Origin of the sequence: Arthrobacter sp. 131MFCol6.1 (genome assembly GCF_000374925.1) — a bacterium.
Taxonomy (GTDB): Bacteria; Actinomycetota; Actinomycetes; order Actinomycetales; family Micrococcaceae; genus Arthrobacter.
On sequence record NZ_KB895544.1, the window covers coordinates 115344 to 173014 of the forward strand.

Annotated in this window: 48 protein-coding genes (2 of these 48 cut by a window edge); 24 read left to right on the top strand and 24 right to left on the bottom strand. The window is 68.8% G+C overall.

The window, feature by feature from the left end:
• The 4 genes from rhaS to C566_RS0110505 all read right to left on the bottom strand — a co-directional run.
• Positions 1–972 carry the 5' portion of a rhamnose ABC transporter substrate-binding protein gene (rhaS, locus tag C566_RS0110490; protein ID WP_018774293.1) on the bottom strand. It extends 96 nt beyond the left edge of the window, so the window shows 972 of its 1068 coding nt (coding positions 1–972); its start codon is at positions 970–972; its stop codon lies off the left edge, out of view.
• Between the two features lie 80 nt (positions 973–1052).
• Entirely contained in the window at positions 1053–2135 is a 1083-nt protein-coding gene (locus C566_RS0110495) for an ABC transporter permease (RefSeq protein WP_018774294.1), read from the bottom strand.
• Positions 2128–3174, bottom strand: coding sequence for an ABC transporter permease (locus C566_RS0110500; protein ID WP_018774295.1), 1047 nt, complete (start codon positions 3172–3174; stop codon positions 2128–2130). Before C566_RS0110500 ends, C566_RS0110495 begins: the two co-directional genes overlap by 8 nt.
• Positions 3171–4715, bottom strand: a complete 1545-nt coding sequence (locus tag C566_RS0110505; RefSeq protein WP_018774296.1) for a sugar ABC transporter ATP-binding protein — start codon at positions 4713–4715, stop codon at positions 3171–3173. Before C566_RS0110505 ends, C566_RS0110500 begins: the two co-directional genes overlap by 4 nt.
• 256 nt (positions 4716–4971) lie before the next feature.
• Here C566_RS0110505 and C566_RS0110510 point away from each other — a divergent pair, with 256 nt between their 5' ends.
• From C566_RS0110510 to C566_RS0110540, 7 genes are all read left to right on the top strand, one after another.
• Complete coding sequence (locus tag C566_RS0110510) at positions 4972–5982, top strand: LacI family DNA-binding transcriptional regulator (protein WP_018774297.1); 1011 nt, start codon at positions 4972–4974, stop codon at positions 5980–5982.
• A gap of 25 nt (positions 5983–6007) precedes the next feature.
• A complete protein-coding gene (locus tag C566_RS0110515; RefSeq protein ID WP_018774298.1) occupies positions 6008–6595 on the top strand; it encodes an SRPBCC family protein in 588 nt (195 codons plus the stop codon).
• A 158-nt stretch (positions 6596–6753) separates the two neighbouring features.
• Positions 6754–6999 (top strand): hypothetical protein, encoded by a 246-nt coding sequence (locus C566_RS0110520; protein ID WP_018774299.1) that lies wholly within the window; start codon positions 6754–6756, stop codon positions 6997–6999.
• Positions 6986–7120: a hypothetical protein gene (locus C566_RS23340; protein WP_018774300.1), complete on the top strand. Its 135-nt coding sequence runs from the start codon at positions 6986–6988 to the stop codon at positions 7118–7120. The genes C566_RS0110520 and C566_RS23340 overlap by 14 nt, the downstream gene beginning before the upstream one ends.
• Positions 7121–7262: 142 nt before the next feature.
• Positions 7263–7895, top strand: coding sequence for a DUF4232 domain-containing protein (locus C566_RS22385; protein WP_026266583.1), 633 nt, complete (start codon positions 7263–7265; stop codon positions 7893–7895).
• Between the two features lie 132 nt (positions 7896–8027).
• Positions 8028–13199, top strand: a complete 5172-nt coding sequence (locus tag C566_RS0110535) for an Lhr family ATP-dependent helicase (RefSeq protein ID WP_018774302.1) — start codon at positions 8028–8030, stop codon at positions 13197–13199.
• Positions 13192–14058: a DNA-formamidopyrimidine glycosylase family protein gene (locus tag C566_RS0110540; protein ID WP_018774303.1), complete on the top strand. Its 867-nt coding sequence runs from the start codon at positions 13192–13194 to the stop codon at positions 14056–14058. The genes C566_RS0110535 and C566_RS0110540 overlap by 8 nt, the downstream gene beginning before the upstream one ends.
• 15 nt (positions 14059–14073) lie before the next feature.
• Here the strand turns inward: C566_RS0110540 and yczE are convergent, their stop codons facing one another.
• Complete coding sequence (gene yczE / locus C566_RS0110545; protein ID WP_043466715.1) at positions 14074–14757, bottom strand: membrane protein YczE; 684 nt, start codon at positions 14755–14757, stop codon at positions 14074–14076.
• Positions 14758–14818: 61 nt separating this feature from the next.
• Here yczE and yczR point away from each other — a divergent pair, with 61 nt between their 5' ends.
• Positions 14819–16384 (top strand): MocR-like transcription factor YczR, encoded by a 1566-nt coding sequence (yczR, locus tag C566_RS0110550; protein ID WP_018774305.1) that lies wholly within the window; start codon positions 14819–14821, stop codon positions 16382–16384.
• Between the two features lie 149 nt (positions 16385–16533).
• Here yczR and C566_RS0110555 read toward each other — a convergent pair whose 3' ends face one another.
• Entirely contained in the window at positions 16534–17226 is a 693-nt protein-coding gene (locus C566_RS0110555; protein WP_018774306.1) for an SRPBCC family protein, read from the bottom strand.
• Complete coding sequence (locus C566_RS0110560; RefSeq protein WP_018774307.1) at positions 17219–17971, bottom strand: winged helix-turn-helix domain-containing protein; 753 nt, start codon at positions 17969–17971, stop codon at positions 17219–17221. Before C566_RS0110560 ends, C566_RS0110555 begins: the two co-directional genes overlap by 8 nt.
• A 424-nt stretch (positions 17972–18395) precedes the next feature.
• Here C566_RS0110560 and C566_RS0110565 point away from each other — a divergent pair, with 424 nt between their 5' ends.
• Positions 18396–19346, top strand: coding sequence for an RluA family pseudouridine synthase (locus C566_RS0110565; RefSeq protein WP_018774308.1), 951 nt, complete (start codon positions 18396–18398; stop codon positions 19344–19346).
• 27 nt (positions 19347–19373) lie between these two features.
• Positions 19374–20009 (top strand): DedA family protein, encoded by a 636-nt coding sequence (locus C566_RS0110570; protein ID WP_018774309.1) that lies wholly within the window; start codon positions 19374–19376, stop codon positions 20007–20009.
• A 12-nt stretch (positions 20010–20021) separates the two neighbouring features.
• Here C566_RS0110570 and C566_RS0110575 read toward each other — a convergent pair whose 3' ends face one another.
• From C566_RS0110575 to C566_RS0110585, 3 genes are all read right to left on the bottom strand, one after another.
• A complete protein-coding gene (locus tag C566_RS0110575; RefSeq protein ID WP_018774310.1) occupies positions 20022–20327 on the bottom strand; it encodes a hypothetical protein in 306 nt (101 codons plus the stop codon).
• Positions 20328–20463: 136 nt separating this feature from the next.
• Complete coding sequence (ppc, locus tag C566_RS0110580) at positions 20464–23277, bottom strand: phosphoenolpyruvate carboxylase (protein WP_018774311.1); 2814 nt, start codon at positions 23275–23277, stop codon at positions 20464–20466.
• A 238-nt stretch (positions 23278–23515) separates the two neighbouring features.
• Positions 23516–24196 (bottom strand): NADPH-dependent F420 reductase, encoded by a 681-nt coding sequence (locus tag C566_RS0110585; RefSeq protein WP_018774312.1) that lies wholly within the window; start codon positions 24194–24196, stop codon positions 23516–23518.
• 164 nt (positions 24197–24360) lie between these two features.
• Here C566_RS0110585 and C566_RS0110590 point away from each other — a divergent pair, with 164 nt between their 5' ends.
• From C566_RS0110590 to C566_RS0110605, 4 genes are all read left to right on the top strand, one after another.
• Positions 24361–25377, top strand: a complete 1017-nt coding sequence (locus C566_RS0110590) for an aldo/keto reductase (RefSeq protein WP_018774313.1) — start codon at positions 24361–24363, stop codon at positions 25375–25377.
• Positions 25374–25967, top strand: coding sequence for a TetR family transcriptional regulator (locus C566_RS0110595; protein ID WP_018774314.1), 594 nt, complete (start codon positions 25374–25376; stop codon positions 25965–25967). The genes C566_RS0110590 and C566_RS0110595 overlap by 4 nt, the downstream gene beginning before the upstream one ends.
• A gap of 100 nt (positions 25968–26067) precedes the next feature.
• Positions 26068–26688: a TetR/AcrR family transcriptional regulator gene (locus tag C566_RS0110600; RefSeq protein WP_018774315.1), complete on the top strand. Its 621-nt coding sequence runs from the start codon at positions 26068–26070 to the stop codon at positions 26686–26688.
• 16 nt (positions 26689–26704) lie between these two features.
• A complete protein-coding gene (locus C566_RS0110605; RefSeq protein WP_018774316.1) occupies positions 26705–27565 on the top strand; it encodes a DUF1684 domain-containing protein in 861 nt (286 codons plus the stop codon).
• A gap of 8 nt (positions 27566–27573) precedes the next feature.
• On the opposite strand, the gene C566_RS0110610 is transcribed toward C566_RS0110605, so the two are convergent.
• Together C566_RS0110610 and C566_RS0110615 are read right to left on the bottom strand one after the other, a co-directional pair.
• A complete protein-coding gene (locus tag C566_RS0110610) occupies positions 27574–28785 on the bottom strand; it encodes an acyl-CoA dehydrogenase family protein (protein WP_026266586.1) in 1212 nt (403 codons plus the stop codon).
• Positions 28786–28856: 71 nt separating this feature from the next.
• The gene (locus C566_RS0110615) at positions 28857–29678 is read right to left on the bottom strand and encodes an SDR family NAD(P)-dependent oxidoreductase (RefSeq protein ID WP_018774318.1); all 822 of its coding nucleotides are present in this window, start codon (positions 29676–29678) and stop codon (positions 28857–28859) included.
• A gap of 194 nt (positions 29679–29872) precedes the next feature.
• On the opposite strand from C566_RS0110615, the gene C566_RS0110620 reads away from it, so the two are divergent.
• The 4 genes from C566_RS0110620 (at position 29873) to C566_RS0110635 (ending at position 35096) form a co-directional block, all read left to right on the top strand.
• On the top strand, positions 29873–31063 hold the full coding sequence (locus tag C566_RS0110620) for a glycoside hydrolase family 76 protein (protein ID WP_018774319.1): 1191 nt from the start codon (positions 29873–29875) through the stop codon (positions 31061–31063).
• Positions 31064–31243: 180 nt separating this feature from the next.
• Positions 31244–32299 carry an iron ABC transporter substrate-binding protein gene (locus C566_RS0110625; protein WP_018774320.1) on the top strand — a complete coding sequence of 352 codons (1056 nt, stop codon included), beginning with the start codon at positions 31244–31246 and terminating at the stop codon, positions 32297–32299.
• 110 nt (positions 32300–32409) lie between these two features.
• A complete protein-coding gene (locus C566_RS0110630) occupies positions 32410–33909 on the top strand; it encodes an ABC transporter permease (protein WP_018774321.1) in 1500 nt (499 codons plus the stop codon).
• Entirely contained in the window at positions 33906–35096 is a 1191-nt protein-coding gene (locus C566_RS0110635) for an ATP-binding cassette domain-containing protein (protein ID WP_018774322.1), read from the top strand. Before C566_RS0110630 ends, C566_RS0110635 begins: the two co-directional genes overlap by 4 nt.
• 391 nt (positions 35097–35487) lie before the next feature.
• Here C566_RS0110635 and C566_RS0110640 read toward each other — a convergent pair whose 3' ends face one another.
• The 5 genes from C566_RS0110640 to C566_RS0110660 form a co-directional block, all read right to left on the bottom strand.
• Entirely contained in the window at positions 35488–35730 is a 243-nt protein-coding gene (locus C566_RS0110640) for a hypothetical protein (protein ID WP_018774323.1), read from the bottom strand.
• Positions 35731–35866: 136 nt separating this feature from the next.
• Complete coding sequence (locus C566_RS0110645) at positions 35867–36898, bottom strand: 2-keto-3-deoxygluconate permease (protein WP_018774324.1); 1032 nt, start codon at positions 36896–36898, stop codon at positions 35867–35869.
• An 80-nt stretch (positions 36899–36978) separates the two neighbouring features.
• Positions 36979–38022 (bottom strand): zinc-dependent alcohol dehydrogenase, encoded by a 1044-nt coding sequence (locus C566_RS0110650; RefSeq protein ID WP_018774325.1) that lies wholly within the window; start codon positions 38020–38022, stop codon positions 36979–36981.
• 52 nt (positions 38023–38074) lie between these two features.
• On the bottom strand, positions 38075–39373 hold the full coding sequence (locus tag C566_RS0110655) for a four-carbon acid sugar kinase family protein (RefSeq protein WP_018774326.1): 1299 nt from the start codon (positions 39371–39373) through the stop codon (positions 38075–38077).
• A 1-nt stretch (position 39374) separates the two neighbouring features.
• Positions 39375–40640 carry a RuBisCO large subunit C-terminal-like domain-containing protein gene (locus C566_RS0110660; RefSeq protein ID WP_018774327.1) on the bottom strand — a complete coding sequence of 422 codons (1266 nt, stop codon included), beginning with the start codon at positions 40638–40640 and terminating at the stop codon, positions 39375–39377.
• Between the two features lie 270 nt (positions 40641–40910).
• Between C566_RS0110660 and C566_RS21340 the strand changes: the two genes are divergently transcribed.
• The 3 genes from C566_RS21340 to C566_RS21345 all read left to right on the top strand — a co-directional run bounded on the left by C566_RS21340 (position 40911) and on the right by C566_RS21345 (position 45647).
• Entirely contained in the window at positions 40911–41777 is an 867-nt protein-coding gene (locus C566_RS21340; protein ID WP_231386320.1) for a GntR family transcriptional regulator, read from the top strand.
• Between the two features lie 137 nt (positions 41778–41914).
• On the top strand, positions 41915–42952 hold the full coding sequence (locus tag C566_RS0110670) for an LLM class flavin-dependent oxidoreductase (protein ID WP_018774330.1): 1038 nt from the start codon (positions 41915–41917) through the stop codon (positions 42950–42952).
• 730 nt (positions 42953–43682) lie between these two features.
• The gene (locus tag C566_RS21345; protein ID WP_018774331.1) at positions 43683–45647 is read left to right on the top strand and encodes a glycogen debranching N-terminal domain-containing protein; all 1965 of its coding nucleotides are present in this window, start codon (positions 43683–43685) and stop codon (positions 45645–45647) included.
• On the opposite strand, the gene C566_RS0110680 is transcribed toward C566_RS21345, so the two are convergent.
• Together C566_RS0110680 and C566_RS0110685 are read right to left on the bottom strand one after the other, a co-directional pair.
• On the bottom strand, positions 45600–46382 hold the full coding sequence (locus tag C566_RS0110680) for a phosphatase PAP2 family protein (RefSeq protein WP_018774332.1): 783 nt from the start codon (positions 46380–46382) through the stop codon (positions 45600–45602). The two genes, C566_RS21345 and C566_RS0110680, sit on opposite strands and share 48 nt — an antisense overlap.
• A gap of 89 nt (positions 46383–46471) precedes the next feature.
• A complete protein-coding gene (locus C566_RS0110685; RefSeq protein ID WP_018774333.1) occupies positions 46472–47071 on the bottom strand; it encodes a YdeI/OmpD-associated family protein in 600 nt (199 codons plus the stop codon).
• Positions 47072–47163: 92 nt separating this feature from the next.
• On the opposite strand from C566_RS0110685, the gene C566_RS0110690 reads away from it, so the two are divergent.
• Positions 47164–47943 (top strand): hypothetical protein, encoded by a 780-nt coding sequence (locus tag C566_RS0110690; RefSeq protein ID WP_018774334.1) that lies wholly within the window; start codon positions 47164–47166, stop codon positions 47941–47943.
• 66 nt (positions 47944–48009) lie between these two features.
• Here C566_RS0110690 and C566_RS0110695 read toward each other — a convergent pair whose 3' ends face one another.
• The 5 genes from C566_RS0110695 to C566_RS0110715 are packed head-to-tail and all read right to left on the bottom strand — an operon-like array spanning position 48010 to position 55507.
• Entirely contained in the window at positions 48010–49293 is a 1284-nt protein-coding gene (locus tag C566_RS0110695; protein ID WP_018774335.1) for a M20 family metallo-hydrolase, read from the bottom strand.
• Between the two features lie 9 nt (positions 49294–49302).
• On the bottom strand, positions 49303–51072 hold the full coding sequence (locus C566_RS0110700) for an amidohydrolase (protein WP_018774336.1): 1770 nt from the start codon (positions 51070–51072) through the stop codon (positions 49303–49305).
• 20 nt (positions 51073–51092) lie between these two features.
• Positions 51093–52520: a gamma-aminobutyraldehyde dehydrogenase gene (locus C566_RS0110705; protein WP_018774337.1), complete on the bottom strand. Its 1428-nt coding sequence runs from the start codon at positions 52518–52520 to the stop codon at positions 51093–51095.
• A gap of 12 nt (positions 52521–52532) precedes the next feature.
• Positions 52533–54173: a thiamine pyrophosphate-dependent enzyme gene (locus tag C566_RS0110710; protein WP_018774338.1), complete on the bottom strand. Its 1641-nt coding sequence runs from the start codon at positions 54171–54173 to the stop codon at positions 52533–52535.
• On the bottom strand, positions 54170–55507 hold the full coding sequence (locus C566_RS0110715) for an MFS transporter (RefSeq protein ID WP_018774339.1): 1338 nt from the start codon (positions 55505–55507) through the stop codon (positions 54170–54172). Before C566_RS0110715 ends, C566_RS0110710 begins: the two co-directional genes overlap by 4 nt.
• Before the next feature lie 223 nt (positions 55508–55730).
• Between C566_RS0110715 and C566_RS0110720 the strand changes: the two genes are divergently transcribed.
• Both C566_RS0110720 and C566_RS0110725 read left to right on the top strand, forming a co-directional pair.
• On the top strand, positions 55731–56924 hold the full coding sequence (locus tag C566_RS0110720) for a PucR family transcriptional regulator (RefSeq protein ID WP_018774340.1): 1194 nt from the start codon (positions 55731–55733) through the stop codon (positions 56922–56924).
• A gap of 133 nt (positions 56925–57057) precedes the next feature.
• Positions 57058–57671: the start of an MFS transporter gene (locus C566_RS0110725; RefSeq protein WP_026266588.1), read on the top strand. Its footprint extends 775 nt past the window's final position; 614 of the gene's 1389 nt are visible here — the first part of the coding sequence; it begins with the start codon at positions 57058–57060; the stop codon falls past the right edge of the window.

Consider the following 57671-nt stretch of genomic DNA (forward strand, 5'->3'; position numbering starts at 1 on the left):
GCCGGCGGTGAAGGTGTCACCTTCGGCGCCGGTGATCTTGCCGTCCGTGAGGGCCTTGCCGGCGAACGCGGCAACGTAGCCAAGCTGTGCCGGGTCCCAGAGGGCGAACTCCTTGACGGTGCCGTCCTTCACGAAGGGCCGCATTTCATTCGGCAGCCCCAGCCCGGTGAGGGCCACCTTGCCCTTGTACGCGGACGTTGAGAGGTACCGGGCGGTGGCGGCGATGCCCACCGTGGTGGGAGAGATGATGCCCTTCAGGTTCGGGTGGGCCTGCATGAGGCCCTGGGCTTCCTGGAAGGACTTGGTGTCGTTGTCATCGCCGTAGACCTTGGCCACGAGCTTGATGTCCTTGTACGCGGGGTTGGAGGCGAGCTCCTCCTCCATGTACTTGATCCATTCGTTCTGGTTGGTGGCGTTGGCGGTGGCGGACAGGATGGCGATCTCGCCGCTGCCGCCGATCTGCTCGGCGATCAGCTTGGTCTGGATCAGGGCAACGTCCTTGGCGACGACCTGGCTGATGAAGACGTCGCGGCAGTCGGGGTTGGTGTCGGAGTCGAACGCGACGATCTTGGCGCCGGCGGAGCGGGCTTCGCCGAGGGCCGTGCAGACGGCGTCGGGGTCATTGGCGGCAATCGCGATCACATTCGTGCCGGCCTGCGTCTCGGCGTTGATGAAGGAAACCTGGCTGGAGGCGGAGGCTTCCAGCGGCCCGACCACCTGGGAGGAGGCGAATCCTGCCTCGGTGGCGCCCTTCTTGCCGCCGCCCAGGACGACGTCCGTGTACGGGTTGTTCAGCTGCTTGGGGATGAAGGTGATCTTTTGGTCCCCGCCGCCTGCCGAGGGGCTGCTGGAATCGGTGGAGGATGCCGAGCCGCTGTTACAGGCTGTCAGCGCCAGTGCGGCCACGGCGGTGATGGCCACCATGCTTCCCAGTCGGCCGGTCAGGCCCTTGTTCTTGCGGTTCAACATCATTGTTCTTCCCTTTTCCTTCGTGCGGTCGGTACAGCCGGTCCCAGGCGGGCGCGGTTTGTGGTGGTGTTGGTGGGCAAATTTCAGGTGGCCTTGCGGGTGAAACTTCGGCGGACGCGACGGGTGTGCCGCCATTGCTTGATGGCGGAGCCGATGCTCGGCGCCACCACGGAGAAAATCAGCAACAGGCCGGTCACCGTGATGAGGACGACGTCGGACACCCGGGCCAGGCGAAGGGCGTAGTTGAGCGTCCCGATCAGCAGGACGCCGGCGATGACGCCGGGGATGGAGCCCTTGCCGCCGAAGATCGACACGCCGCCGAGCAGGACGGCTGCGATGACGGCCAGTTCCAGGCCGGAGGCGTTGTCGCTGCGGGCGCTCGTGTAGCGCAGGGTCCAGTAGATGCCGGCGAGCGCCGAGACGGCGCCGGATCCGACGTAGAGCCAGAACTTGCTGCGGGCCACATTGATCCCGACGAAGCTGGCGGCTTCCTTGCTGTAGCCCATCGCGTAGAGGCCGCGTCCGAACGGCGTGAGGTGCAGCAGCACGCCGAAGAAGACCATCACCACGACGACGCCGATCATCACCGTGGGGATGCCGGTGCCGCCGAGTTTGGAGGTGAAGAACGCGGTCAGCGCCTTCGGGAAGTTGGCCACGGCGTTGTCGCCGATGATGACCAGGGCCAGGCCGCGGAACAGCGCCAGGGTGCCGATGGTCACGGCCAGGGAGGGCAGGCCCAAGACGGCGATCAGGAAGCCGTTGAACATGCCGGCGGCAACTCCTGCCAGCAGGCTGATCGCCAGGACCAGCCAGATGTCCATCCCGCCGGCCCAGAGGACGCCCATCAGGGCGCTGGTCAGGCCGGCGGTGCTGGCCACGGAGAGGTCGATTTCGCCCGTGATGATGATCAGCGTCATCGGCATGGCAATCAGCAGGACAGGGATGACGTCCAGGAGCAGGAAGCCTGTGGTGACCGGCGAGGCGAAGCGCGGGATGGCGATGGCCGCGTAGATCAGGAAGGCAACCAGGGCGTAGATGGTGATCGCGTCCCGGCCGGTCAGGATCCGTGCGGCGCCGGTCCGGCCCTTCGGCTCGCTGGCCAGCGGCTTGGTGCTGTCGGCCACGGGAGCCGGCGCCGTGCTGGTGGTGGACGTGGTTTCAGACATTGCGAGCCTCGCTAATCCGCAGTTTCTTGGCTGTGCGCAGGCTGGCCACGCGGTCGATGATGATGGCGGTGAGGATCAGCACGCCCACGATCGCCTGCTGCCAGAATTTGTCCACCCGCAGGGCGGTCAGGGAGCTGGTGATGGTGGTCAGGAGGACGGCGCCGAGGGCGGCCCCGGTCACCGATCCGCTGCCGCCGAAGATGGCCACGCCACCGACGACGGCGGCCGCCACGACGGTCAGTTCCATGCCGGTGCCGGTGGTGGCGCCGACGGAATTGAAGCGGCTGGCGTAGAGCACGCCCGCCAGGCCTGCGAGCGCGCCGTTGGCCAGGAAGGCCAGGAACACGCGCTTGGAGACCTTGATGCCGAAGGCGGTGGCCGCGTCCGGGTCCGAGCCTATGGCGTACAGGTCACGGCCCGGGCGGGTGCCGGACATGTAGATGGCGACGGCGATCACGACGACGATGGCCAGCAGGGTGATGACGGGGAACCCCAGGAAGGTGTTCACCGAGAGGGCGCCGAACTCCTCCGGGCGGTCGCCGGCGAAGAACTGTTTGCCGCCGGCCCAGGCGTTGTTCAGGCCGCGGTACACGTAGAGCGTTCCGAGGGTGATGACCAGGGCGGGCACTTTGGCCAGGGTGACGAGGGCGCCGTTGATGGCGCCCAGCAGTGCCCCGAAGGCCATGCCGATCGCAAAGACGGCGATGATCGGCACGTCGGGCACGGCCGCGAAGATGGAGCCGGTGCCGAAGGCGACCAGCCCCAGCATGGAGCCGACGGAGAGGTCGATGTTCCTGGTGATGATCAGCAGGGTCTGCCCCACCGCCAGAATCATGATGATGGTGGCGTTGAGCAGCAGGTCCTTCACGCCCTGGGCGGTGAGGAACAGCGGGTTGATCAGGTACGTGACGAGCACCAGAAGCGCCAGTGCGATCAGCACAGGGAGTTCGCGCATCCGCAGAACCGAGGCGACGGCGCTCCGGGCGCCGGCGGCGGGTGCCGGCGCCGGTGCGTTCTTGTGGTCCAGAGCTGAGCTCACAGGGTTCCTCCTGCGGAAGACGTGGCGGCGTGCATGACCGATTCGGGGTTCGCATCGGCGCGGTCGAGTTCGGCGGTGATCCGGCCTTCGCGCATGACCAGGACGCGGTCCGCCATGCCGAGGACCTCGGGCAGTTCGGAGGAGATCATCAGGATCGCGATTCCACGCCCGGCGAGGTCCGAAATGAGCCGGTGGACCTCGCTCTTGGTGCCGACGTCGATGCCGCGGGTGGGCTCGTCGATGATCAGCAGCCGGGGGTCCGTGGCCAGCCATTTCGCGAGCACCACTTTTTGCTGGTTGCCGCCGGAGAGCGTGGAGACGGCGTATTCCTGCGAGCCGGTCTTCACCTGGAGCCGTTTGCTCCACTCTTGGGCGGCGCGCCGCTCGGCCGCCCCGTTGATCAGCCCCGCCGTCGTGTATTTGTTACGCAGCGTGAGCGTGACGTTCCGGGCCACGGACAGGTCCATCACCAGGCCCTGCTTGCGGCGGTCCTCCGGGACGAAGCCCATGCCGGCGGTGATGGCCACCTGGGGATTGCGCGGCTTGAGCGTGCGTCCGTCGAAGGTGATGGCGCCGGCGTCGTAAGGGTCGATTCCAAACACGGCGCGGGCCACCTCGGTGCGGCCGGCGCCGACGAGGCCGGCCAGGGCAACGATTTCCCCGGCGCGGACCTCGAAGCTGATATCGCGGAACACTCCGGCGCGGCTGAGGCCGTCCACTTTCAGGACGACGCCGCCGATCTCGGCCGGGGTCTTGGGGAACAGGGCGCCAATGTCGCGGCCCACCATCTCGCGAACGATCTGGTCGACGGTGACGTCGGCCGTGCGGTGGGTGGAGATGTACCGGCCGTCCCGCATGACGGTGATGCGGTCGCACAGGTCAAAGACCTCGTCGAAACGGTGCGAAATAAAGAGGATGCCGGTCCCGCGGTCCCGGAGGCTCCGGGCCACGGAGAACAGCCGGTCCACCTCGACGCCGCTAAGGGCTGCCGTGGGCTCGTCCATCACCAGGACTTTGGCGTCCAGCGAAATGGCTTTGGCGATTTCAATGATCTGTTGGTCCGCGATGGACAGGCCCTCCGCGATGCGGGTCGGGTCGATCGGAACCCCAAGCCGCTCGAACAGCTTGTGCGCCTCCCTGACCATGGTCGCCTTGCTGATGAGCCCGAAGCGGCCCTTGGGCTGGCGGCCGATGAAAATGTTCTCCGCGACGCTCAGGTCCGGGAAGAGCGTCGGTTCCTGGTAGATGACGGAGATTCCGGCGTCCTTGCTCTCGGCAACGTTGCGGAACTGGACGGTGTGCCCAGCCACCTGGAAGTCGCCGGAATCGGGGTGGTGCAGGCCGGCGAGGATTTTCACGAGCGTGGACTTGCCGGCGCCGTTCTCCCCGACCAGTGCGTGGATCTCGCCCGCCTCGATGTGGATGGTGCCGTCGGCCAAGGCGACCACCGGGCCAAAGGTCTTGGCTGCGTGGGAGAGCGAGAGAACCGGAACCTGCTCCCCCTCGGAGGGGCCGGACCGGGAACTGTGTGTCTGCTGCATAAAATTAACCGCACCTTTGGGGCTTAGTGAACTGTGCCTAGTGAACACGCAATGAATCGTTTCATAACGAGTTGTGATTTGAATCATAGGGTCTTCAAATCAACACGTCAACTGGCGCCAGGCGTTTCCGGCGCTGTTTTTGATTCGTTTCAATGAAAGGGTTCAAAACAGGCCCGGACGGGTATCCTGAGGACAGTAGTTCGCCAACGGGCGCCTGCCCCACAGGCTGCGGCGCCCACTTCAGGAGCACAGGAAAATGGTTTCAGCGAGCGTCAAAGACGTCGCGGCACTGGCCGGCGTCTCGGTGGGAACGGTCTCCAATGTGCTGAACCGGCCACAGAAAGTTTCCGCGGAAGTCACCCTCAGGGTCCAGTCCGCCATCGACAAACTCGGCTTCGTCCGGAACGACGCCGCGCGCCAGTTGCGCGCGGGAATGAGCCACAGCATCGGCCTGGTGGTTCTGGACGCTGCCAACCCCTTCTTCTCGGATCTGGCCAGGGGCGCGGAGGACCGCGCCGCCGCGGAGAACTTCACCGTCCTCGTCGGCAACAGCAACGAGGACGAGGGCCGGGAATCGGCCTATCTGGATCTCTTCGAACAGCAGCGCGTGCGGGGCGTGCTGCTGTCCCCGGTAGGCAATGTGATTCCCCGGCTGGAGCAGCTCCGGCGCCGGGGCATCCCGACGGTGCTCGTAGACCGGCAGACCGAGAACAAGAGCTTCTCCTCCGTGGCCGTGGATGACCTGGCGGGCGGGGAGATGGCTGCGGCCCACCTGTTGTCGCTGGGCCGGCGGCGGATCGCGTTCGTCGGAGGCCCGGCCAGCATCCGGCAGGTCGCGGACCGTTTGGCAGGGGCGCGGAAGGCCATCGACGCCGTTGCGGGTGCAACCCTCGAGGTCATCGCCACCGAATCCCTGACCGTACTTTCGGGCCGGGCGGCCGGCGAGTCCATCCGGTCCCGCCCGGAAGCCGAACGCCCGGATGCGATATTTGCGGCCAACGACCTCCTTGCCGTGGGTGCCCTGCAGGGGCTGATGCTCATGGGCGGCGTCAAAGTACCGCAGGAGATTGCGCTGATCGGCTACGACGACATCGAGTTCGCCGCCGCCGCCGTCGTACCGCTGTCCTCGATCCGGCAGCCCAGCGCCCTCATCGGCTCCACCGCCCTGGAACTGCTGCTCCGGGAAGCGGAGTCCGAGGATGGCTTTGCACCCAGCCAGGTGGTCTTCCCGCCCGAATTGATAGTGAGGGCCTCCACGCAGGGCTAAAAAGCAGGGCTGAAAGGAGGCCCCGATGGGCAGCACAGATTATCAGTTCCGGACCGTCTGGCGGGTCGCGGGTACGCCGGAAGAGGTCGTGGCCGCCCTTGGCGACGCCACCACCCTGCCCCTGTGGTGGCCGTCCGTCTACCTCAGCGCCGAGCCGGTGGCCGGCGTTCCCGAACCCCTGCCCGGCATTCCGCGCCCCACGCGTCTGCACACGAAAGGCTGGCTGCCCTATACGCTCCGCTGGACCCTGACGGTCACGGAGCCAATCACGCCACGCGGCTTCGCCCTCACCGCGGCCGGCGACCTCAACGGCACCGGCCGCTGGAGCTTTGAAGTGGACGGACCGGAAACGGTCATCACCTACGACTGGCACGTCCGTGCCGCGAAGCCCCTGCTGCGGCGGCTGAGCTGGCTGCTGAAGCCGGCCTTCGCCGCTAACCACCGCTGGGCGATGGCCCGCGGCCAGGAGAGCCTCGCCCTGGAGCTGCGCCGGCGCCGCGCGGCAGCGCGGAGCACCGCGGGGAGCACCGCGCCCGGGGCGCCGGCTGTTCCACCGCCGCCGCCGCCCACCTTTGCCTGGCTGAGCCGGCGCGCAGCCCGCACAGATACGTAGCCGGCCGCCTAGCGTCCGGACGCCTGCCCGGGCCCTCCGCCCTTGGACTTGTGCACAACGGGACGGGGGTGACTCATACAATTGACCATTGAGGCCAGAGGGCATTCCACGGTTAGCTAAGTCACATCCTCGTTTCCCGTGACCGTTCAGGACTCCTCATGACCTTGCAGAAAAACCGGCCCTCCGGCAGCGCCACCCACTGGGACGACGTCGAGATCGGCGACGCCGTCCACCTCCACCGGGGCGGACGCCTTGAGCACGCGGGCCTCGTCGATAACCGCACGCCCGACGGCGACGTCGTATGGGTGCTCTCCGACGGCGGGCACCGGCAGCTGTTCCACGTTGCCGACGGCTTCGAACTGAGCGTGGCAGACCCCGAAGGAGCCGGCCATGCTGGCAACTGACCGGCCGACGGCCCTGTCGCGGCAGCCGGAAATCCTGTCCGGCTCCGCGGCCGGGACGGACCCCTGGGCCGCTTCCTGCCCAGACGACTGCCACTACTGCTCGGGACCCGAGACCGACTAAGGAAAGCGGCTCCGGCTCCGGGAAACAGCACGCACCGCAGTTGACCTCGGCCGACGCCCGGGAAATCACAATCCGGACATCAATCGGGCTCCGTCGCGGTGGCATCGTTGACTAAGGCAACGGCGGGCATAATGGTTGAGCCATGAGGTCTCAGCGAATGAAGCACGCACTGGTTGTGACAACGGCTGCCGCGGTGGCCCTCCTTCTCAGCGGTTGCGGGGGCAGCTCGACGCAGGCCCAGTCGGCCACGTCCCCGGCCAGCCCGTCTGCCACCGAAACAAGCCAGCCGCCCGCGACGTCTGACGCCGCGCCGGAATCCCCTGCGGCCGCCGCACCATCCAGCGCCAAGGGCGGCCCCGAGCTGTGCAAGGCCGCCAGCCTGACCGGCACCACCGACGCCACGGGCGGCGGCGCGGCCGGCAGCATTTACATGCAGCTGATCCTGACCAACTCCGGCACCGCACCGTGCCTGCTGAAGGGCTTCGCTGGCGTCTCCCTCACAGCAGGGGCCGACGGTGAGCCGATCGGCGCTGCCGCCACACGCGACGATTCGGGCCCGGTCACCGACGTCACGCTTGCCCCGGGCAAGGCGGGCACTGCCACACTGCGCTACACCCAGGCCGCCAACTACCCGGACTGCACCCAGACGCCGGCGGCAGGATTCCGGGTCTACCCGCCCAACGACACCGCGTCGCTGTTCATCCCGCAGCCACTGGACGCCTGCACCAACACGGAGATCAACCTGCTGACCATCGGTGCCTTCCAGCCCAAGTAACGCCGGTCCCGGCGTCTCTGCTCAAGCGTCTGCGCGCCCGTCCGTCCCGGGACATCTGGCCCCTACGGGACCCGCCGCGGCCGAGGATGGGGCCCGGCTAATAGTGTCGGCGGGGTAGGGCATGATGGAGGAATGAAGGGGCAGGAGCTCGCCGGCGGCACACTCGCGGCCGACGCCATGGACCGGTTCAGCCGGCCGACCCGGGACTGGTTCCTGGGCGCTTTTTCTGCGCCCACCCCGGCCCAGAACGGCGCCTGGAATGCCATCTCCTCCGGGGCGCACGCCCTGGTCGTCGCACCCACCGGCTCCGGCAAGACGCTCGCCGCGTTCCTCTGGGCGCTGGACCGGCTGCTCGTCTCCGCCCCCGCAGAGCCCGAGGCCCTGCCCGGTCTGGACCCGGCGGCCAAGGGCGGGCGCCGGAAAACTGCCCAGGGCAAGGCGCCAAAGCGCAAGACGCGGGTGCTGTACATTTCCCCGCTCAAGGCTCTTGGCGTCGACGTCGAACGGAACCTCCGCGCGCCGCTGATCGGCATCACGCAGACCGCCAAGCGCCTGGATCTGCCGGCCCCGCTCATTACCGTGGGCGTCCGGTCCGGGGACACGACGGCGTCCGACCGCCGCTCGCTGCTCAGCCACCCGCCCGATATCCTCATCACGACCCCGGAATCGCTCTTCCTGATGCTGACGTCCAAGGCCCGCGAGACGCTCAGCGAGGTGGACACGATCATTGTCGACGAGGTCCACGCCGTCGCCGGCACCAAGCGCGGCGCGCATCTGGCGGTGTCGCTGGAACGGCTGGACGCACTGCTGCCCAAGCCCGCCCAGCGGATCGGGCTGTCGGCCACCGTGGAACCCAAGGAGCTGGTGGCGCAGTTCCTCGCCGGTTCGGCGCCGGTGGAAATTGTCGCCCCACCGTCACGGAAGAACTGGGACCTGACCGTCTCCGTCCCGGTGGAGGACATGTCCGATCTCCAGGGTGCCGCCGGGGCCTTCGACTCCGGCCCGGCCTCCGGGCTGCAGCCCCAAGCCTCCATCTGGCCGCATGTGGAGGAAAAGATCGTGGACCTGGTGCTCGCCAACCAGTCCACCATCGTGTTCGCGAACTCCCGCCGCCTCGCCGAACGGCTGACCGCCCGGCTCAACGAGATCTACGCCGAACGCCAGCTCCTGGCGGCCGGCGGCGGCTGGACGGACGTTGGCGCCGGCGCCCCGGACTTCAACGCCGTGCCGCATGCCGTGTCGAGTCCAGTGCCTTCCGGCGTCGGCGTGCCATCCGGCGGTGCTGCCGCGCAGCCCACATCCACCGCCACACCGGCCCACATGATGGCCCAGGCCGGGAGCACCGCCGGCGCCGATCCCGTGCTGGCCCGCGCCCACCACGGCTCCGTGTCCAAGGACCAGCGCGCCCTGATCGAGGATGACCTGAAATCCGGGCGGCTGCGCTGCGTCGTGGCCACGTCCTCACTCGAGCTTGGCATCGACATGGGTGCCGTGGACCTGGTGGTGCAGGTCGAGTCGCCGCCCTCGGTGGCCAGCGGCCTGCAGCGGGTGGGCCGTGCCGGCCACCAGGTCGGCGAAATCTCCCAGGGCGTCCTGTTCCCGAAGCACCGGGCAGACCTCGTCCACACGGCCATCACCGTGGAGCGGATGCTCGCGGGCAAGATCGAGCGGCTCAGCGTGCCGGCCAACCCGCTGGACATCCTGGCCCAGCAGACCGTCGCCGCCACCGCCCTGGGCGCCATCGACGTGGAGGACTGGTTCAGCACGGTCCGGCGGTCGGCGCCGTTCGCCTCGCTCCCCCGCTCCGCGTTCGAGGCCACCCTGGACCTCCTGGCCGGACGGTACCCCTCGGACGAATTCGCCGAACTGCGCCCCCGGGTCATCTGGGACCGGAACGCCGGGACCATCGAGGGCAGGCCCGGCGCGCAGCGGCTCGCCGTCACTTCCGGCGGCACCATCCCGGACCGCGGGCTGTTCGGCGTCTACATCATCGGCACCGAAGTCGAGGGCACCGGCGGTGGCGGCTCTTCCGGCGGTGCAAGTGCGGACGGCAGGGCAGCCAGCCCGGCAGCCGCCGCGGCCAAGGGCGGGCGCCGGGTGGGCGAACTCGACGAGGAAATGGTCTATGAATCCCGGGTTGGCGACGTCTTCGCCCTCGGCGCCACCAGCTGGAAGATCGAGGACATCACGCACGACCGTGTCCTGGTCTCGCCGGCGTTCGGCCAGCCCGGCAAGCTCCCCTTCTGGAAGGGCGACTCCCTGGGCCGGCCGGTGGACCTGGGCCGCGCCCTCGGCGCGTTCATGCGCGAACTGGCGGCGTCCGACGTCGGGCCGGCAACCGAGCGGTGCAAGGCCAGCGGACTGGACGACTACGCCGCGAACAACCTGATCCAGTACCTCGCCGAACAACGGCTCGCCACCGAGGTGGTCCCCAGCGACACCACCCTCGTGGTGGAGCGCTTCCACGACGAGCTCGGCGACTGGCGCGTGGTGCTGCACAGCCCCTTCGGCATGCCCGTGCACGCACCGTGGGCCCTGGCCGTGGGCCAGCGCCTGCAGCAGCGCTACGGGATGGACGGCTCGGCCATGGCCGCCGACGACGGCATCGTGCTGCGCGTGCCCATGATGGAGGATGAGCCGCCGGGCGCCGAGCTGTTCCTGTTTGACCCGGAGGAAATCGAGCAGATCGTGACGGCGGAGGTCGGCGGCAGCGCCTTGTTCGCCTCCCGGTTCCGCGAGTGCGCAGCCCGCGCGTTGCTGCTGCCCCGGCAGAATCCCGGCAAGCGGCAGCCCTTGTGGCAGCAGCGGCAGCGCTCGGCGCAGCTGCTGGATGTTGCCCGGAAGTACCCGACGTTCCCGATTGTCCTCGAGACGGTCCGCGAGTGCCTGCAGGATGTCTACGACCTGCCGGCGCTGAAGGACATCGCCGCGTCGGTGGAGCGCCGCGAGCTCAGGATCGTCCAGACCACCACCCAGCAGCCCTCCCCGTTCGCGAAGTCCCTGCTCTTCGGCTACGTGGCCCAGTTCCTCTACGAAGGCGACTCCCCGCTGGCGGAGCGCCGGGCCGCCGCCCTGGCCCTCGATTCCACCCTGCTCAATGAGCTCATGGGCCGCGTGGAGCTGCGCGAACTGCTGGACGTGAAGGTCATCGAGGCCACCGAGCGCGAACTGCAGCGGCTGGCCCGCGACCGCCAGGTGCGCGGGCTGGAAGGCGTCGCGGACCTCCTGCGCCTTCTGGGTCCGCTCGCGCCGGACGAGGTCGCCGCCCGCCTGGAGCCGGTGGCGGGCCCGGCCCAGGCAAGCGAAACCGCCGGGACCGCCGAGACCGCTGAGACCGACCAAGGGAGCCTGCCCGTCGAAACCCCGGCGACGGAGGCCGACGCCGCCGCCCACCTCACTGCGTTGCAGCGGGCCAACCGGGCGATCAAGGTCAACATCGGCGGCATCGAACGGTTCGCGGCCGTCGAGGATGCCGCCCGGCTCCGGGATGCCCTCGGCGTACCGTTGCCCATGGGTGTGCCGCTGGCCTTCATCGAACCGGTCGCGGACCCCCTCGGCGACCTCGTCTCGCGCTACGCACGCACGCACGGGCCCTTCACCGCCGCCGAGGCCGCGGCGCGGCTGGGACTCGGCGTCGCCGTCGTCGGCACGGCACTGAAGCGGCTGGCCGCGGACGGCCGCGTGGTGGAAGGAGAGTTCCGCCCGCACGCTGCGCCACCGGCAGCCACGGCGGGCAGCCCGGCAGCCGGCGTTGAAGGACCCGGCGTTGAAGGATCCGGGGTTGAAGGACCCGGTCTTGAAGGACCCGGCGAGGAGGCGTTCCAGCCCGCTGTTTTGCCTGTCGTCCTGCCTGCGGCGGGCGTGAGCGAATGGTGCGACGCCGAGGTCCTCCGCAAGCTGCGCCGCCGCTCGCTCGCCGCGCTCCGCGCCGAAGTCGAGCCGGTGGACGCCGCCGCGTACGGCCGGTTCCTACCCGCCTGGCAGAACGTGCGGACCCCGGGCGGCCGCGGGCAGTCCGCGCTCCGCGGCCTGGACGGCATCATCACGGCCATCGACCAGCTCTCCGGCGTGCCCATTCCGGCCTCGGCATGGGAGCCGCTTGTCCTGGCCAGCCGCGTCTCCAATTACCAGCCGGCCATGCTGGACGAGCTCATGGCCGCCGGCGAGGTCCTCTGGTCCGGTGCCGGCTCGCTGCCCGGCAACGACGGCTGGGTGAGCCTGCACCTCGCCGATTCGGCCGAACTGACGCTGAACCCGTCCATCGACTCCGAACCCGGCGACGCGCAGCGACGGCTCCTCGAGCACCTGCAGAACAACGGCGGCGGCTACTTCTTCCGGCAGCTGACCGAGGTTGCCGGTGGCATGGATTCGGTGCTGAGCGACCAGGATGTGGTGGCCGCGCTCTGGGATCTCGCCTGGGCGGGCCGGATTACCGGCGACACGTTTGCCCCCGTCAGGGCCCTGATCGCCGGCGGCCACACCGCGCACCGGCAGGTGGGGCGCGCCCCGCGGGCCCGCGCGCCGCGGCTCAGCCGGCTCGGACGGGCGCACGGCACCGGCCTGCTCGGATCACCGGGACTCACCGGCGGCCGGTATGGATCCGTGACCGGCACCGCGCCCGCTCCCCCGCTCGCCGCGGGGCGCTGGTCCGCGCTGCCGGCCCCGGAGCTCGATCCCACCATCCATGCCCGGGCCACCGCGGAGCTGCTCCTGGACCGCTACGGCGTAGTCACCCGCGGCTCGGTCATGGCAGAAAACATCCTCGGCGGCTTCGGCCTCATGTACAAGGTCCTGGCCCGGCTCGAGGAAGCCGGACGCTGCCGCCGCGGCTACTTCATCGAACACCTCGGCGCGGCGCAGTTCGCCGTCCCGGCCACGGTGGACCGGCTGCGGTCCTACGTCGAGGACGCCGAGCTGCACAAGGCCGAGCCGGTGGCCCTGGCCCTCGCCGCCACCGACCCTGCCAACCCGTACGGCGCCGCGCTGCCGTGGCCTGCGCTCAACGTCGACGCCGGCACCGGCCACCGCCCGGGCCGGAAGGCCGGGGCCCTCGTGGTCCTGGTCGACGGCGCCCTGGCGCTGTACGTCGAGCGCGGCGGCAAGACCCTGCTCGCTTTCAGCGACGACCCCGAAATCCTGGCCGCGGCCGGTTCGGCCCTGGTGGGCGTGGTGACCCGCGGCGCGGTGGACAAACTGATCATGGAAAAGGTCAACGGCCACGGCATCCTGGACACCCCGGTGGCGGCCGCCCTCGCCCAGGCCGGAGCCTATTCCACTCCAAAGGGACTGAGGATCCGTGCCTGAGGGCGATTCGGTCTTCCGCGCCGCCGCACAGCTGCACGCAGCACTGGCCGGGAAGGAACTGGTCTCGTCCGACTTCCGGGTCCCGCGCTTCGCCACCCTGAAGCTCGGCGGCTGGACCGTGGCCGAGGTGGTGCCCCGCGGCAAACACCTGCTGATGCGCGTCCAGGGCCCGACGCCCAGAGACCGGCTCACCATCCATTCGCACCTGAAGATGGAGGGCAGCTGGCAGGTCTACCCGCCCGGGGGCCGCTGGCGGAAGCCCGGCTTCACGGCCCGCTGTGTGCTGCGCACCGCCACGGCCGACGCCGTCGGGTTCTCCCTGGGCATCCTTGAGGTGGTCCGCACCGACCAGGAAGACACCATTGTGGGGCACCTCGGCCCGGACCTGCTGGGCCCGGACTGGGATGCTGCCGAGGCCGAACGCCGGCTGCTCGCGGCCCCGGACGTTCCGATCGGCGTGGCCCTGCTGGACCAGAGCAAGCTGGCGGGCATCGGAAACATCTACCGGTGCGAGGCCTGCTTCCTCGCGGGGGTCCATCCGGCGTCGCCCGTCTCGGCGGTGCAGGATCTGGCCGCCATCATCACCGACGCCCAGGTCCTGCTCTCCGCCAACCTCGGGCCGGGCCGCCGGACCACCGTGCTCAACGCGCGCGGCGTGCCGGTGGGCCGCACCGCCGGGCGCCCCGGTTACTGGGTTTACCGCCGCGAGCACCAGCCGTGCCTCAAATGCGGCACCCCGATCCGCCGCGGCGTCCTTGGCAAGGACAACGGCGCCGGCACCTTCACCGAGGAACGGGACATCTACTACTGCCCCGCCTGCCAGCCCCTGCTGGGCCCGGGAACAGAAGGCGCCCGCTGACGGGGCCCGCTGGAATCAATCGGCCGGGCCGCTGGCCGCCGCCGCAGGGACGGCCGTCCGGGCAACGGCGGCTTCCGTTGCAGTTCCGGCCGCTTCGCTTCCGGCCGCCGGGACGGGACGCGCTTCCGGAACGGTGAACCGCGGCAGCAGCAACTGCACCAGGGGGCCGATGGCCAGCGCGTAGAGCACCGTGCCCACACCGACCGAGCCGCCCAGCAGCCAGCCCGCGCCAAGGACCACCACTTCAATGCCGGTGCGGCAGACCCGGACCGGCCAGCCCGTCCGCCGGGCGAGGCCCGTCATGAGCCCGTCCCGTGCACCGGGGCCCAGGCGGGCGCCGATGTAGCAGGCGGAGGCGACGCCGTTGAGCAGCACGGCCCCGACGAGCAGGCCGATCTGGCCACCAAGATGCGAAAACCGTGGAATCAGGGCCAGCCCGACGTCCGCGAAGACCCCCACCAGCACCGCGTTGCACAGGGTTCCAACGCCGGGCCACTGCCGGAGCGGGATCCACAGCAGCAGCACCAGGAAGCTGACCACAACCACCACCGTACCGAGGCTGAGCCCGGTCCTGGCCGCCAGCCCCTGATGGAGCACGTCCCACGGCGCCGTGCCGAGGCTGGCACGGATGACCATGGCGAGGGAGATGCCGTACAGGGCGAGGCCGATCAGGAGCTGGAGGAGTCTGCGGGTCAACATGGTCTCCATCCTCCACGAAAACTGGCCTTGCAATCCATAGCCAGTTTGAAATACTGGCTCTATGTCCGTCTCATTGACTCCGGGGTCGCTGGCCCGCCTGCTGGGCGAGTGGAACGTCGGCGCCGCCCCCGCCTACCGCGAGCTGGCCGACGTCGTCCGCCTGCTCATCCTCGACGGCCGCGTCGGGCTCGACGTCGCCCTGCCGAGCGAGCGCTCGCTGGCGGCGGCCCTTGGCATCAGCCGCACTACGGTGACAGCGGCCTACGCCCTGCTGCGCGAGCAGGGTTTCCTCAGCAGCGGCCAGGGCAGCCGGAGCCGGAGCTGCATCCCGAGCCAGGGGCCGGTGCATGCCGGCGGCCTCGACGGCGCCCTGCGGCTGAGTGGCGCGCCCGGACTGGCCGTCCCGGACGGGATCCTGGACCTGGCCTACGCCTCGCTGCCCGCCAGCGGCGAAGTGGTGCACCGGGCCTTTGCCGCGGCCCTGACCGAATTGCCGGCCCTGCTGCCGGGCTTTGGCTACGACGCCCTGGGCGTGGGCCCGCTCCGGGAAGCCATTGCGGCCCGGTACACCGCCGCCGGGGTCCCGACCACGGCCGCACAGATCCTGGTCACCTCCGGCGCCCAGCATGCGCTGAACATTGTGCTCCGCACGTTGGCCGGGCGGTCCGGGACCAAGGTGCTGGTGGAACATCCGAGCTACCCGAATGCCCTCGACGCGATCCGGGCCGCGAGCTGCCGCCCGGTCCCGGTGGCCATGCCTGCCGCAACCGCCATCGGCGCACGCCCCAGCGGCAGAGTCCACGGCGGCCGGGTCCACAGCGCAGGCGGCAACGGCCCTGCCCACAATGGCGCAGGCGGCTGGGACCTCGAGGCCATGGAAACGGCGCTCCTCCAGCAGCGGCCCGCGATGGCCTACGTGGTGCCGGACTTCCACAACCCCACCGGCCGGCTGATGCCCGATTCCCAGCGGCGCCGGCTCGTGAAGGCGGCCGCGGCGTCGGGCACTGTGCTGGTGGTGGACGAGACGCTGCGGGAGTTGAACCTCGACGGCGGCGCCTCGACCCCCATGGCAGCTTTCAGCCCGGCGGTGGTCTCCCTCGGGTCCCTCAGCAAGTCGCACTGGGCAGGGCTGCGCACCGGCTGGATCCGCGCCAGCGAGCCCCTCATCCAGCGCTTCGCCGCTGCCCGCACCACCCTGGACCTGGGCGGGCCGGTGGTGGAACAGCTCGCCGCGGCACATCTGGTCAATGCCATGACGGAGCCGCTCCCCGCTCGGCTGGCCGCGCTGCGCGCGAACCGGGACGTACTGGTGGAACTGATGCGGACGCACCTGCCGGGCTGGGAGCCCGAATGGCCCGACGGCGGCCTGTCCGTCTGGTGCCGACTCCCGGCGCCGATCAGCACGGCACTGGCAGTAGTGGCCCCCGACGTCGGGATCCGCCTCGCCGCGGGGCCACGGTTCGGCGTCGGCGGCGCGTTTGAGCAGTACTTGAGGTTGCCGTTCACCCTGCCCCCGGAGCAGCTGGAGACGGCCGTACTGGCATTGCGTTCGGCGCAGGACCGGCTGGAGGCCGCGCCGCAGCTTCGCCGCAACCTGTCGGCCCCGCCGGCCGCGGCCATCGCCTGAGACTGGGCGCCCGCGAGCCCGACCTGCGACACGCATGTGCCCTTGCGACGCGCAACGTTTCCTGCGACGCGCATGTGCCCTGGCGACGCCCGGATTCGGGTGTCGCCAGGGCGCATGCGCGTCGCCAGACGGGATCCGCGTCGCAGCGCCTAGGCGTAGGCCTTCGCCAGGAAGCCTGACCACGCCTGGGCCGTCGCCCCGGCGTCCCCGCTGCCGCTGAAGTCGTGCACGGTCATGCCCACGGGCGCGCCAAAGGCGTTGCGCCCGAAGAAGCGGTACATCGTGTCCGCGGTCCGCAGGCCGAGGAAGTTCTCGTTGGCGAAGTCGACCTCGCCGGTGAGCGGCCCGACGCCGTCGAGCTCCAGCTCCACCGTCTCCCCCTGGGCGGCAGTGTCGACGCCAAGCGCCCTCTTCAGCCGGTTGAAGCCGTCCGGGGTCTGCGAAGCGGCGGGTGCCTGGATGTCCGTGAAGACCACGGGCTTGCCGTCGAAGTACTTCAGGTACTGGCCCAGGGTGTGCAGATAGAACGCCGTGTGCTTGCTGGCGCCGTCATACTGTTCATCCCAGTTGTCCGCAAAGATGCCGCTGTGCACATAGTGCAGCCGGGCCCGGCCGCCGTCGAGCGGTTCCAGGACGTGCTCCAGCTGGTTGAACCAGCCGTCCGGACCGTCCATCCGGGACACCAGGTGGGTGGGGTATTCGTCCACGGTCCTGACCGCCGGCCATTGGTCCGTGGGGAACATCCAGGCCGGGGTGTCCTTGGTGACGGCCTCCCATACCCGTTCCGGGGTGCCGGGCAGTTCGGTGTCGTAGACGATTTCAAATTTCCGTTGGTCAGTCATTGTCCTGCTCCTTGGCTTGTCGGTTTGTTTGTGGGCTTGTTTGTGGGTTTGTTGGCGGGCTGGCTGTTTGTGGGTCTGCGTGCGCTTCCTTGCGTTGCGGCGCCTTCAGCGACGGGTGCAGCGCGACGACCAGCCGGTGCTTGCGTCCCTCCGGCCGGCGACCGTGCGGCGCCCCCGGCGAATCTGCCGGGGAACCAGCCGGAGAACTTGCCGGGAGGTCGGGTCCGCCGTCGTGGTACTTGTCCACGAGCCGGGTCACGGCGACGCCGAGCTCCTCGGCGAAGGCTGCCCGGTCCGCCGCTGAACGGAAGGTGATCTCGCCGTCGATGGCAAACGTGGCGAGTTTCTGCCTTGCCGCTGCCGCCCCGGCGATCAGCTGCCCCATCTCCTGGACCATGCGGGCGGCGAGCGCCAGCAGCCAGAAGGCGGAAAAGCGGTCCGAGAACCGGTGCGGGTCCGGCGCCACCGAGGCCAGCGCCGCCGGCGAAATCAGGTACGACGCCGCCGTCGCCTGCAGGATGCGTTCGGTCACGTTGCCGCGCCGCCGCTCCTCGACGAGCTCGACGAGCCCATGCCGTTCGAGTGCTTTGAGGTGGTAGTTCACCTTTTGCCGCGGCAGGCCCACCTTCGCGGCGAGCTGCGTTGCGGAGCCGGGCTCGGCCAACTCGCGCAGGATCCGCGTCCGGATCGGATCCAGCGAGGCCTCAGCTGCGGCCGGATCCTCAATCACTCCGATGTCCAACATGCTTCAAGTCTGCCCGCCGACAATTTTATTTGTCAAGAACTTTTTTCTCGTCGGCTCGCTGGGTGGCGGGTGGGTGGCGGGTGGGCGTCATCCCGCGAGTTCGCCGGAAGCGTGCGAGTTCGCCGGACGTTTCCGGCGAACTCGGCCGTTGGCAGCGAACTCAAGCACGGGCCCGTGGCGGGAGAGAGCGACCGGCCCCGCGAGGGACGCGGACGCCGGCGGCGCGCGGGTCGTAGCGGGCGCAGGCGGGTGGGCTGTGGCGGGCGCAGGCGGGTGGGCTGGGGTGAGGCCTCGCGAGTTCGCCGGAAGCCTACGAGATCGCCGGACCTTTCCGGCGACCTGGCATGCGTCCGGCGACCTGGGCCACGAGGCGCGGGCCCCGGGGGCTGGGCGGAAGAGGCCGGGCCCGTAGAATGGTCGGGTGATGCAATCCCCCCTTCCCGTGCGCGACGGCGTCAACGCGACGCGTCTGCGCCTGCCGGACGAGGGCCCCTGGGAAACCGCGCTGGACTACATGATGCACCGCTGGGGTCACATTGATCCGCAGGGCATCGAGGACCGGTTCGACGCCGGGGAGATCGTCGGCGAGGCGGGGATCGCCCTGGACCGCAGCACGCCGATGCAGGACCACACGTTCATCTGGTATTACCGCACCCTGCCGCCGGAGACCCGGATCCCGGTGGAGCTGAACATCCTGCACCAGGACGATCACCTGCTGGTGGTGGACAAGCCGCACTTCCTGCCCACCACTCCCGGCGGGACGTACATCCAGGAATCGGCCCTGGTCCGGCTCCGGAACCAGCTCGGCCTCCCGGACCTGATCCCCATGCACCGCCTGGACCGCATGACCGCTGGCATCCTGCTGCTCTCCACGAACCCCGAAACCCGGGGCAAGTACCAGGTGCTCTTCGAAAGGCGCCAGGTCCAGAAGGAATATGAGTGCGTCTCCGCCGCGGAGCCCGCACCGGGCCATCCCGCGGTGGACTTCCCCGTGGTGGTGCGGAACCGGATGACCAAGTCCCGCAGCTACCTGCTGGCCGAGGTGGTCGACGGCGAACCCAATGCGGAAACCCGGATCGAGCGGCTGCACACTTTTGACGGTTCCGGCGCGCCCGGCGTCGACGGCGGCCCCCACCGCCGCGCGCTGTACCGGCTGGAGCCGCACTCCGGGAAGACCCACCAGCTCCGCGTGCACATGGCCTCACTGGGCCTCGGGATCGTCAACGATGCGTTCTACCCGGAACTGCTGGACAAGGCCCCGGACAACTACGCCAAGCCGCTGCAGCTCCTGGCCCGCGGGATCCGCTTCGTGGACCCCATCTCCGGGAGCCCGGTGGAATACCGCAGCAGGCTGGAACTCAGCGAGGCACGCTAGCAGCTGGAAGTGCGGTACCTTGTGCCCATGGACTTCGGAAATGCGGACAGCTGGGGCGCCGCGATCTATTTCTGGATCTTCCCCTTTGTGATCGGCGACGCGATTTTCCCGCCCGTCCCCTCGGAAATGCTGGTCATCACCGGCGGCGCGCTGTCCGCGGAGGGCCGCATCAACGGCTTCCTCGTCGTGCTCCTCGCCGCCGCGTCCTCCTGGCTTGGTGACCTTCTCGTCTTCCAGCTCTTCAAGCGCCGGCTGAGCCACGTACTCGACCGCTGGAAATGGGGCCGGGGGTTCCACGCGGCCGTGCACGCGGCGATCGCGAAAGCCGGCCGGTCCTCCACCTACGGTGCGATCATCGGCCTCCGGTTCATCCCCGGCGGGCGGCTGGCCACGACGGCCGCGGCCGGCATCGCCAACGTCTCCACCCGCGGGTTCAGCCTCTGCGCGGCCCTCGGCGGCCTGCTCTGGGCAGTCTGGTCCGTTGCATTGGGCTATTTCATGGGCTCCGCCACCGGGCTGCCGTTCTGGGCGAGCTCCCTGATCGGCGTCGGCGTCGGGCTGTTGGTCGGAGCGGTCGTGGGCGTGATCGTGACGCGGCGCCGGGGCAGCCCCTCCCCCGTGGAGTCTGCCGCGGTCGACCCGGACGAGGAACTGGACTTTTAGACGCCCGGCTTTTTACACAGGCGCCCAGCGGCCGCGGCTGCGGCGCAGCACGGTCAGCGCACCGGTGAGCGCAACGCGTTCGACGGCGTCGCGCATCATGGCTGCCGACTCCAGCGCCTGGCTGTTTTCGGCGCTGTAGGCGGTGGCATCGACCAGGAAGCGCAGGTTCAGCTGGGGTACGCCCCCGGCGAGCTCAAGCTGGTGCGATTCGACGTGGTGCCGCGTCCCGAGCGCCTCGATGGCCGCGGCCATGACGGCTTCAGGAGCGGTCCCCGGCTTGAGCCCGGTGATCTTCAGTCTGGTCTGGAACGACGGCATGGAACAACCCTAGCCGCCCCCACACCCTCCCGTTGCGCTATCACTTTTGGCTGCCAAAAAGCCGAAATGGCCGCCATAGGTGATAGGGCAACAGAGGGGAGGGCAGAGGCTGGGCGCGCTGGAGCCAGGGTACCGGTTACCCCGTGTTGCGCAGCCCCGCGGCGACTCCGTTGACCGTGATCAGCATGGCGCGCTGGAGCCGTTCGTCGATCTCGGCCCCGGTCATGCCCTCCGCGGCCTCGGCCCGGACGCGGCGCAGCAGTTCCACCTGCAGGTAGCTGATCGGGTCGAGGTACTGGTCCCGGATCTCGAGGGAGCGCTTCAGGGTGGGCTGGGCATCGAGGATCACGTGCTCGCCGGTGAGGTTCTGGATTTCCTCGACGGTGAGCTCATATTCGGCCCGGATGGCACGGAACAGGTGGTGCAGATCCGCCGGCACCAGGGTGGAGACGTAGTAGCCGGCAATGTCCATGTCCGTCTTCGCCAGGGTCATCTCAACGTTGGAAAGCACCGAGCGGAAGAAGTGCCAGCCCTCGATCATCTCCTTGAGCTGGGCCGAGTTACCGGCCTCGCGCGCGGCCTTGAGGCCTGAGCCCACACCGAACCAGCCCGGCACGATCTGCCGCGACTGCGTCCAGCCAAACACCCACGGGATGGCGCGCAGGCCCTCAAGCCCGGCGCCCGAATCGGGCCGCTTGGACGGGCGGGACCCGATGTTGAGGGACCCCAGCTGCTCCACCGGGGTGGAAGCCATGAAGTACGCGGGCAGGTCGGGGTCATCAATCAGCGTGCGGTAGCGCGCAAACGCGGCGTCGGAGACGGTTTCCATGACGTGGCCGTAGCGCACCCGCTGGTCCTCCGAGGTGCGCGGCGTGCGGTGCAGGGCCGAGCCCTGCAGCACCGCGGCCAGGGAGAGTTCGAGGTTTTCCCGGGCCAGCTCCGGCAGGGAGTACTTGTCCGAGATGACCTCGCCCTGCTCAGTGAACTTGATCTCGCCCTCGAGCACGCCGTTGGGCTGGGCCATGATGGCATCGTAGGTCGGCCCGCCGCCGCGGCCCACCGAGCCGCCGCGGCCGTGGAAGAGGCGCACGCGGACGCCGTGCTTGGCGGCCACGTCGCGCAGCTTGCGCTGGGTCTTGTAGATCTCCCACTGGCTCGTCATGACGCCGGACTCCTTGTTGGAGTCCGAGTAGCCGAGCATGATCTCCTGCACGTCGCCGCGGAGCCGGACGAGTTCGCGGTAGGACGCATCGGAGAGCAGCCGGTCCACGATCTCGGCTGAGGCGCGGAGCTCGTCCACGGTCTCCAACAGCGGCGCGAAGCCGATCTTGGCGTAGGGCGCCTCGCCGAAGAGGCTGACCAGGCCGGCCTCGCGGGCCAGCACGGCCGCGGCCAGGACGTCGTCCGCACCGCGGGTCATGGAGATGATGTAGGTCTCGATCACGTCGGGACCGTAGGTGCGCAGGGCGCGCCGGATCTCCCGGAAGACGTCGTAGGTGCCGTCGGCGACGCCGTCGAGCTTGATCGGGTGGCCGGAGAGCGGGCGCCGGGACGCGAGTTCGGAGCCCAGCACCTCGAGCCGCTCGGCGCGGCTGAGTTCCGCGTACCGGACACCGGGCCCGCCTAGGCGGTCCATGAGCTGCCCGACGGCGTCGTGGTGGTGGTCGGCGTGCTCGCGGATGTCGAGGGTGGCCAGGTGCAGGCCGAAGGAGGCGATGGCGCGGCGGACCCGGGACAGGGCGCCGTCGGCGGCGAGGGCCGCGTGGTGGTTGCGCAGCGACCGTTCCAGCAGGCCGAGCTCGGCGAGGAGCTCCGCGGTGGCGGTGTAGTCGCGGCCGGGCTCGTGCGCGGATCCGGCCGCGACCCGCCGGCCGGTGTTGATCAGTTTGGCCTTGATGCAGGTGAGTTTGAGCCGGTAGGGCTCCTGCGCGTTCAGCTCGAGGACGCGGCGGTCCAGGCCAGGCAGGTTCCCCAGGTCGACGTCGATCGAGTCCAGGAGCTCCTGGTCCGCCCCGGCCAGCGCGGTCGAGTTGGACAGGATCGAGATGAGCCCGTCGATCAGGCCGATGCTGATCCGTACGGCGTGCTGGTTCTGGATCTGGAGGATTTCGCGGGTGACGGCGGCGGTGACGTTGGGGTTTCCGTCCCGGTCCCCGCCGATCCAGGAGCCGAAGCGGATCGGGGCTTTCTGCGGCGGCAGCGTGACGCCGTGCTCGGCGAGCAGCTCGGAGAGGTCCGAGAGCATTTCCGGCATGGCGTCGCTGAGGATCCCGGTGAGGTAATAGATGGCGTTCCGGGCCTCGTCCACGGGGGTGGGCCGGACCTGGCGCAGCTCGTCCGTCTGCCACATCTGGTCGATCACTTCGGACAGGTGGCGGTCCTGGCGGCGGCGGGCGGACGTGCCCTCACCCGTGGACTCGGACAGGATGTCCGAGAGCCGGCGGATCTTATCCAGCACGGAGCGGCGCGAGGCCTCGGTGGGGTGCGCGGTGAAGATGGGGCGGACGTCGAGCTCGTTGACGACTTCCTGCAGCACGGAGTTGCCGGCCTGGTCCGCGATCTCCTCCACGGCCTTGGCGAGCCAGCCATCCTTCTCCTGCCGGGTGCGCAGCCCGCGGACCCGGTGGACCTGCTCGGCGGCGTTCGCCAGGTGGAAGTAGAACGCGAAGGCGCGGACCAGGTCGGTGGCCTGCTCCAGCGGCAGGGAACCGAGCAGTTCGCGGACCTGGGCGACGACGTCGTACGAGCTCCAGGGCCCGGTGGCGTCGGCGCCGCCGCGGGCGGCTTCCTTGGATTCCTTGGTCAGCAGGCGCACCTGCTCCACCAGGTCCAGGAGTTCGGGGCCGTGCTGGCGGACCAGGGATTCGCCGAGGAGGGTGGAGACCCGGCGGACATCGGCCCGGAGTTCGGCGGCAAGATCGGTGTCGGAATGCATTGCAGTGTCAGCCATGGAAACTATCTTTCGAGGGTTCGACGTGGCTCGTACACTGCGCTGGATACTGTGAGCCTGATTACTTCTTCCCATGGGATGTTACCCGCAGGCACTCCCGGCTGGAATTCCGTCTCAGATAGTGTCAGGCCCCGCCGCGGCGCCCCGACGTCTTTTCCCCCGGCCCCCAACCAGCCCGCAGCAGGGGCCGTGCTGAACATCAGAACGGCCCCTGCTGCGAGCTTGGCGGGTGAAGCGGTTAGCGCGCGATCTTGAAGTTGAACTCGCCGGTGCCCAGCGCGCCCCAGAGCCGCAGCCAGATCGGCAGGATCATTTCCGCGCCGCGGGCACTCGTGATGTCGCCGAGGTCGATCACGTCGCGGTGGCCGAAGCCCTTGAGGATGTCGGTCACGGCCGCCTTGGCGTCGGCGTCATTCCCGGAGACGAACACCGAGTGCTCGCCGCCGGCCACGCGCGCCGGATCCACCATCACTGACGCCGTCATGGTGTTCAGCGTCTTCACCACCTTGGCCTCCGGGAAGGTCCGCTGGATCTGCTCGCCCAGGCTGTCCGTGTTCACCGGGTTCAGCGACGGCGGCATTCCCTGCGAGAAGTCCAGCGGGTTGGAGATGTCCATGATGACCTTGCCGGCCAGGTTATCGGTGCCAGCGGCGGACAGGGCCGCCAGCGAGCCGCCGCCGTTGGTGGCGTTGACGATCAGCTCGGCGCCGGCCGCGGCGTCGGCAAAGGCGGCGACACCGACTCCGGTGTTCGCGGCATGCCACTGGGCGAACGGCCCGGTGCCCATCATGTCCGGCTCGGTCCGGGCCAGCGTTGCCTGCGGGTCGCGGGTACCGATCACGACGTCGTGACCCTGACCCGCCAGTGCGCCGGCAATTGTGCGCCCGACCATGCCGGTTCCCAGTACTGCAATCTTCATGGTGTCCTCGTTCTGGAGTCGTGGAGTAGACAGGTTCGTCTACGTGTGGCCTCGACGCTATCAGACAGATCTGTCTACGGCAATAAGCGCAGTCACGCGACCTCTCGGACACCAGCGACTGACAAAGTTTGAAATCTGTCAGCTGATTGTTGTATCGTCATTCCATGACAACTTCTACTCTCGGCACCACCCGCGCCCTGGGCTCCACCGGTCCCAGCACCGCCGCCATCGGCCTCGGCCTGATGGGCATGTCCGATCTTTACGGCCCCGCCGACGACGCCGAGAGCGTCGCCACGATCCAGGCCGCCCTCGACGCAGGCGTGACCCTGCTGGACACCGGGGACTTCTACGGCATGGGCCACAACGAAATGCTGCTGCGCGACGCGATCCGCGGCCGGCGGCGCGAGAACGCCCAGATCAGCGTGAAATTCGGGGTCCTGCGCGATGCCCGGGGCGGATGGAACGGGGTGGACACCCGCCCCGCGGCCATCAAGAACTTCCTGGCCTATACCCTCCGGCGCCTCGGCACCGACTACGTGGACATCTACCGGCCGGCCCGCCTGGATCCGTCCGTTCCGGTGGAAGAAACTGTGGGAGCGCTGGCCGAGCTCGTGCAGCAGGGCATGATCCGCCACATCGGCCTCTCGGAGGTCGGCGCCGACACGCTGCGCCGCGCCAACGCCGTCCACCCGGTCTCCGACCTCCAGATCGAGTACTCCCTCCTCTCCCGTGGCATCGAGCAGGACATCCTGCCAGCGGCCCGCGAACTGGGCATCGGCATCACGGCGTACGGTGTGCTGTCGCGCGGCCTGGTGTCCGGCCACTGGCCGGCCGCCGGAACTGGGAACCGGCGCGACTTCCGGGCCCACCTGCCCCGCTTCTCCGGCGAGAACCTGCAGCGGAACCTCGAGCTCGTCGAACGGCTCCGCGAGATTGCCGACCGCAAGGGCGCGACCGTCGCCCAGCTCGCCATCGCCTGGGTCCTGTCCCGCGGCGAGGACATCGTCCCCCTCGTTGGCGCCCGCCGGCGCGAACGGCTTGCCGAGTCCCTGGGCGCGGTCGATCTGCTCCTTTCCGCCGAGGACCTGGCAGCAATCGAGGCCGCCGTCCCCGCCGACGCGGCCGCGGGCACCCGCTACGACGCCGGCCAGATGGCCATGCTCGACAGCGAACGCCGGTGACCCCTGTGGCCGTCGTCCTGACCGAGGAGCGCATCCTCGATGCCGCCGAGGATGTGCTGCGGCGCTTCGGACCGGCCAAGGCCACAGTGGTGGACGTAGCGAAGGCCCTGGGCGTCAGCCACGGCAGCGTCTATCGGCACTTCCCCACAAAGGTGGCACTGCGGGACGCGGTGGCCCGGCGCTGGCTGGACCGCCTCGCGGAGCCGCTGGATCCTGCCCGCGATACGGACGGCCCGGCCGCGGAACGCCTGCTCCGCTGGCTCGAACGCCTCGCGGCCATCAAGCAGGGCCTGGCACTGAACGATCCCGAGCTGTTTGCCACGTTCGGCCAGCTGACCGCCGAGGCGCGGGAAGTGGTGGCGGCCCACGTTGACCACCTGGCCGCAGCGCTCACGGAGATCATCGCCGACGGCGTCAGCAGCGGCGAATTCGCCGTCCCGGATCCGGTGCCGGCCGGCCGTGCCGTCCTGCACGCCACGGCGCGGTTCCACCACCCGCTGCACGCAGCGGAATGGGCGGACCCGGCCATCGGGTCCGAGCTGCGGGAGGTCTGGCGGCTGCTCGTGTGGGGCCTGGCCGCCCGCCCGTAGCCGCCTGATCAGCCGGGGGCGGGCCGGAGGTACGTCATTGACGGGGTGCGGAGCGAATGACAAAGCGGCATAGACAGACTTGTCTGTGTACGATTGAGCCATGACCTCGCCAGCAGCAACCGCCCCGCCGGCTGCCCGCACGCCCGCCGGGCATGCCCGGGAGAAGATCCTGGCCACTGCCTTCCGGCTCTTCTACGCGCAGGGCTTCCGGGCGGCCGGCATCGACACCATCATCGCGGAGTCCGGCGTCGCGAAAGCCACGTTCTACAAGTACTTTCCGGCCAAGGACGACCTCATTCTGGCCTACCTGGAGAAGGTGGACGGCGTCTGGACCGGGCAGCTGCACGCCGCCGCCGAGGCAGCCGGCGAGGACCCGGCCGCGCAGCTCGTGGGTCTGTTCGATGCCCTGACAGCCGCCTGCCGGCGCGACGGCTACCGCGGCTGCGCCTTCATCAACGCGGCCGCCGAGTCGGCCGCCGGCACCCGCGTCCACGACCGGACTGTGGCCCACAAGCGGCAGATCCGCGCCTGGATCCGGGACCTGGCCGCACGCGCCGGCGCCCGGGACCCGGACCAGCTCGCCCGCAGCCTGACCCTGCTGCTCGACGGCGGCTTGGCCAGCGGGGTGCTCGACGGCGACCCGGACGCGGCCGCCGCAGCCGGAACTACCGCGGCCCAACTCGTGGCGGCCAGCCTCAAAACACCGCCCGCCCCCAACTGATCCCCTGGAGGTGCCCATGACCACGCCTGAACCCGGCCCTGGCGCGAAGCCCACACCCGATGCAGCGCAGAACCCGCAGCTGGCCCGCTGGCAGCGCTTCCGGACCAGCCGCAACGCGGCCCTCGCCAGCGAGCACGGCTGGCTCACGCTGACCTCCTTCCAGTGGCTCGAAGGCGAGCCGGCCGCCGTCGAGTTCGCCCCCGGCCTCTGGTCCACGGACGGCACCGCGGCGGTCCTCACCGCCGCCGCGTCCGACGGTCTGACCCTCGTGGAAACCGGCGAACCCGTGGACGGGACCATCAGCGCCGTGCTCGCCGACGAGGAATCACTGATGTGGGTCCAGTACGGCGGCGACGACGGCCGCCAAGTGGTGGTGGAGCTCGCCATGCGGGCGGACAAGTACGCCATCCGCACGCGCGACTCCCAGTCGCCGGTGTTCACGGAGTTCGACGGCGTGCCCACCTTCGACTTCCGCCCGGACCTGGTCATCGAGGCCCGGTTCATGCCCTATCCCGAGCCCGTGGATGTCCCGATCGGCACGGCCAACCCGCTCGTGGACGGGGTCCACCGCTCGGTCGGCGAGCTGGTCTTCCGGCTGCCCGGCACGGACCACGAGTTCCACCTGCAGGCCGAGGAGGAGAAGCTCGGCGCCCTGACGGTGACGTTCCACGACGAGACCAACGGGGAAAGTACGGACGAGTGGCGGAAGGTGTCCACCGCAAGGCCGCGGCCAGACGGCTCCGTCATTCTGGACTTCAACCGGGCCATCAACTACCCCAGTGCCTTCACCCCGTACGGCACCTGCCCCATGCCGGTGCGGAACAACAGCCTCGACGCGAAGATCGAGGCCGGCGAGAAGGAACCCGGCCTCTTCTAGACGGTCTTCTAGACGATCGCGGACACGCCGGTCACGGCGCGTCCCGTGATCAGGGTGTTGATCTCGAACGAGCCCTCGTAGGTGTAGATCGCCTCGGCGTCGGAGAAGATCTTGGCCATCCGGTAGTCGGTGACGATCCCGTTGCCGCCCAGCAGGGACCGGCCCATCGCCACGGTTTCGCGCATCCGGACGCTGACATAGGACTTTGCGAGGGCCACCTGCGGCATGTCCGCGGCGCCGGCGTCCTGCAGCTGGGCGATCCGGACCATCATGCCCATGCTGGCCACGGCGTTGCCGAGCATGGTCACCAGCTGCTGCTGGACCAGCTGGAACTTCGCCAGCGGGCGGCCGAACTGCTGGCGTTCGACGGCGTACTGCCGGGCGACGTCGAACGCCGCGAGCTGCTGCCCCACGCCCTGCCAGGCCACCATGATCCGGGAACCGCGCAGGAGCTCGTTGGTGTCCTCGAAGCTGCTGATCCCGGCGAAGCGGTCCGTTTCGGCCACCCGGACGTCGGTGAAGACGATGTCCGCGTTCTGCACCGTGCGCAGGGCAATCTTGTTCTCGATCCGGCTCCGGCTCACGCCCGGCAAGGTGGCGTCGACGATGAAGCCGCGGATGCCGCCGTCGGCCTCGTCCCGGGCCCAGACCAGCATGTAGTCGCAGAACGTCCCGTTGCCGATCCAGCGCTTGGCGCCGTTGAGCACCCAGGCGTCGCCGCCGCCGGCCGCGCCGCCGGGGACCCGCCGGGCCCGGGTTTCCATCCCGCCGGCAACGTCCGAGCCGTGGTCCGGTTCGGTGAGGGCAAAGGCGCCGGTGGTGCGCAGGCTTGCCGCGTCCTCGAGCAGGCGTGCCTTTTGCTCCTCGGAGCCGAAGCCGTAGAGCGATTCCACGAAGAGGTCATGGTGGACCAGGAAGAAGGTGGCGAGCGAGGTGTCCACCCGGGTCATTTCGGCGATGACGATCCCGGCGAACAGGTTGCTGTAGCCGCGCTGGGCCGGGGCGCTGAGCTCCAGGGCGGCCAGCTTGGGCAGGATGTGGGCCGGGAATTCGGCCTTGTTCCACCAGTCCGTGGCGAACGGGGCGACCTCGGCGGCCAGGAACTCGCGCAGCTGCACCAGCTTGGCCCGTTCCGCCGTGCTGAGCAGTGCTTCGTAATCGAAGAAGTCCGCGGTGGGCAGCCCCGCCACAGACGGTGCGGCCGGCCCTGTCGAGGTCATTTCAGCAGGGGCCGGCCCTGTCCCGGTCATTTCGGCGGCGGCCGGCCCGGCAGGGGCCGGCCCTGTCGCGGTCATTTCGGGCCCATCCGGATGGCACCGTCGAGGCGGATCGTCTCGCCGTTGAGCATGGCGTTCTCCACAATGTGTGCGGCGAGGTTCGCGTATTCGGCCGGCCGGCCCAGCCGCGAGGGGTGCGGCACCTGCTGGCCGAGGGAGTCCTGCGCCTCCTGCGGCAGGCCGGCCATCATGGGGGTCTCGAAAATGCCCGGCGCGATGGTGACCACCCGGATCAGCGAGCGCGCGAGTTCGCGGGCAATCGGCAGCGTCATGGCGGCGACGGCCCCCTTGGAGGCGGCGTAGGCGGGCTGGCCGATCTGGCCGTCGAACGCGGCAACGGAGGCGGTGTTGATGATGACGCCGCGTTCGGGGCCGCCGAGTTCCGTGGCGGCGGGCTCGGTGGCTGCCATGGCGGCCGCGGCGAGGCGGATCACGTTGAAGGTGCCCACCAGGTTGATCTGGATGACGCGGTTGAAGGCCTCCAGCGGGAGCACGCCGTCGCGGCCCAGGACCTTGCCGGGGGTCGCGATCCCGGCGCAGTTGACCACGATGCGCAGCGCGCCGAGGGCGGCAGCGGCGTCGACGGCGGCCTGCACCTGCGCCTCGTCCGTGACGTCGGCGGGGACAAAGACGGCGCTGCGCCCGTCCCCGGCGGCAGCGCCGGCAGCGCCGGCAGCGGCTGATGCGGTCAGCTCGGCGGCAAAGGCGTCCCCGGCGGAACCCGGCAGGTCCACGAGCACCACCGACGCGCCGGCGTCGAACAGGCGCCTGGCCGTGGCCGCTCCGAGACCGGAGGCCCCGCCCGTGATCAGCGCGACAGTACCCTTGATGTCCATCCATCCTCCTTGATGTGGAACCGAACCCCGGCCGCGAAGCCTCGACGCGGGCGGCGCCTGCAGAGGCGGCCCGCGGGGAACATTAGTTAGTGAATGTTAACTGGAATGCGGCCAATGCGCACCTTTGGGCTGCACCCGCCGGGGGCGCGGTCACGGTCGCGGTCCGGACGGGCTCCCGCGATTAGGCTTGAGCCATGACCCGAGCCGACGCCTCCGCCCCCAACTGGTCCTTCCGCGCGGACGAGGCCGCCCGCTCGGTGACCAGGCTCTTCGGGCAGCGGCTCTTCTTCCTGCCCGGCACCCACATCGCCGCGATCCTCCGGCCCTCGGGCCGGCTGAAGAACCTCTCCCGGCCTTGGCACTACTGGTGGCAGGCACACTACCTGGACTGCCTCGTGGACGCCGGCCGCCGGGAACTGGGATCCCCCGGGAATCCGGGAGCCAAGTTCGACGGCGAGAACCGGCCCAGCGCCGGCCGGCTCGCCTCCCGGCTCGTCACGGGCATCCGGCTGCGCAATTTCCTCACGGTAGTCAACAACTACTACGACGACATGGCCTGGCTGGCCCTTGCCACCCTCCGGCTGGACAAGCTCGCCGAGGACACCCGCAAGCACACCGGCCGGGAGCGCAACGCCAAGGTCCTGAAGAGCCTGACCCTGCAGTTCGACTCCGCCTCCACGGACGACCTGGGCGGCGGTACGTTTTGGAGCACGAAGCGCGACTTCAAGAACACACCCACCACCGCACCCGTGGCCCTCTACTACGCGCGGACCGGCAACCGGGCCAAGGCGCAGTCCCTGCTGGACTGGCTGGACGCCAGGCTCTACGAGCCCGAACAGGGCCTCTACCGCGACGGCCTGCGGATTTCAGGGACGGGCGACGCCGTGCTGGAAGAGACCATCTACACCTATAACCAGGGGCCCGTCCTCGGCGCCCTGCTCGAACTCGGGGGCGAGTCCAACCTCGGGCGCGCGGCCGCACTGGTCGACGCCGTGGCGCGCAACCTGACGCAGCCGGCACCGCTGCTGGGCCGCACCGCCGCCGTGCTGCGCTGCGAGGGAACCGGCGACGGCGGACTCTTCACCGGGATCCTCGTCCGTTACCTGGCCCTCGCCGCCGTCGACGAACGCCTCCCGGCCGAAACCCGGGCCACGGCGGCGGCACTCGTGAACGATACGGCCGAGGCCCTCTGGGAAGGCCGCCGGATCCTCCCCGCGCACGACCGCCTCGCCCGCCCCGGCAGCCACCTGGTCTTCTCCGACCGCACCGACGCGCCGGCACGCCGCAGCTACCCGGAAGGCGCCGCCGTCGAACTCTCCACGCAGCTCCAGGCCTGGATGGTGCTGGAGGCGGCCGCATCGATCGCCCCGGCGCCCGCCCCGTAACCTGGCGACAATTACGTCACGCAACAGTATCGTAATTCATGTGATCCTCATCACTTAAACCAGCCTCAGGTTGGTCGCTTAGGTTTGGCTAACCTACAGTCTTTCTTAGTGAGCATGCCCTAACTTCCCCGCTCACGGGGGGCAGGGCACTACGACGACTTCCTTGAAGAAAGTAGCCCCATGAAGATCCGCACCAACGCGCTGGCGGGCATCGCCCTGGCCGCCACTGCCGCCCTGGGCCTGGCCGCCTGCGGCTCCGGTTCCTCCGCCCCGGCCGGCAGCAGCGCAGCCGGCAACGGCTCCTCCGCCGGCGAGATCACGGTCTATAACGCCCAGCACGAATCCCTGACCAAAGAGTGGATCGACGCCTTCACCGCCGAAACCGGCATCAAGGTGACCGTGCGCCAGGGCGACGACACCGAGATGTCCAACCAGATCGTCCAGGAAGGCCAGGCCTCACCGGCGGACGTCTTCCTCACCGAGAACTCCCCCGCCATGGCCCAGGTGGAAAACGCCGGCCTCTTCGCGGATGTGGACAAGGCCACCGTGGACCAGGTCCCCGCCGAATTCCGCCCCTCCACCAACAAGTGGACCGGCATCGCGGCCCGCTCCACCGTGCTGGTCTACGACAAGAACAAGATCAGCGACGACAAGCTGCCCAAGTCCATGCTGGACCTGGCCAACCCCGAGTGGAAGGGCAAGTGGGCCGCCTCGCCGTCCGGCGCCGACTTCCAGGCGATCGTCTCGGCCCTGCTGGAACTCAAGGGTGAAGCCGCCACTGAGGCATGGCTCAAGGGCATGAAGGAAAACTCCAAGCCGTACAAGGGCAACAGCACGGCCATGAAGGCCGTCAACGCCGGCGAGGTCGACGCCGCCCTGATCTACCACTACTACTACTACGGCGACCAGGCCAAGACCGGCGAGAACTCCAACAACGTCACGCCGTTCTACTTCAAGAACCAGGACCCGGGCGCCTTCGTCTCCATCTCCGGCGGCGGCGTGCTGAAGTCCTCGAAGAACGCCGCAGCGGCCCAGTCCTTCCTGAAGTTCATCACCGGCAAGAAGGGCCAGGAAGTGCTCCAGAAGGGCACCTCCTTCGAATACGCTGTCGCTTCGGACGTCCCGTCCAACGACAAGCTGGTTCCGCTCAAGGAGTTGCAGGCCCCCACCGTGGATCCCGCCAAACTCAATTCCGCCAAGGTCACCGAACTGATGACCCAGGCAGGACTGCTGTAGCAGCAGTGACTAACAAGCTGGCGGTCTCCGGTCCCTCTGCGGATTTGACGACTGACACGACGACGGCGGGCAGGGGCAAACGCCCCCGCCCGCCTTTCGGCGTCTCTGTCGTGTCCATCATCGCGGTCCTGATCGCCCTGTTTTCCCTGGTGCCCCTGGCCTACGTGGTCTTCATGACAGCCTCCACCGGCTGGGACACTGCCATCGCCCTGATTATCCGGCCGCGCGTGGGCGAGCTCCTGCTGAACACAGTGCTGCTGACAGTGGTGACGGTGCCGCTGTGCCTGGTCCTGGGCGTCGGCGGCGCGTGGCTCGTCGAACGCACCAGCCTTGTGGGCCGGAAGTGGTGGGCCGTACTGCTTGCCGCCCCGCTGGCCATCCCCGCGTTCGTCAACAGCTACGCGTGGGTTTCCGCCGTGCCGTCCCTCGGCGGGCTGTGGTCCGGGGTCCTGATCGCCACCCTGTCCTATTTCCCCCTCGTGTACATCCCGGCCGCCGCGACGCTCAGCCGCCTGGATCCGGCGATCGAGCAGTCCGCCGCCTCCCTCGGCCTCGGCGCCTGGCGCGCGTTCTTCCGCGTGGTGCTCCCGCAGTTGCGCATCGCCATGACCGGCGGCGGGCTGCTGGTCGCCCTGCACCTGCTGGCCGAATACGGGGCATTCGCGATGATCCGCTTCGACACCTTCACCACCGCGATCATGGTGCAGTACCAGTCCACGTTCAACGGGACGGCCGGGAACATGCTGGCCAGTGTCCTGGTGTTCCTCTGCCTGATCCTGCTGCTCGTGGAGGTCCGCAGCCGCGGCAGCGCCCGCTACGCCAGGATCGGCTCCGGGGCCCAGGCGCGCGCCTTGCGCCTGCCCCTGCACGCCTACCAGCTACCCGCCCAGCTGTCCCTGATCGCCCTCACCGGGCTGGCTTTCGGGCTGCCGCTGACGTTTGTGTTGCGCTGGATCGTCGCCGGCGGCCCGGAAATCTGGGCTGCCGAGGAATTCATGCCGGCCCTCCTGCAGACCTTGGCCTACGGCCTCGCGGCGGCCGTCGCCACCACCGTGGTCGCGTTCCCCATGGCCTACCTGGCCGTGCGGCGGCCCGGCTGGTTCAGCAAGTCCCTGGAGCTGTCCAACTACATCACCAGCTCCATGCCCGGGATCGTGGTGGGCCTGGCCTTCGTGACCGTGAGCATCCGGATGGTGCCCAGCATGTACCAGACCTCGGCGCTGCTCATCGCGGCCTACGTGCTGCTGTTCCTCCCCCGGGCCCTCGTGAACATCCGCTCGGGGCTGTCCCAGGCACCGAAGGAACTCGACGAGGCCGCCCAGGTGCTCGGCAAGCCGCCGTTGCTGGCCTTCCTGCGCGTGACGCTGCGCCTCACGGCCCCCGCCGCGGCAGGCGGCGCGGCCCTGGTGTTCCTGGGGATTGTCAACGAGCTCACCGCCACCCTCCTGCTCTCGCCCAACGGGACCCGCACACTCGCCACGGAGTTCTGGAGCAAGAGCAGCGAGATCGACTACGCTGGCGCCGCCCCCTATGCGCTGCTGATGATCCTGATCTCAGCACCCATGACCTACCTCCTCTTCCAGCAGTCCAAGAAAGTAGCCGGACAGTGACCGATATTTACCCGTCGCGTGAGGCCCCCTCGCGTCTCCCCGAGCCGCGGGTCGCGGCTTCCGTGGCCACCAGCACCAACAGCCACCTGGAAATCGACGCGGTCACCAAAAACTTTGGGCCCCAGGCCGTCCTCAAGGGCGTCAACCTCTCCGTCGCCAAGGGCGGAACGACGGCGATCGTGGGACCCTCCGGCTCCGGCAAGACCACGCTCCTGCGCCTGATTGCCGGCTTCGAACACCCGGACACCGGCAGCATCTCGCTCAACGGGATCAAGGTGGCCGGGGAGAACGCCTGGGTCCCGGCCCACAAGCGGCACGTCGGCTATGTCGCCCAGGACGGCGCCTTGTTCCCGCACCTGACGGTCGGACAGAACATCTCCTTCGGGCTGGACGCCGCCCAGCTCCCCGGCGGGCGCCGCGGTGTCAAGGCCCGGGTGGGCGAGCTGCTGGAAATGGTCTCCCTGGACCCGGCGATGGCCAAGCGCCGTCCGCACCAGCTCTCCGGCGGGCAGCAGCAGCGGGTCGCCCTGGCCCGGGCGCTGGCCCGCAAGCCCGCGCTCATGCTGCTGGACGAGCCCTTCTCCGCCCTGGACGCCGGCCTGCGCGTGGCCACCCGCCGCGCCGTGGCCCAGGTCCTGAAGGACGCCGGCGTCACCACGATCCTCGTCACGCATGACCAGGCCGAGGCGTTGTCCTTCGCCGACCAGGTGGCCGTCATGCGCGGCGGCAAGCTGGCCCAGATCGGCAACCCGTTCGTCGTCTACACGCGCCCGGCGGACCGTGCCACCGCCGAGTTCCTGGGCGACGCCGTGATCCTGGATGCCTGGATGGAAGGTTCCCTGGCCACGTGTTCGCTCGGCGGGATCCCCGTGCGCCGCCCGCCGGCCCAGGGCCGGGTCCAGCTGATGCTGCGGCCCGAGCAGATCCGCATTTCCGAGGACGGCCCCATCCGCGGCACGGTGGTGGACACGGACTACTTCGGCCCCGAGACCACGGTGCGGCTCCAACTCCCCGTCCCGCCGGTCCTTGCCGCCGGCGCCGTCCCGGACCACCGCTACCCCGGCGGCGGGGAAATCATCACCATCCGGCACTGGAACGCCTCGATCGCCCGCCCCGGCACGGAGCTGCGGCTTCGCGTGGTGGGCGAGGCCGTCGCCTTCCCGATGGAAGAGCAGCAGTCCCAATAGTCCGCTGCTTTAGGGAGACGTGGTCGTGCAGGTCAACGGGCCTGGCGTCGTAATCCCTCACAGCTAGACCCAACCCACGAGCGACATACATCCGGAGCTTGCGTCCGATAGTCGATCCGTCTGCACATCACGTGCGCGGCGCCGCCCTCGGCGGTCCCCGCCTCCGGCAATAGCCGTGCATGGAAGCGCCGGGCTTTGGCTGCTCAAGCGGAAGAACTCAGATCGAGCCTGTCGTCTGGCGGGGAGCCATAGAGCGTTGTCATGCAGGAGCTCTCTGTTCCCGTGTGACCCGCTCGAAAAACTGCCCGGTCAAGGTACCCGGAACGCTACACTCCAGGTTGTCTCACAACCCTAGGGTTTAGAGACGCGTGATGGGGTCTCCTATTGGTTGCTACGGGTGGGGCTCGGGGAAGATTTTGTGAATGACTGATCCGTCGCCGTGAAAGATGAGAGTTCTGCTTTGGCCCTCAATCCAGACCCAAAAGTATGAGGCATCTTCGCCGACGTCATCCACGGTGCCACGTTCGGGCGCACATCCGGTTCGTTTGACGATCACTCTGTCGCCCGGGTTCAGGTGGATCCAGTTGTGGTAACTGAGCAGGCGGGTTTGGGATACGGGGAATGCGACGTTCACTAGCTGAGTGTTTGCATTCATGGTGTTCCTTCCGGTGCATTTGGCGTTTCCGTCCATCAGGTCCGGGTATACAAGGATCGGGCGGGGCGGGCACTCGTGTGCACGCCCCGCCCTTTATTTCCAGTACTGCCAGGGGTCAGTTCTGGGGTTCCACTGCGTGCTTGGGGGCCACCGCCTCCTGCTCGGCGGAGTTGTCTTCTTTGTCTGCTGGGCCCGTCTTTTTCTGCACCCGGCGGGCCCATGATGAGGTCACGATCGGGCAGAGTACTGCGGAGACGACGACCGAGGCTGCCACGAGGACGGTGGCGTGCTCTGCGGCTGGCGCGTAGACGGGGTTGGCTGCGGCGACGATGGCGGGGACGAGCGCGGCATTTCCGGCTGTGGTTGCTGCAGCGAGGCCGGCAACGCCGTCGCCGCCGGTGAGTTTGTCGGCCAGCAGCAGCACGGCGCCGCCGGCGAAGACCACAAACAGGCCTAGGCCGATGCCGAGCAGCCCGGCTTCAACGACGGCGTTGAGGTTGATGGTCAGTCCGAGGGCCAGGCCCAGGAACGGCACCATCGCTGGTACGAGTGGAGCCAGGAGGTCCCGCATGTTCTTGTCCAGGTTTCCGAGGAGCATGCCGAGTGCGAGCGGGAGGATGGCGCCGACGAGTGCCTGCCAGGGGAATGCGGACAGTCCGGCGATTCCCAGGGTGACCATGGTCAGGAAGGGGCCTGATTCCAGGGACAGGATGGAGTAGGCGCCTGCGTCCCGTTTGCGCCCGAACTGGCCCATCAGTGAGATGTAGAGACCGCCGTTGGTGTCGTTCAATGCGGCGACGAGTGCGAGGGTTGACAGGCCGGCAAAGATCCCGGATTCGATGGGTGCTTCGCCGAGGAAACGCCCGGCGATGACGCCGATCAGGATGGCGAAGAGGATTTTGGAGCCGAGCAGTACACCGCCCTTCTTAAGGATGTAGGGCGTTGATTTGACCTCCAGGGTTGCCCCAAGGCAAACGAAGAACACTGCAAGGAGCGGGGTGAGGCCGGTGAAGAAAGCCCCCGTGAATGAACCGAAGAACTTTCCGGCGTCCGGGGCCAGGGTATGGATGACGGCGCCGATGCCAAGGGGCACCAGCATCATTCCGCCGGGGACTTTTTCCAGGGCTTTTTTGATGGGAATCGACATTGATTTCTCCTGTGAATAGCTGGGTAGCTGGTGCTTTGGTCGGCGCGTTCTGCGGGGCAGATTCGCGGGTGGGTGTGTGCTTAGCCGAGGCCCGGGACAAGCAGGACTTTGCACGCGTCTCCGGTGAGCAGTTCGACGGCTTCGTCGATTTCGCTGAGCTTCTTGCGGTGGGTGATGAGCCAGTCCAGCTCCAGCTTTCCGGAGTCCAGAAGCAGCAGGCTTTGTTCCCAGGTTTCCCAGAGCCGGCGTCCGAAGATGCCGCGAAGGGTGATGCCCTTTTTGTTGATGTATGCGGCAATATCGACTTCTGCGGGGCGGCTTGGGTGTCCGACGGTGATGACGGTGGCTTCGCGGCGGACGGCTTCGAAGAGCGTTGTCAGGGTGCCGGGAGCCCCGGAGCATTCGAAGGCAACGTCGAAGCCGCCGCGGCGGCCGGTCAGTTCGCGGCAGCGTTCGACGATGCCGTCATTGGGGTGCAGGGCCGTCGCACCGAGCTTTTCGGCTTGGGCCCTCCGGTAGGGGTTGGGGTCGACGGCGATGACGTGTGAGGCGCCCATGAGCAGTGCGAGGTTCACGACGACGAGGCCGACAGGTCCCGCTCCGCTAACGAGCACGGCCCGGCCTGCGACGGAGTAGTTGGCGCGCTGTATGGCGTGCACGGCTACGCCGGCTGCCTCGAGCAGGGCGCCGGATTCGAGGGACAGGCCGGTGGGGAGCTTGACGCAGATGTCCTGCGGGACGGCGGCGTACTCGGCGAAGACACCGTCGATGTGCATGCCGAGGATGCCGGTGCGTTCGCAGGTGTGCGCGTCGCCGGTGCGGCAGGGGAAGCACTGGCCGCAGGTCAGGTGGCTTTCGAGGGCAACCTGGTCGCCAATTTTAAGCCCGGTGACGCCGGGTCCGACCTCGACGATGGTTCCCGCGCCTTCGTGGCCGAGGATGACCGGGAGGTTGAGGTTGAATGCCTGGGCTGAGGGGGTCCATTCGTAGAGTTCGCGGTCGGTGCCGCACAGGGACGCGGCTCCTACTTCGATGACGACGGATCCTTCTGTTGCCTTGGGGTCGCCGGCGTCGGTGACGTATGTGACGCCTCGCTCGGCTGCGTTCTTGACTACTGCCCGCATGGGGGGCCGCCTTTCGTTGGTTCGGGTGGTGCGTGGAGGAATCGTTTGTGGGTCAGCCGGGGAGTTGGCCGGCGAAGCGGCGCAGGACGTCGGCCGGGCCGACCTGTCCGCCCTTGAGCAGGAGCCTGCACCGGCCGACTGCGGAGGCGCCGTCGGCTTGCAGGATTGGGCCGGCTGTGACGAACTGGTCGGAAACGCGCAGCTGGCGAACTCCCATGGCGATGAGTGCGTGGCTGGAGGTGTCACCGCCACACACGGCGATGTCGCGGGTTAGCCCGGCATCGGCCATCCTGGCGGCGATGCCGCCGATCAACGTGCCAACGTAGCCGGCGTCCACCGGCGTGCCCGCGCCGTAGCGGGGGTCCGCCGATCCGCGGGTGGTGTGCACGACCACGTTCCGGCCTGCCCGAAGGGCAGCTGAAACGCGTTCATCGAGGGCGGCCACGAGTGCGGTGTCATCGCGCTGCAGTAGTTCGGCAGGCACGGGGACGTCCTCCCAGCCATTCGATATGGAGTCATTAATCTGCTCCGCTGTGGTGCTGGAGGCTGAAGCGCTGACGGCCAGCACCGGTCCGGACGGGCGTTGCAGTCCGGGTGTGCGCGGAGCCTGGTCCGAGATAGATCGGGCCAGGGCTGCCATGATGCCGCCGGATCCCACGACGATAGATGGACCGTGGCCGTGTTCTTCCCGCGTGAGGGCTTCTGCAATGGCGTCCATCTCGTGTTCATTCACGGCATCAACCACGAAGGCCTGTGCCCCGAGGTCCCGGCGCCGGCCCGCCCAGGAGTCCTTGAAGGTCCCGTCGCCATAGGCGGGCAGATGGATAGCCCCGGGCACCTGGGTGCCGCCGAGCTGGTCGGCCAGGACCTTGCGGAGGTCCGCCTCGGACATGGGCGTGGAAGGATGCCGTGACATGACCGGGTGGCGGTCCAGCCGATAGATCTTGCCGGCGTAGGTCGCGTAGTGGTTGCTGAAGGCGGTGTACCGCCCGAAGCCCGGCTGGGCTGGCACCACGGGAATGGGCCCGTGCAGCGGAAATTGCTCGTGGAGCAGTTGGATCCCGCGGCCGATGCTCCCGACAGTGGTTGAGCTGTCGAATGTGGAGCAGACCTTGTACAGCAGCACCTCCAGATTCAGGGCCGCAATCCCGGCAAGGTCATGGGTGACCAGGTTGTCGAACGCTGTTCCGGACAGGGAGCGGGCCGGTCCTGCGAACCCGACGACGTCGGTGTCCGTGGGCAGCGGTGCGTCCCCGATGACAAGCGCAGCCTCCAACCCGTAGCGGTGGGACTGAGCCAGGACGTCGGCGGCTCCGGTGAGGTCGTCTGCAACGAAACCGAAAGCTGGCATGTCAGGCACCCTTCGCAAAAGTCTGGACTGCGTGCAGGAGGGCATCGTCCCCCGTTTGGGCCAGCTTGTCCGCGGCGAACGCAAGTGGCACTCCCTCCACGGCGGCTTCCCACGCCTGGCGCAGGGTACGCACTCCGGCGCCGGGACCGTCCGGGTGGGCCGCGACCCCGCCGCCGGCCAGCATCATCAGGTCCGTGGAACCAACCGCGTCAAACGTGGGACCGGGAGTGGTGACGTTCTGCCCGGAGGACAACACGGGAAGCGGTGCGATGGTCTGCCCGAGTGGTTTGAGGAGGCTTTGGATGTTGGCGGCGACTTCCTCGTCGAGTTCATAGAATTTGCTGCCCAGTCCGCTGGCGTGCAGGTGGTCCGCGCCGGCAAGGCGGGCCATCTGCTGCCAGACCCGGTAGTCCATCCCCAGGGCCTTGGACCGCATGGACGCCGCGAGGCCGGCGCGGTGGCCGTGAATGGGGACCTCGGCGAAGCTGCGCAGCAGAGCCAGGGCCGGTATACCCATGACCGGGATGTTCAGCATCACACAGCGGCCACCGGCTTCAACCACCAGATCGTGGCGCTTTTGCAGCCCGGCAAGGTCTCCAGTGATGTTGAAGGCATACATGGTCGAGTGCCCGGTAACCTGCTCGGCGGCGCGGATCTCTTCTGTCGCGACCGCGACCCGGCGCTCCAGCGGCAGGTACGCCGGATCAGTCATGAGCTCGTCGTCCTTGATCAGGTCAATGGATGCCATCGCCAGATCCCGGACCACCAGCCGGAACTCGTCTTCCGAGAGCCCGACATTGGGTTTGACGATGGTGCCGACCATCACGCCCTGGACGTCACTGATGAGCTTACGGGTTCCTTCAATGCCGAAGGCCGGGCCAGGGTGGGCGGCGACGAAGTCCTCGGGCAGCTGCATGTCTTGGAGCCGGCAGGCATACAGATCGCCCAGCTCGAAGAGATTGCCTGCTATGGCAGTCTGCAGGGTGGCCAGGTCGGTGCCGACGTTCTCCATCGGGAAATCAACGGTCACCAGAGCGGCACGGACTTTTTCCGGGTTGGCCCGTGACGGCAAGGAAGGCCGGCAAAAGCCGAGCTCCTGAACATCGGATATCCGGGCGGCGTGCCGTTCCCGGATCCGGGACGATTCACCGGGCACCGGCAGGAAGGTGCCGCTGGACTGCTCGCCCGCCATGATGGCTGCGGCCTTCCCGGGGTCAATTTCGGACTCTAAGTAATAGGTGCAACGCACCGAGCGCGGGTCGCGCATGGACTCTCCAATTCGAGGGGTTGTGAAACTCACGTATCCGACTGTCACCTGCAGGTACTTTCACTTCGCTCACGCGCCGATGCGGGCTCAAGCAGGTGACTCGCCCTTCGGGTCCACGGCATCTCCTGTGATTCCCCGGCCGAAGTTGTACGTACCTTTGATACGTACAATAATAGGTGGCGTAGGTCACGTCAAGACCGGTTGATAACTCGCCAGCCCGGTAAGCAGTCGGCGGAGGGCTAAGATTTGCATAGCGGCAGAGGAGTTAGCGTGAGTTTGGAACCAGCAGAAAAAGGGTCGGAGCCGACGGGACGCGCCGGCGGTTTGAACCGGGAAGCCGGAGGCCCTCTCCATGCACAGATCCGGGACATCCTGCACCGGCAGATCGTGGACCTCGCGCTCTCTCCAGGCTCCTCCCTGCCCACGGAAGAGGAACTGCAAAGGCAATTTGGGGTCTCCCGCAGCGTCGTGCGTCAGGCCCTGTCCGGCCTTTCTGACCTCGGCCTGATCCGACGTCAGCGCGGCCGCGGAAGCGTCGTGGCCGCAACACCTGTCCTCCGCCGGCACGTTCAGCGTGCGGGCGGTCTGGATGAACAGGCTGCCGCGCACGGCCAGCGCCTGCGCACTCACGTTCTTGCCGTAGAGCCCTCCGAGCCGCCCCCGGCAGGCATCGAGGCCCTTAACACCTCCAACACGTGGAAAATTGAGCGGGTTCGCTACCTCGATGATCTTCCTGTTGCTTTCATGCGGACGTGGGTCCCGCGCGACTTCTTCCCGCACTTCACCGCAGAACTGCTCGAAAACGCGTCACTCTTGAGCCTGATGCGCGACCATGGTTACCACCCGGCCGGCGGTCCCCGTCAGGTCCAGGCTGTGTCCTCAGACCCTGACCTGGCGCGGAAACTGAACATCAACACCAGGGAACCACTGCTCCTGCTCCAAGGCGTGACACGGGACGCCCTCGGCCATGGTCTCGAATGGTTCAATGTCTGGCACAGCCCCAACACAGTCTTCGACGTCGACGCGCAAGTCACCAGCCAGCCCGGGCGCGTCTCCCAAGAGCACATCCGCCGCCTACGGAACCTGACCCAGCAACTTGAATCAGAACTAGCCGACCTTGAACGAGGAGCACGCTAAAAAGCGACTACCACTGCAAACGACTTCTGACCTTGGGGAGTCCTTAACCCAACACCCGCTGGAGACCATGTAAGCGGCGAATCAGGTCTATTGTCCGAGTTGGTGTCTCATCTGCGGGAATAAGAACCGCCGCCACCATGTTCGTTTCCGGTGTGAAGAACATCGGATTCCTGTCCTTCGGCCATTGGACCGACCACCCGGATTCCGGCACGCGCACCGCGTCGGACGCGCTGTTGCAGGCGATCGACCTCGCGGTCGCGGCCGAGGAACTGGGTGCGGACGGCGCGTACTTCCGAGTCCACCACTTCGCGCAGCAATACGCCTCACCGTTCCCGCTGCTCGCTGCGATCGGGGCCCGGACAAGCCGCATCGAGATCGGCACCGGCGTGATCGACATGCGCTACGAGAACCCGCTCTACATGGCGGAGGACGCCGGCGCGGCCGACCTGATTTCGGGCGGCCGGCTGCAGCTGGGCATCAGCAGGGGTTCACCCGAGCAGGTCATCGACGGGTGGCGTTACTTCGGCTTCGCCCCCGCCGAGGGCGAATCGGACGCCGACATGGGCCGCAGGCACACCGAGCGTCTGCTCGAGGTGCTCACTGGCAAGGGCTTCGCGGCGCCGAGCCCCCGCCCGATGTTCCCGAACCCACCGGGCCTGCTGCGCGTGGAGCCGCACTCGGAGGGCCTGCGCGAGCGCATCTGGTGGGGCTCCGGCTCGAACGCCACGGCCATCTGGGCGGCGAAGCTCGGCATGAACCTGCAGAGCTCCACGCTGAAGGATGATGAGAGCGGCAAGCCCTTCCACGTCCAGCAGGCCGAGCAGATCGAGCACTACCGGCAGGCCTGGAAGGAGGCGGGGCACGAGCGGGAGCCGCGCGTCTCGGTCAGCCGCAGCATCTTCGCGCTGACGGACGAGCGCGACTGGCACTACTTCGGCCGCGACCGCCACAGCTCCGACCAGGTGGGCAACATCGACGAGAAAACGCGAGCGGTCTTTGGCCGTTCCTACGCCGGCGCCCCGGACGAGCTGGCCGCGAAGCTGGCCGAAGACGAGGCGATCGCCGCGGCAGACACCCTGCTGCTCACGGTCCCGAACCAGCTCGGTGTCGACTACAACGCCCACGTCATCGAGTCGATCCTGAAGTATGTGGCGCCGCAGCTGGGCTGGCGCTGACCCCTTGTGACAGATTCCCCGGGCACTGCAGTCGCGGTTATTTCGGCTGTATCGACGCTCTACTCCGGGACCGCGGTGTGCACCTGAGGTCCATTTCGGACGGCATTGACCCCACAAAACGTCGTGGTCTTCCCGGCCAATCGTGCCATTTAGGACGACGCTTTCAATATGGGTGCATCTGCCCGCTACGGAAGGTACACGTCTGCCCATAGGCATGACTGGCCTCCAGCCATATGATGCGGCCATGTTGAAGAACGTCGGGATAGCCGGAGTAATGGCCCTCATCCTGTTCACTTTGTCGTCGTGTGCGGTGCAACCGGCATCCACCGGCACCGTGCCAAGCGGTAGTGCCGCGCCTTGTCACGGCGCCTATGTTGCTGACGTTGATACGAGTGTTCCCGGAGACCCAACCCCTGAAGCGGCCGCGGTGGCGTGGGCTAAGTCGATAAACGCGCCTTCCGGCGCTCCAACCGATGGATGGAAAGCGGTCGATGAACAGACGGCGCGCAGTGGTGACTGGATTGCCGGTGTAAGCCGGACCATTCCTGGCGGCTGGGTAGTTTCTGGCCTCGGGTGCGGCGTCACCCGGAGGTAACTTGGGTGGTCCCCAACACCGCCCGGCAGCAGGCGGGCCTTCTGGCCGCTGGCGGCCGACGCCATGACCTCTTAGGCGGTGGGCAGCGGGCTGTGGCGGATTGAGACCGCCCAGTGCCCGGCATAGGGTAGGCGGATGACTGTTCAGCCAGGCCTGCACCGCCAACACTGCTCCGTTGCCGCCCCCACCCAGCTGTGGCTCGATCCTGACGGCCGCCTGGCCGGCGAGGTCAAACCGCCCGGCGCCGGCGACCCTGCTGAGCCGGCCGGGTTCACCGGGCTGCTCCACGGCGACACCCGGATGCTGTGCCGGGCACTCGTGCGCGTCAACGGCCTGGAACCCGAACCGGCGGCCGTCGAGACCGAGCCCGGCGGCGTCCTGCGCGTCCGGGGACTGGTCCGGGGCATCCCGGGACCCACGGAGGATCCCGCCGTCGAGCTCCTCCAGACCTGGACCGTGACGCCGGGCCTGGTGCGGCACACCCTGCAGCTGCGCACCTCCCTGGATTCCCTCGACGTCGAAGTCGACGTCGAGCTCGCCGCCGACTTCACCGACATGGCCCAGATCCGCCTCAGCCGCTTCCGTGACGTGGCCGGGCCGGTCTCTTCCGATGAGTCCACGCTGCGCTGGCAGGAGGGCGGCAAGACCCTGGCGGTCGCGGCCGCCGGCGCCGTCACCCCGGAAGGCCACCTCGCCTGGCGCGGAACCCTGGGCCGGGGCCGGCCGTTCGAGGCCGAATGGCAGGCCGTCCTGACCGACCCTGACGACGCCGTCGTGGCTGCCCGCCCGCCCGCGGCCCGGCCCCCGCGGACCGGGCCGGTGGGGGCCCTGGGCCTGCTCCTGGATAACTCCCTCGATGACGTGGCCGGGCTCCGGCTGGCGACCCGCCAGCTGCCCGACGCCCCGTTCATCGCCGCCGGGGCGCCGTGGTACTTCACACTGTTCGGGCGGGATTCGCTGTGGGCGGCCCGGCTGCTGCTGCCCTTGGACAGCGGCCCGGACAACGGGCTGGCGGCGGGCACCCTGCGCGCGCTGGCGGCTTTCCAGGGCACCCGGACGGACGCGGCGGCCGCCGAGGAACCCGGCAAGATCCTGCACGAGCTGCGGTCCAAGGAACTGGTACTGGAGAGCCAGAACCTGCGCCTGCCGCCGGTGTACTTCGGGGCCGTGGATTCCACCCCGCTGTGGCTTTGCCTGCTCGGGGAACTCTGGCGCACCGGCCGGGACGAGGACGCCGTCCGGTCGCTGCTGCCGAACGCGGCATGCGCCGCGCAATGGCTGCTCGCCGCCGGCGCCACCGGAACGGACGGCGCAGCGGACAGTTCAGTAGACGGTTCAGCGGACGGCGCAGCCGGCAACGGCGGGTTCCTCAGCTACCGTGACTCCACGGGCCACGGCCTGAGCAACCAGGGCTGGAAGGATTCCCGGGACGCCATGCAGTTCCGCGACGGCCGGCAGGCGGAGGGGCCCATCGCCCTGTCCGAGGTGCAGGGCTACGCGTACCAGGCAGCCATGGGGACGGCGGAACTGTTCGACGCGTTCGGGGAACCGGGCGCTCAGGCGCTGCGCGACTTCGCCGCGGCCCTCCGGCTCAGGTTCCGGGAGCGCTTCTGGGTTGAGGACGACGGCGGGCCGTTCCCCGCCATGGCCCTGGACGGGCACGGGGTCCCCTTGGACATCCCGGGCTCGAACATGGGACACCTGCTGGGCACGGGCATCCTGGACGCGGCCGAAGCCCGGATCGTCGCGGACCGGCTGGTGAGCCCCGAGCTGTTCTCCGGCTACGGCGTGCACACCATTTCGCGGCGGGCCGCAGGGTTCTGGCCCTTCAGCTACCACTGCGGCTCGGTCTGGAGCCACGACACCGCCATCGCGATCCGCGGCCTCCTGGCCGACGGTTACATCGCCGAGGCACGCACCCTCGCCGACGGTCTGCTCGCGGCGGCGGCCTCCTTCGGGCACCGGTTGCCGGAGGTGTTCGCCGGAGTGCGGGCCGAGGACTCGGGCGTCGCGGTGCCGTATCCGGCGTCCTGCCACCCGCAGGCGTGGTCCTCAGCCTCGGCGGTGGTGATCGCCCAGGCGATGGGCGTCGGGCTCTGACGGGCCCGCTGCCGCTGGATGTTCCCCGGACGGGGCCGCGGCGGCGCGCAGCCCGTCGGCCAGGATGACGGCGCCGGTTACGGCGAGCGCCAGGCCCATGGAGGCGAGCACGTCCGTCAGCCAGTGGTACCCCAGGTACAGGCGGCTGAAGGCAACCACCAGTGTCCCGGCAGCCGCTGCCGCGAAGCCGAACACCGACGTCGACCGTTTGCCCGTCCGCGTGCCGCGGGCCGCCAGCAGCAGGTAACTGAGGACGCACAGGAAGACGCCGGCCCCGAAAGTATGGCCGGACGGAAAGGACAGGGCATCGTCCGGTCCCAGCATGAAGCCGCTGGCGGCGGGCCGGCTCCGGCCGACGTCGTGCTTGACCAGCGTGGACACCGCGAAGGTGGCCGCCATGGCGCCGACCAGCAGGGCGGGACGCCAGACTTCACGCGTGAAGACCGCCCAGGCCAGTGCCACGGCGCAGCCGATCACCGTCATCCACAGCGGCGACGTCACCGTGGTCACGGCCGCCAGGACGGCGGTGGCCAGGGGGTTCCGGGACGCCACAAGTCCGTCGTGCACGGGCCCGTCCAGGTCGGCCACGCCGCTGTTCGACTGCACGGCGGCGAGCACGGTCCAGAAGATCGCCTCCCCGGCGATCAGCAGGCCCGCAGCCACGAAGAAAAGCCGCCGCTGGGACGGCAGCGGCAGGCGGGCAGGGGGTCGCGGGGCACGCTGGGCAAGAAGCATCGCCCAATCCTGCCAGCTTCAACTCCCTGCAGCCCGGAGGGCCGCTGGGAATTCTCTGGGATGCGCCCCGGGGCGGCTACGGTTCTCTGCTACGGTTTTCCGGGCCGCTTGGCCTGCGGGTACGGCGTTTCGAACCGGGCCAGCATCTCCACGAACCCGGCGATCTTCCGCTCCCGGGTCGAGGCCTGCTTGACCGAGTTGGTGCGGTAAATCAGGGCAAACCGGTTCACGGACGTCAGGACCTCGAACATCGCCTGCGCCCGCGGGTCCGCCGCGATGGCGGCAGCGAGGTCATCCGGGACCTCCGCCGTCGCCGAGCCCGAATAGGCGGCCTCCCAGCGCCCGTCCGCCTTGGCGGCGGCGACGGCCGCCTGCCCGGCGGGTGCCATCCGCCCCGCCGCCTCCAGGCGGTCAATCCGCTCCACGTTCCGGGCCGACCACACGCTCTTGGGTCCCCGCCGGGTCATCCGCTGGAAGGAGCTTTCCTCGTCCCGGCGCCGCCCCTGCCCGTCGATCCAGCCGAAACACAGCGCCTCCTGCAGCGCGGCCTCATAGTCCAGCTCCGTCACCGATCCGCCCTTCTTGTGCAGCACGAGCCACACGCCGGGACTCTGCGCGTGGTGCTGCTCCAGCCAGGCGCGCCACTCGGCGGCGTCCTTCACCAGCAGTTCCTCCAGTTCAACAGCCATGGGCCCATTGTGCCCTGCTGGGCTGACCGGAGGGGTGCTTTGGTGGCACCATGTCAGGAGGAGCCAAAAACCGTCCCTCGCAAGGAGATCCCATGCTGCGCGTCCGCCCGATCCACTACACCTCCCGTATGGACCAGTGGGAGGGCTTGCTGTCCGCCCTCGGCATGGTGCGGACGGTCGACGACGGCGACTGGCAGGAGTTCGACGCCGGCTCGGGCCGCCTCGCGCTGCACCGGGTAGCGGCGGTCGACGCCGGGGCGGATGCCGGGGACGGAGCTGTTCAGGACGGCACTGCCCTGGATGGAAAGACGGACTTCGGCGTCGAGGTCGGGGATCTGGCGGAGTTCGCACGCCGCACCAACGCCGCCGGTGGGGAGGACGGGACCGCCCCGGCCGAGCTGGTCAGCGCCCGCCACGGCGATACCTGCCGCATCACGGGCGAGGACGGGTTCGCTTTCTTCGCGGACAAGGCCGCCCACGGCGCGCAGTGCGCGGACGCCGATCCTGCCCTCGCCGTCGTCGAAGTCTGGTTCACGCCGGACGCGGCCGCCGCCGCGCAAACCCTGCGGAACATGGGCGCCCGGTTGCGGCCGGCCCCGGACGATGACGAAACGGCGGATTTCACGGCGAAGAACGGCGGCGTGCTGATGGTCCGGCCCGCCAGCGGCGCCGCCCGGACCGGCCTGGGGTTTGAATACACCGGCGACCTCTCCGGCCTGCGGGACCGCCTGGCGGCCGCCGGCCACCGGGTCAGCCTGACGGAAGAGGCCTTCGGGCGCACCCTGCACGTGGCCAACCCGGACGCGGCCGACCTGCCGGAGAACCTCCACGGGGCGATGCTCTGGATCTCGCACAAGCCCGAGGGCGCCTGAGGCGGCACTGGTCAGGCGCCTGGGGTTCCCGCCGCTGCGGCAGCGGAGGGACCCCCGGGTCCGCGGTCAGTCTTCCAGCGCCCCGTTGCAGAGCCGGTTCACTACCTCGGTGAGCATCGCCAGGCCAGCCACGATGTCCTCGTCCGTGGTGTATTCGTGCTCGTTGTGGGAGATCCCGTCGACGCTGGGCACAAACAGCATCACCGTCGGGACGAGGTCCTTCATGTTGGTCGAATCGTGCCCGGCCAGGGTCATGACCTGCTTGTTCGCCAGGCCCAGGTCCGCCGCCACCTTGGCCGCGAGTTCCACGCCCTCGGGCTGGTAGGGGGTCACGGGCCAGGTGTGGGCGTGGTTGCGCTCCACCGTGACGTTCGCCAGCCGTTCGATCCCGGCGATCCGCTCGTCCAGCAGGGCGTCGGCCTCGGCAAGGACAGCTTCATCGGCGCTGCGCAGGTCCAGCAGCAGGCTCACCCGGGACGGCACCACCACGGGCGAGTTGGGGTAGACGTTCAGTTGCCCCACGGAGGTGTGCAGCACGCCGGGGAAGGTGTCGGCGAGTTCCCGGGCGGCGACCACCATCATGGACGCGCCCAGCAGTGCGTCCTTCCGGTCGGCAATCACGGTGGAGCCGGTGTGGGCCTGCTCGCCGTGGACCACGAACTCGTATTTGTTGGCCGCCCAGTTGGAGTTCACCAGGCCGATGGTGATGCCTTCGCGTTCCATGCTCCGGCCCTGTTCAATGTGGATTTCGGCGCAGTACGCGGCTTCGGGGCCCTCGTAGCTGCCCCGGCAGCCGATAGCGTCCAGGGCCTCACGGACCGAGACTCCGGCCGCGTCCGTGGTGGCCAGCGCGGTTTCGAGTTCGAGCTTTCCGGTGTAGACGGAGGAGCCCATCATGGACGGCTTGAAGCGGGAGCCCTCCTCGTTGAACCAGTTGACCACCGCGATGTTGAACCGGGGCTGCCCGGCGTCTCCAGCCGCGGCCCACTGCTCCACGAGCCGGAACGCCGCGTGGGCTGCGGCGAGCACGCCGTACGCGCCGTCGTAGCGTCCCGCCGTCGGCTGGGAATCCATGTGGGAACCCACCACGACGAACGGGGCACCCGGCACGGCCTCGTACAGGCCCCACTGGTTGCCGGCCCGGTCGAACCGGACGGTGAAGCCGTTGGCCTCCAGCAGGCCGGTGAGCCATTGCCGCTGCTGGCCGTCCGGCACGCTGGCGGCCTGGCGTTCCACGCCGCCGTTCTCGGTCGCGCCGAATTCGCTCATGATGTGGAAGTCCCGCACGAACGCGGCGTCGCGGGTGCTGAAAGCGGCGTCGCGGGTGCTGAAAGAGGTCTGAGTGGTCACGGTGTTCCCCTATGAACGGTTGGTGGCTGTGCTGAAGAATGGACCGGTTGCGGCCGAACCGACCGCAACCGGGGACGTGAGGCCGGGGCTCCGGAACGTGAAGTTCCCCCCGACGGCGGTGGCCAGCACCTGGAGTTCGGCGATGCTGGCCGCGTTGAGCGGGGACCCGGACAGGACGGTGAAGTCGGCGAGCTTCCCGGCGGTCAATGAACCCTTGACGGCGGAGGCGCCGGTGGCTGCTGCGGCGCCGGTGGTGTAGGCGGCCAGGGCCTGGAGCGGGCCCAGCCGCTCGTCCGGGTTCCCGAACACGGCCCCGGAGGCGGTGCGCCGGTCTACGAAGGCCTGCATCCCGCGGAGCACGTTTCCGTCCGCCACGGGCCGGTCGGAGCTTCCGGCGAGGGTCACCCCCGCGGCGAGGAACGACGCCGCCCGGTAGGCCCAGCCGAGCCGTTCCGGGCCGAGGGACAGCGTCATGCCGTCCCCGCCTCCGGCGAAGAAGCTGGCCTGCGGGGTGACGGCGATGTCCGCGGCGGCCAGCCGTTGCAGCTGTTCCGGCCGGGTCATCGAGGCGTGTTCGATCCTGTTGGGCACGGCCCGAGGGCCGTACTTGGCGGCGCAGGCGGTGATGATGTCGATCGCGAGGTCAACGGCGCGGTCGCCGATGGCGTGCGCCGCGATCGACCAGCCGGCCGCGTAGGCGGCCTCGATCTTTGCCCGCAGCGCCTCCGGCTCGGCCTGGAAGTAGCCGGTGTTCCCGGTGTTGTCCGTCCCGCCGTGGCTGCAGTAGTCCTCGCTGACCGCCGCTGTTTCGCCCAGCAGTGACCCGTCCAGGAACACCTTCGCCGGGCCCAGGGACAGGAAGTCGCCGCCGAAGCCGCTGGCGATGCCCAGGTCCAGTCCGGCCGGTGCCGCGTCCTGTGGGTGCTGCCCGCCGAGCGGGTGGAGCACGTCCAGGACGGGCATCAGCTGCGCCCGGGCGTGGAGCCTGCCCGCGGAGGCCGCGCGCTGGTAGGCGGCCAGCTCCACGGGGCTGTGGCCGATCCAGCCGCCGCCGATCCCGGCCTCGGTGAAGCTCGTGATGCCCTCTGCGGCGTAGTGGCGGGTGGCCCGGTCCAGTGCGGCTTCGATCGCGTCGGACGGGTACGGCAGGATCAGCTGCTGGATCAGCTGTTGCGCGGTTTCCTGGACCAGCCCGGTGGGGCGGCCGCCGGCGTCGCGGACAATCACCCCGCCGTCAGGATCCGGAAACGACGCCGGTTCCGCGCCGGCCAGCCGGAGCGCGGCAGTGTTGACCACGGCCATGTGGCCGGAGTTGTGCCGGATGAACAATGGCCGGCTCCCCGTGATCCGGTCCAGGACGGTGATGTCCGGAAACTCGCCGCCGTGCTGGGTCTGGCTGAAGCCGGTGGCCAGCAGCCAGCCCGGCGCCTGGCCGGTCCCCGGCTCCGGCTCCGGCCCTGCCTCAGCCTCTGGATCTGCATTGCTGTCTGCCGCCATGCCGGCCTCCAGCAGGGCGTAGAGCTGGTTCAGTCCGCGGGCGCCGGAGACGTCCAGTTCACCCAGGCCCAGCCCGAACCAGGTGGTGTGGCAATGGGCGTCGATGAAGCCGGGGGTCACGGTGGCGCCGCCGAGGTCCAGGACCTCGGCGGCCTCCAGCCCGTCCAGGTCATCGTCGAGGCCCACAATCCGGCCCTGCCAGACCCCCAGTGACGTGGCATGCGGGCGGCGCTCATCCATGGTGATGATGTCCGCGTTGCGCAGCAGCAGATCGAGTTTCATTGGTTACCTAGCGTGGTTATTTAGCGGTGGGAGGTGGTGACCGACTTGATCCGGGTGTAGTCCTCCAGGCCGAAGACGGAGAGATCCTTGCCGGTGCCGGAGTGCTTGAAACCGCCGTGCGGGGCCTCGGCCGGGATCACCTGGTGGCAGTTGATCCAGACGGCGCCGAAGTCCAGTTCGTTGGAGACCCGGGTGACCACTCCGTGGTTGTTGGACCAGACGCTGGAGGCCAGCGCGTACTTGGTCCCGTTGGCGAGTTCCACGGCTTCGGCTTCGTCCCGGAAGGGCTGGATGGTGACGACGGGTCCGAAGATTTCCTCGCAGACCACTTCGTCGGCCTGGAACACGCCGTCGATCACAGTGGGTTCGAAGTGGAAACCGGCGCCCGTCCGCTTGCCTCCGGCCAGGACCCTGGCGTTCGCGGGCAGCCTGGACATGAAGCCTTCCACCCGGTCCAGCTGGGCGGCGCTGTTCAGCGGACCCAGGTCCGCGGCGTCGCCGCCGACCTGCAGCGTTGCGGCCGCCGCGGCGAGCGCGGCACCGAATTCCTGGTGGATGGATTCCTCCACGAGCACACGGGTCACGGCGGTGCAGTCCTGCCCGGCGTTGAAGAACGCACCGAGCGCAATCTCCTTGGCGGCCAGGTCAATGTCGGTGTCGGCGAACACGATTGCCGGCGCCTTGCCGCCGAGTTCCAGGTGGACGTCCTTGAGGGTCTTCGACGCCGCGGACATCACCTGCGCCCCGGCCCGGGTGGAGCCGGTGATGGACACCATTTCCGGGATCTCGTGATCCACCATGGCGGCGCCGGTCCCGCGGCCGCCGCAGATGACGTTGACGACGCCCGCCGGGTAGGCCTCCTGTGCCAGCTCGCCGAGTACCAGGGTGGACCAGGGCGTGGTGTCGGCCGGCTTCAGGACGAGCGTGTTGCCGGCGGCCAGCGCCGGTCCGATCTTCCAGATGGCCATCATGAACGGGTAGTTCCACGGGGTGATCTGGGCGACCACGCCGAGGGGTTCGCGCCGGACGGTGGAGGAAAAGCCGCGGACGTATTCAGTCTGCGCGGTCCCGGACACCACGCGGCAGGCGCCGGCGAAAAAGCGCAGCTGGTCGGCGCCGCGTAGGATCTCGATCTCGCGGGTGATCTGGCGGGGCTTGCCGGTGCAGGCCACCTCGGCGTCCAGGAGCCTGTCGACGTTGGCCTCGATGAGGTCGGCGAGTTTGAGCATCATGGCCTGGCGTTCGGCCGGGGTGGTCCGTTTGTAGCTCTGGAAGGCGGTGTGGGCGGCCTGGAAGGCGCGGTCCACGGTGGCGGCATCGCTGTCCGGGGCGGTGCCGAGCTGGACTCCGGTGGCGGGGTCGAAGAACGGCAGGGTGGCCGGGTCCGAACCGTCGGCGGCACTGCCTGGGACGATCTCACCGTTGATGATGTTGTGCAGGGTGATCATGACAGGCTCCGGTCAGTTGCTGGCGGTCTTGGGTGAGCGGGTGGCGGGGTCCTGCGGGAGGTGCAGGACTGCCGGCAGCCCGGATTCGACGGCGCGGCGGAAAGCGGCACCGAAGTCCTCTGCCTTCTCGACGCGTTCGCCGTAGCCGCCATAGGACCGGGCGAGTGCGGCGAAGTCCGGGTTGGTCATGTGGGTGCCCGAGGGCCGGCCCGGGTAGTGGCCTTCCTGGTGCTCACGGATCGTGGCGAAGATGCCGTTGTCCACCACGAGGGCGATGAACTTCCCGCCGTGGCCCATGGCCGTGGCCATTTCCTGGCCGTTCATCATGAAGCAGCCGTCGCCGGCCACGGAAATCACCTGGCGGCCGGGGTAGGCCAGTGAGGCAGCCACCGCCGCCGGGATCCCCATGCCCATGGCCCCGTTGCGGGGTGCGGCGAGGGAGTTCGCGGTGCTGTGCTTCAGGTAGCGGGCCGGCCACAGCGAGTGGTTCCCAGCCCCGTAGGTGATGACGGCGTCGTCGTCCATTTCCTGCTTGAGGATTTCCATGACGACGTCGAGGTCCACATATTTTGAGTCCACCCCGTTGCCGCTGTCCGGCTGGGCGGTGGAGAACTTCTCATAGTCTGCGCGGGCCCCGGCCAGCCAGCCGGCCGCGGGATCCACCGCGGAATCGGCGGCGGCGAGTGCCGTGGCGAAGGACGCGACGTGGGCCGGGATGTGCTGGTCCAGCCGGCCGTAGTGGCCGAGCAGATCGGCGCCGGGGTGGACGACGACGGTGACGGCATCCAGTCCGCGCTTGTAGCCGTCGGAGAGCACGTCGGCGCGGACGCAGCCGACGAAGACCAGCAGGTCGGCCTCGTCGAGGCGGCGGGCGTTGGCGTCGCTGCGGGCGTAGCCGAGGTAGCCGGCGTAGGCGTCGCTGCTGTGCGGGACGGCGTCGTAGGCGCGGAAATCCGCGAGCACGGGGACGCCGTGGCGGGAGGCCCAGCCGGCCAGCGCGTCGGAGGATGCCTGGTCCCAGCCTTCGCCGCCCACCACGATCAGGGGCTTGCTGGACGCGGCCAGGCGTTTCTCGAGGCCGGCGAGATCGGCTGCTGCAGGTTCAGTCCGGGCGACGGTCCGGGGCTCCACGGTGCCGGATTCGATGGCGTGGACCAGCACGTCCTCGGGGAGGCCGATCACCACGGGACCCGGCCGGCCGCTGAGGGCTGTGAAGATGGCGTCGTCCACCACGCGGGCGGCGGAGGCGGCGTCGTCGAGCGTCACGACCTTCTTGGCGGTGCTGCCGAACCAGGCGTTGATGTCGAATTCCTGGAACGACTCCCGGCCGCGGTCCGCGACCGGGATGAGGCCCACGAACAGGATCATCGGCGTGGCGTCCTGGTGCGCGGTGTGGATGGCGATGAAGGCGTTGGCCGCACCCGGACCCCGGGTCACCATGGCCACGCCCGGGAGCTCCGTGAGCCGGCCTTCGGCGAGGGCCATGAATCCGGCGCCGCCCTCGTGGCGGGTCACCACGGTTTCAATGGAGGATCCGTGCAGGCCGTCCAGCACATCCAGGAAGCTCTCCCCGGGGACGCCGTAGACGCGCTGGATACCGGCTCGTTCCAGCTGGGCAACAATCAGGTGCCCGGCGGTGGTTGTGGTGCTCAATGCTTCATTCCCTTTTCTTCGATGCTCAGTGCGGGGAGGAACAGGCCGGACAGCGCGGTCAGCGCGGACACCACCAGCAAGATGATGGCGCCGGGCCAGAACGAATTGCCGTTGGCGGCCACGAGGGCCGTCGCGATCAGCGGCACGAAACCGGAGATGACGCCGGCGCTGTTGGAGGTGATGGCGACGCCGGTGTACCGGACCTTCGTGGCGAAGAGTGCGGTCAGGGCCGTTCCGGACACGGCGTACGGGACGGACAGGGTGGACACTCCGACGATCATGGCCAGGATGACCAGGACTGGGTTGGCGGTGTCGATGGCCAGGAAGACGGGCACGGCGATGACGGCGGAGGCAATTCCGCCCCAGAGGATGACCTTGCTGGCGCCGAATTTCTCGCCCATGCGTCCGGCCCAGACCAGCGCGAAGATTTCCACGACGGCGGCCAGCAGCGAGCCGAGCAGCAGCGTTTCGTAGGGCATCTTGAGCACCTTGGTGCCGTAGAAGACCACGAAGCTGGTGATGAGGTAGAAACCGCCGATGCCGAGCAGCGCGGAGCACATGCCCACCAGGATCTGGCGCCAGCTCTTCGTCAGGACGCCGCGGATGGGGGCGTGCTCGGTCTCGCCGGACTCCATGAGGGCTTCGAACTCCGGGGACTCGCTGAGCTTGCTGCGGATCCACATCGAGACGGCCAGCAGCGGGATCGCCGCGATGAACGGGATGCGCCAGCCCCACGCGTCGAAGTTGGCCTGGCCCACCAGATACAGCATTCCGAAGAACCCGCCGGAGGACAGGATGGTGCCGATCGGCGAGCCGAGCTGCGGGAGGGCGGCGTAGCGGGCGCGTTTGGCGACCGGGGCGTTTTCGACGGCGATAATCACCGCGCCGCTCCACTCGCCGCCGACGGCGAGGCCCTGCAGGATGCGCAGCGCGACCAGCAGGATGGGGGCTGCGACGCCGATCGTCATGTAGTTCGGCAACAGGCCGATGAGACCGGTCACGAGGCCGATGCCCACAATGGTGACCATCAGGATCTTCTTGCGCCCCACCTTGTCGCCCAGGGCGCCGAAGATGAAGCCGCCGATCGGGCGGGCCACGAAGCCCACGGCCAGGGTGGCGAAGGAGCTCATGGCCGACACGAAGGGGTCCTGGGACACGAAGTACTGGGCGTTGAACACGAGCGCCGCGGCGGTGGTGAACAGGAAGAAGTCGTACCACTCCAGTGCGGTGCCGACGAGGGCCGCGAGGGCGACTTTCTTGGCCACGCTCTCATCGACAACCCCGGGCAACTGCGGACTGGCGGTGGTAGTGGCGTTGCTTGCGCTGCTTGCCATGATTACTCCAAAGAAATGTGACTGGTCTTGACGGTGGCCCCTGTGCGGTCACCCCCATCCGGGGACAGTTCCGTCCGTGACGATTCGGGCCGAGACGATTCGGGAGCCGACGCTTCCGGCGGGTGTGAGTGGGCTCACGCCTGGTGCTTCATTCCATTCTGCCAGTAGCTTTTTCCAAAATAACTAGCAGTGCGCCACGCTTTGTAGACCCTAGAATGTGAGAATGCACAATTTTGAATCGCCGGGCGACGCTTTCCGCTGGAGTGAGCTGGTGGACCAGCTCGAAGGCCGGCTGGACCTCCTGGCCCAGGCGTTCACCGCCCGGGTCCGACAAATCCCGGAATACGGCGACAGCCAGGTGACCGTCCTGGAAATCCGGGACACTGCGCGGGAAACGTTCCGCCGGCTCATCCATGGGCTCCGGGGCGGTCCGGCGGACACTGCACGGGACGGGCTGCTCGCCTTTGCCTCGGACCTCGGGTCCAAACGGGCGAGGGCCGGGATACCGCCGGAGTCCCTGACGTCGGCGGTGCGGCTGGACTTCAGCATCCTGTGGGCAGACCTCCTGGAGATCGCCGCACCGGAGGATGCCGGGCTGCTGGCCTCCCGGGTGGACCAGGTCTGGCGGGTCGTCGACGAGTTCGCCACCCGCACCCACATGAGCTACCTGACCGAGCGCGTGCGCATGGCCCAGGAAGAGTCCAGCATCCAGCACGAATTCATCGCCCGGCTGTTCAACCAGAGCACGCCCTCGGCCGAGACGTCCGCGCAGGTTGGCTCCGCCCTGGGCATCGGGCCGGATGCCCGCTGCGGCCTCGTGGCTGCCAGCGGCGACGCCGGGGCCCGCCTCCGTGCGGCCGCAACCCAGTTCGGCGCCGCCCAACGCCGCCAAAAGATCTTCCTGCACGAATCGGGTGGAAACACGTACCTGTTTTGGCCGCTCCTGTTGTGGCCACCGTCGGGGAGGTCCGGGGACACTCGGAACGTGCCCCAGCTGCCGCCGCTCGTGGCGGATATTCCCTCCGGGTATGTCCCGGAGGTGCACGGGCTGCGCGGCCTGCCCGCCGCCGCCCGGACGGCAGAGAGCCTTGCGGCCCTGTTGCGCCCCAGCGACGCCGGCCCGCTGTCCGCAGATGCCGCATGGGCCCGGTTTGCTCAGCAAAACCTCCAGGACGCCGGGCTCGACCTCGCCGCCCAACTGGAGGAAGCCATGGAGGAATGCCGCGGCGGGGAACGGGAGCGCCTCCGGGAAACGGTGCAGCACTATCTCTCCACCGGCAACATCACGGCCACGGCGGAACAGCTGTTCTGCCACCGGAACACCATCCTGAACCGGCTCAACCGCTTCCAGGAACTGACCGGGATCGACCTGACCATTCCGGCCCAGGCCGCACGGCTGGTGGTTGCCTGGGCCTGATAGTTGTGTGAACACACACTGCGGGGCCTTTATTGGTGGGGTTTTCGCCATTGAGCTGTGATCACCAACACAGAATAGTTGGCTACTACCTTGCACTGGACATTCGTCCCCGCACCCCCATCTGGAGATATTGATGGCTCAATCGGTAGAAACCACCTCACACGCGGCTGCCCGTCTGGACTTGGCCAAGATGCGTAAAATCGCCCTCGCCAGCGTCATCGGCACCACCGTCGAGTGGTACGACCTCTTTGTTTTCGGCACGGCATCCGCGCTCGTGTTCAATAAGATCTTCTTCCCCAGCTTCGACCCCATCGTGGGCACCATGCTCGCCTTCGGAACCTTCGCCTCCGCGTACATTGCACGCATGGTCGGCGCCATCATCTTCGGCCACTTCGGCGACCGCCTGGGCCGCAAATCCATGCTCCTGATTTCACTGCTGACCATGGGCGCCGCCACGTTCGCCATCGGCCTGCTGCCGGACTACAACAGCATCGGGATCATGGCGCCGCTGCTGCTGCTCTTCCTGCGCGTCATCCAGGGCCTGGCCCTGGGCGGCGAATGGGGCGGCGCCGTCCTGATGACGGTGGAACACGCTCCTGCGTCCAAGCGCGGGTTCTACGGCTCGCTGGTCCAGGTGGGCGTGCCCGCCGGGACCCTGATCGCCAACGTGGCGTTCCTCATTGTCGCCTCGAGCGTCAGCACCGAAGAGCTCCTTGCCTGGGGCTGGCGCATCCCGTTCCTGGCCTC

Coding starts and splice junctions, on each gene's coding strand:
- C566_RS0110670 (WP_018774330.1), top strand. CDS start 41,915: ATGTTCGTTTCCGGTGTGAAGAACATCGGATTCCTGTCCTTCGGCCAT.
- C566_RS0110590 (WP_018774313.1), top strand. CDS start 24,361: ATGACAACTTCTACTCTCGGCACCACCCGCGCCCTGGGCTCCACCGGT.
- C566_RS0110720 (WP_018774340.1), top strand. CDS start 55,731: ATGCACAATTTTGAATCGCCGGGCGACGCTTTCCGCTGGAGTGAGCTG.
- C566_RS0110505 (WP_018774296.1), bottom strand. CDS start 4,715: ATGCAGCAGACACACAGTTCCCGGTCCGGCCCCTCCGAGGGGGAGCAG.
- C566_RS0110565 (WP_018774308.1), top strand. CDS start 18,396: ATGCAATCCCCCCTTCCCGTGCGCGACGGCGTCAACGCGACGCGTCTG.
- C566_RS0110690 (WP_018774334.1), top strand. CDS start 47,164: ATGCTGCGCGTCCGCCCGATCCACTACACCTCCCGTATGGACCAGTGG.
- C566_RS0110645 (WP_018774324.1), bottom strand. CDS start 36,898: ATGTCGATTCCCATCAAAAAAGCCCTGGAAAAAGTCCCCGGCGGAATG.
- C566_RS0110650 (WP_018774325.1), bottom strand. CDS start 38,022: ATGCGGGCAGTAGTCAAGAACGCAGCCGAGCGAGGCGTCACATACGTC.
- C566_RS0110700 (WP_018774336.1), bottom strand. CDS start 51,072: ATGAAACTCGATCTGCTGCTGCGCAACGCGGACATCATCACCATGGAT.
- C566_RS22385 (WP_026266583.1), top strand. CDS start 7,263: ATGAGGTCTCAGCGAATGAAGCACGCACTGGTTGTGACAACGGCTGCC.
- C566_RS0110585 (WP_018774312.1), bottom strand. CDS start 24,196: ATGAAGATTGCAGTACTGGGAACCGGCATGGTCGGGCGCACAATTGCC.
- C566_RS0110520 (WP_018774299.1), top strand. CDS start 6,754: ATGACCTTGCAGAAAAACCGGCCCTCCGGCAGCGCCACCCACTGGGAC.
- C566_RS0110715 (WP_018774339.1), bottom strand. CDS start 55,507: ATGGCAAGCAGCGCAAGCAACGCCACTACCACCGCCAGTCCGCAGTTG.
- yczE (WP_043466715.1), bottom strand. CDS start 14,757: ATGTTGACCCGCAGACTCCTCCAGCTCCTGATCGGCCTCGCCCTGTAC.
- C566_RS0110560 (WP_018774307.1), bottom strand. CDS start 17,971: ATGTTGGACATCGGAGTGATTGAGGATCCGGCCGCAGCTGAGGCCTCG.
- C566_RS0110570 (WP_018774309.1), top strand. CDS start 19,374: ATGGACTTCGGAAATGCGGACAGCTGGGGCGCCGCGATCTATTTCTGG.
- C566_RS0110615 (WP_018774318.1), bottom strand. CDS start 29,678: ATGGACATCAAGGGTACTGTCGCGCTGATCACGGGCGGGGCCTCCGGT.
- C566_RS0110600 (WP_018774315.1), top strand. CDS start 26,068: ATGACCTCGCCAGCAGCAACCGCCCCGCCGGCTGCCCGCACGCCCGCC.
- C566_RS0110660 (WP_018774327.1), bottom strand. CDS start 40,640: ATGCGCGACCCGCGCTCGGTGCGTTGCACCTATTACTTAGAGTCCGAA.
- C566_RS21345 (WP_018774331.1), top strand. CDS start 43,683: ATGACTGTTCAGCCAGGCCTGCACCGCCAACACTGCTCCGTTGCCGCC.
- C566_RS0110655 (WP_018774326.1), bottom strand. CDS start 39,373: ATGCCAGCTTTCGGTTTCGTTGCAGACGACCTCACCGGAGCCGCCGAC.
- yczR (WP_018774305.1), top strand. CDS start 14,819: ATGTCCGTCTCATTGACTCCGGGGTCGCTGGCCCGCCTGCTGGGCGAG.
- C566_RS23340 (WP_018774300.1), top strand. CDS start 6,986: ATGCTGGCAACTGACCGGCCGACGGCCCTGTCGCGGCAGCCGGAAATC.
- C566_RS0110680 (WP_018774332.1), bottom strand. CDS start 46,382: ATGCTTCTTGCCCAGCGTGCCCCGCGACCCCCTGCCCGCCTGCCGCTG.
- C566_RS0110515 (WP_018774298.1), top strand. CDS start 6,008: ATGGGCAGCACAGATTATCAGTTCCGGACCGTCTGGCGGGTCGCGGGT.
- C566_RS0110555 (WP_018774306.1), bottom strand. CDS start 17,226: ATGACTGACCAACGGAAATTTGAAATCGTCTACGACACCGAACTGCCC.
- C566_RS0110535 (WP_018774302.1), top strand. CDS start 8,028: ATGAAGGGGCAGGAGCTCGCCGGCGGCACACTCGCGGCCGACGCCATG.
- C566_RS0110685 (WP_018774333.1), bottom strand. CDS start 47,071: ATGGCTGTTGAACTGGAGGAACTGCTGGTGAAGGACGCCGCCGAGTGG.
- C566_RS0110605 (WP_018774316.1), top strand. CDS start 26,705: ATGACCACGCCTGAACCCGGCCCTGGCGCGAAGCCCACACCCGATGCA.
- C566_RS0110510 (WP_018774297.1), top strand. CDS start 4,972: ATGGTTTCAGCGAGCGTCAAAGACGTCGCGGCACTGGCCGGCGTCTCG.
- C566_RS0110620 (WP_018774319.1), top strand. CDS start 29,873: ATGACCCGAGCCGACGCCTCCGCCCCCAACTGGTCCTTCCGCGCGGAC.
- C566_RS0110610 (WP_026266586.1), bottom strand. CDS start 28,785: ATGACCTCGACAGGGCCGGCCGCACCGTCTGTGGCGGGGCTGCCCACC.
- C566_RS0110575 (WP_018774310.1), bottom strand. CDS start 20,327: ATGCCGTCGTTCCAGACCAGACTGAAGATCACCGGGCTCAAGCCGGGG.
- C566_RS0110625 (WP_018774320.1), top strand. CDS start 31,244: ATGAAGATCCGCACCAACGCGCTGGCGGGCATCGCCCTGGCCGCCACT.
- ppc (WP_018774311.1), bottom strand. CDS start 23,277: ATGGCTGACACTGCAATGCATTCCGACACCGATCTTGCCGCCGAACTC.
- C566_RS0110495 (WP_018774294.1), bottom strand. CDS start 2,135: ATGTCTGAAACCACGTCCACCACCAGCACGGCGCCGGCTCCCGTGGCC.
- C566_RS0110705 (WP_018774337.1), bottom strand. CDS start 52,520: ATGATCACCCTGCACAACATCATCAACGGTGAGATCGTCCCAGGCAGT.